Below are 57,671 nucleotides of genomic sequence, written 5' to 3' on the forward strand. Positions count from 1 at the left end.
CGCGTACGAACAGCCGGTCCACCAGGGCGTTGCCGAGGATCGTCAGGTTCGGCCGCGACCGGGTCGCCGGGTCCAGGTAGGCGAAGGCGGCGTTCCGGCGCAGCCCGTCGACCGAGTTGAGCAGCGGCCGGCCGTAGCCGGGCCGGCCGGGGGTACCCATGTCCACTTCCCCGTAGCCGAGTTCACGCGCCGCCCCGAGGGCGGCCGAGGTCCAGGCGGAGAGTTCGTCGTCCGGGACGGTGCGCAGCCCCATGCGCTCCACGGCCCGGAGCCGGTACGGCTCCAGCGCACCGGCCGACCACCGCTCGCCGCCGGCGCGTGTCCACTCCGCGTGGTCGGCGTGCGATCCCCATGTGTTCCAGGCGCCGTTGATGCACGACGAGCCGCCCAGGATCCGGGCCCGGATGCGGTAGAACGCGGTGTGCCGCTCCCACACGTCGTCGCGCGGCAGGGCACGGGAGTTCAAGACCTTCTCGGGCCACTCCTGCTGCCGCGGTCCGTAGTCGGGGCCCGCCTCGACGAGGCACACGGACCGGCCGGCATCCTCGGTGAGGCGTGCCGCCAGTACGCATCCGGCGACTCCGCCACCGAGGATGACGACGTCATAGCCGGACCGGAGGGATGAGCTTGTCATGGTCTCTCCATTGAGATGTCGTCGCCGGTGGTACGGCGGGAGTGGACCGGCCGTACGGGAAGGGACGAACGGCGGCGCTGAGGTCTCACAGGTGCCCGGCCCCGAGTTCCGCGCGGAGCAGACGCCGTTCGATGTCCGGGGCCGTCACCGGATCCGCCGCCGCCTTCCAGCGCCGGAGCGCCGTGCGGAGCGCGCCGGTGTCCGCATGGCGCAGCGCGGCCACGAATCGCTCCACTTCCTGGCCGCCGCGCGCCTCCTCGGGAGTCGGCACCGGACCGGCTGCCGGCGCCGCCGCTGTGACCGGTCCGCCCGTCAGGGCGGGGACGAACTCCGGTGAGAACAGGCCGGCCAGTTCCGAGCGGCGCTCGGGGCCGGCCAGGGAGCGCAGCAGCTTGACGGCCAGGGGCTCCTCCGCGTGTCCGCGCGGCGATCCCCAGGAGCCGATGTCCGCGGTGGGCAGCGTGCTGAACGAGGCCAGCAGGGCCAGCGCCGACGCCGCGCGACGGCCGCCGAGCGCCTGTCCGGCCCGGGTGCACCAGTGCGCCAGCCGCTGCCGTGCGGCGATGTCCGGCGCGCCGCCTCCGGGCAGCAGCGCGAGCAGGATCCGCCAGCAGTCGAGGTGGACGTCCAGGACGTCCGCGGAGAGTGCGGACACCTGTGTGGCGCCGCCCTGCTCGTGAGCGGCCAGTGCGGGAAGGATCTCGGTGTACAGCAGCCGGACGATCCGGTGCGGGGTCCGCTGGACCCGCCAGCAGTCGTCGTGGGCGTGGTCCGCCAGCAACTCCTCCACCGCTACCGGCTCCTCCGCAAGGCCGGTGCGCACGCCCCCGTCCTCCGCCTCGAAGTGGTACAGCTCGTCGAGGTGTTCTCCGGGCCGTAGCGGCGCGGACACCCGCTCCAGCTCCGTCAGCACCGCGTCGCTCCGCTCCAGCAGTGCCGCACGGCGCTCGGGCGTCAGCGCCGCCGCGTACGGTTTGAGCCGGTCCAGTTCCCGCGAGAACGCCTGGAGCAGGAAGGGCGTGGTGAGCCGGTGGCTCATGGGCAGGCCCAGGTAGGGGAAGACCGCGCAGGTGCGGCAGGCGGGGCGGTGCCCCACCTCGTCCTCCCGCACTCGGATCAGCTCACGGTCCCGCACCAGTTCCCGGTACGGCCGTTCCCAGGCGAGCGAGGCGTCCCACTCGTGGTAGCAGGGCAGCATGACCCGGCCGTCCGGACCGATGGTGAGGATGCGGGAGTTGGCCCCGCAGGCGGTCGCGGTGGCCGGGTCGAGCGTGCGCAGATGGTGCAGGAAGGCCAGGTTCACCACGGTGTGCGGCGCGTACCGCTGCTCCGCGACCCGGCGCAGCAGCAGCGACGACGGAACCCGGGGTGGCGCCTCGGCCACGGCGGCCGTACCATTGCGCCCGTTGACGGCGGCCAGCTTGAGCATGCGCACCGAGCCGGCCGGGCGCACCTCGCTCTGTGTGGCGAAGTAGCTGAACATGGGCGCCGGATAGACGGCGACCCGGTGCCGCTGCGCGTAGGCGACCACGTCCTCCAGTTCTCCCACGTTCTGGTCGGTCACCACACAGATCAGCTTGAGGTTGTCCGCCCCGTCGGCCCGGAGCCTGTCCACCAGGGCGAGGGTGCGGTCGAGCGTGTCCGTGCCCCGGATGCGGTGGTAGCGCTCGGCGCTGAGCGTGTCCAGCGAGATGTTCAGCGTGTCGACGAGCGGCACGATCTCGGCCGCCGGCGGGGCGAACCGGATCGCGTTGGTGGTGAGTTCCACGGTCATGCCCAGTTCCCGGGCATGCCGCACCGCCGTGACCAGTTCACGGTGCAGAGACGGTTCGCCACCGGTGATGTCGAGGTAGGTGACGCCCAGTTCCGCGAGTTCGTCCAGGCAGCGGCGCAACCCGTCGGATGTCAGCTCCTGGTGACCGTCGAAGACGGGGTCCTGCCAGACGTTGCAGTAGCCGCAGCGGGCGTTGCAGCGGAAGGTGAGGTACATCCGGGCATGCCGGAAACGTGTGGGTGCTGTGGCCACGGGGGCTCCTCGCAGGTGCGCCATCAGACGGCCGGAGTTCCGGCGAACGCGGACGCCAGCAGGCGCGCTCCCTCGCGCACCCCCCGGACCGCGATCCTCTCGGTGGCGGGCAGAGTCGCCTGCACCTCACTGGCGAGGCAGGCGTTCACCGGGCGGGAGGCGTAGCGGGTGCGGGCCCGTGGCACCGGTGCCACCAGCTCCGTGGGCGCTCCCAGTGCCCGGGCGATGACGGCGGCCCACTCCGCGCGCGTGACGCGGTCGGGTCCGCCCAGGTGCAGCACGGGGGGCAGCGGGTGCCCGGCGTGCAGGAGTGCCGCCGTCACCTCCGCCACGTCGTCCAGGAGCACCGGTGTCGTCCAGTGGTCGTCAGGGGCTTCGATCCGCTCGCCGCGCCGCAGCCGGTGGGCGCAGGCGGCGAAGAAGTTCAGCCACTTGCCCGCGTCGGCCGGCTCGTGGCCGTACACGAGGCTGACCCGCAGGGCCACCGCCCGGGCGGCCTTGGCGAACAGTGCCTCCTCGGCCGCCGCTTTCGCCCGGCCGTAGGCGTTCGCCGGCGACACGGGAGTGCTCTCGGTGTTGCGTGCCGAGTCACCGTCGAAGACGTTGTCGGTGGAGATCATGACGATCCGCGTGTCCGGCGCCAGGGTGGCGAAGGTGTCCGCCACGGTGACGTGCGCGGCGCGTGCCTCCTCCGGATGGTCCTCGCACCAGGTGACGTCGGACGGGCCGTGCACCAGGACGATGCGTCCGGGACGCAGGCGGTCGAGCAGCCGCCGGCAGGCCTCGGCGTCGGTGGCGTCGAGGGCGGCCCAGCGGACTCCGACCCCTTCGGGCGGCAGCAGGGGAGGGCGGCGCGAGACCAGTGTCACGGGATCGCCCACCGCCGCCAGACGCCGGGCGATCCCGGCGCCCACCAGGCCGCTGCCCACGACGAGGATCGGCTCACCGGTCATGACGCCCCCTGGGAGAAGGGCACCGGCGTCCGCGCCGCCAGCAGCCGGCCCACGCCGATCAGTCCGTGGTCGTCATCGGCGACGCCTAGCGACACCGTCGCGTCGATCTGCCCGGGCTCGAGGCCGAAGCAGCCCAGCCGCACCAACTCGGCGACCAGCAGCCGCCGGTACGGTTCACCGATCGCCAGGGCGAAGCCGCCCATCAGGATGTAGCGGCACACCCCGATCGACGCGAACACCCCGGTGACCGCCTGGGCGAGAGGGGTCAGGGTGCCGCGCAGCACCTCCGTGCTGAACGGATCACCCGTGCGGACCGCCTCCGCGATCGCCCGGTTGTCGATGTGCTCCGCGCGGCCGGCGCACAGCGCGGCGAGCCGGGAACCGCGGAAGGCGGCGTCGTGGGTGTGCGCGGCCCGGCGCGCCGCGGCCAGCACCCCCCGCCCGGAGGCGACGGCGCCCAGGTGGCCGCGGCCCCCGCAGTCACACAGCGGCGCGTCGGGGGACAGGTCGCAGACCCAGTGCCCCAGCTCGCCGCCGTGGCCGTCGGCGTCCACCAGGACCTCGCCGCCGCGGAACACCTTGTTGCCGATGCCGGAGCTGACGGTGAGCAGGCAGAAGTCCCCGGGTTCGGTGGCGGCGTACCGCCAGGCAGCCGCCGTCAGGTCGTTGACCACGACGGCCGGCGTGCCGGTCCGCTCCGTCAGCAGCTCGCCGAGCGGCAGCGGGTCTCCGCGCCGTCCCCAGACGGTGGGGGCGGCGAGCACGAGCCCGGCGGCCGTGATCGGCCCGGCGAAGGCCACGCCCAGTGCCCGCGGTGGCCGTCCGCCCGTGTGCGCGTCGACCTCGCGCACGATCTGCTCCAGCACCCGCCGCTGCAGCACCGGCACCGGAGCGCCGGGGTCGCGGTGCATACCGTCGACCGGTACCCGGCGCACCCGGGACAGGGCTCCCGTCGTGGGATCGTAGGCGCCCACCCGCAGCGTGGTACCGCCCACGTCGAGCACGGTGAACACGTCGTCAGCCGTCATGCCGCTCTCCCAGTTCTTCCTCGAAGACGAGCAGCCGCAGGTCCCGATCACCGTCATTGAGCAGGCCGTGCTCCCCGTGAGGGCCGTTGACGACGACGTCACCCGGACCCACCCGGAACTCCTCGCCGTCCCGGTACATCAGGCCGCCGCCGTCCAGCACGATGTAGGTCTCGCGGTCGGTGCCGTGCCGGTGCCGGCCGATCGAGGTCCCCGGCGGCAGGACCGCCAGATCGATGAAGTCCGCGCCCGGAGAGCCGGGCCGGCGTGCGAAGACACGATGGGCGAGGATCGTGCCGAGACCGCCGTGGTCCCGCTCCTTGCCGGTCAGGAGTTCCCGCAGGTTGACCACGGCCTCAGGCATCGCGCCGCGCTCCGTCCGCCGCCAGCGCCTCCAGCGCGGCCACCAGGACGTCCCCGGGTACGTCCTCCAGTTCCGCCACGAAAGCCGCCTTGCCGATCCCCGTCGGTACGACGAGGTGCAGCTTGCGGCCCCGGCGCTGCCAGGAGGCACGCAGGGCCTGCGTCATCAGCTCCGGTGTGCAGGTGCCGGGATCGAACACCGGCAGCCCGATCCGCCGCAGCAGCCCGACGACGCGGTCGCAGGTCTCGTCGTCCGCCAGGCCGAGCAGCCGCGCCAGGTGCGCGGACAGCGCCATGTCGACGGCGACCGCCTCGCCGTGCTCCAGGCTGTGGCCGCCGGCCGTCTCGACGACCGGGCTGAAGGTGTGGCCGAAGTCGACGAGCCGGGCCAGTTCGTGCTCGTGGAGGTTGGGGCAGAGTTCCTCCATCATCAGGCGCATCGACGTGCGCAGGATGTAGGTCTCCAGCTGCCCGTGTGAATGGTCCGGGTGCCCGTCGCCGCCTGGACGCCGGAACGCGTCCGGGTGCTGTTCCAGCGTCCGGAACAGGTCCTCGTCGAGGATCACGGCCATCTTCACGATCTCGGCGAGCCCGCAGCGGATCTCCCGGTGCGCGAGTGTCGCGAGGAAGGCGGGGTCGTTCAGGGAGGCGTGGGCCGGGTGGTAGGCGCCGAACATGTTCTTCGTCTGCAGGGCGTTGACGCCGGTCTTGACACCGACGCCGACGTCCACCTGACCCACGAGGGTGGTGTTGACCTTGATGTAGCGGATGCCACGGGCATAGATGGACGCGGCGAAGCCGACCACGTCGGCGACGATGCCACCGCCGACGGCGAGCATCACCCCGTGCCGGTCCAGCCCGTCCGCCTTGGCGAGGGCGCAGACGTGCTCCGCCGCGGCGAGCGTCTTGTGGTGCTCACCGGTGGCTGTCACGTGCAGGGTCCACTGACCGGGCCGGGTGTGGGCCTCCAGATAGGCGCGCAGCCGGTCACCGTAGAGCCGGTCGACGGTCGGGCTGACGAAGGCCACGACCCGGCGGGCCTCCAGGTATCCGGCGAGCAGCGTGTTGTGCGGGTCGAGCACCCCGGTGCCGAGGTCGACCCGGTACCGGGTGCCGCCCGGTGCTCTCAGGTCGAAACCGCCGGGATCCTCGCGGACCCCCGTCGGCGGATGGTCGACCCGATCAAGAACCTGGCCTGACATCTCTCTCCTCAAGTGTTCTCACGGTGCCGCCGGAGGTTCGCGAACACCCGGGACAGAGCGGCCACGAGGGGCCGGCCGGGAAGGTCCTCCAGCGGTACGGGACGGCCCTGGCCGTCGCTCACGGGCAGCCGCCAGTTGGGGTGCACCGCGGACGTGCCGGGAATGTTCTGGGGTCTGCGGTCGCCGGTCGCGTCCGGCAGCCAGACGCCGAGCAGACGTGCCGGGGTGCGGCACAGGAAGCGGTGCAGCGCTACGACGTCACCGTCCGGGTCGGGCAGCAGCCCGAGCCGCTCCAGTTCTGCCAGCCAGCCGTCGCGCTCGGCAGCGGCCTCGGCCTTCTCCTCCGCCTCCGGACGCGTGAGCAGGTTCAGGCGGGCGCGCAGTTCGACATGCTCGCCGCCGAGCCATGCCGCGGTGGTCGGCAGGTCGTGGGTGGTCAGCGTGGCGAGGCAGTCGCGCCGCCACTGCTCGGGCGGCAACGGACCCCGTCGTCCCTCCGATCCCCCGAGGTACTCGAACCGTTGCACGGACGTGCCGAGGATCCCCCGCTCGTCCAGTGACCCGCGCACGCCGGCCTCGACCGTGCCGAGATCCTCGCCGATCACGGCGGCCCCGGCGCGGTGCGCCTCCAGCGTCAGCACGCCCAGCATGGCCTCGGCGTCGTAGCGGACGTACGTGCCCTCGGACGGCGGCCGGCCCTCGGGCACCCACCACAGCCGGAACAGGCCCATCACATGGTCGACGCGCAGTGCGCCCGCGTGCCGCAGCCCGGCCCGCAGCAGCCCGGCCAGCGGCCGGTAGCCGGACGCGGCGAGCCCGTCCGGACGCCACGGCGGTTGCCCCCAGTCCTGACCGCGCGGGTTGAAGTCGTCCGGTGGCGCACCGATGCTCATCCCCGCGGCCAGGCAGTCCTGGAGCGCCCAGGCGTCCGCACCCTCCGGGGCCACCCCGACCGCCAGATCGTGGATCAGGCCGATCCCCATACCGGCGTCGGTGGCCGCCGCCTGCGCCGCGGCCAGCTGCTCGTCGGTGACCCAGGCGAGCCAGCGGTGGAAGTCGACCTCGGCGGCCAGCTCCGCACGGGCGCGGGCCACCGCGGGCGAACGCGGGTCCCGCAACCCGGCGGGCCAGGAACGCCACGCCCCGCCGTGCACGCCGGCCAGCGCGCACCAGGTGGCGAAGTCCGTCAGGTCACTGCCCTCACGCGCGGTGAACTCCGCGAACGCGGCCACCCGCCCGGGCGGGAGCGGCACCTGGTGCACCGCCCGCAGCGCCTCGTGCTTGAGCAAGCGCACCGTCTCCCGGTCGATGAGCAGATCACCGCGCAGCACGCCCTCGTTGAGTGCCCGTGCCCGGGTGACGCACCGGTCGGCGGTACGACGCGCCTCGCCCGTGAGGTACGCGTACTCCGGGATCGCCTCCACCCTGAGATGCATGGGGTCGGGGTAGCGGCGCGAACTGGGCCGGTACGGCGACGGATCCGGCAGTGGGCCGGGCTCCACGGCGTGCAGCGGCCCGAGTTGCACGAAGTCCGCCCCGAGGGCGCGACCCGACCAGGACGCCAGCTCCGCCAGGTCACCGAGGTCGCCCATGCCCCAGGAGCGTCTCGAGAGCACCGAGTACAGCTGGACGAGGAACCCCCAGTGCCGTTCGGCCGGCGCGGGCAGCCGTTCCGGCACGACGAGCAACGTGGCGGACGCTCCTCCCTGTTGGGCGCTGACGTGCAGGGTGTGCCGGCCGGTCGGCAGGGAGCCGGACAGGGCGGCGGTGCCCCCTCCTTCGAGTTCCACCTCCGCCGTGGCGTTCCCGGGCAGGCCGAGCGGTGGCACGGCGCCCCCGCGCACGACGACACACGCGGGCAGCAGCCGGGCCGCCGTACGCTCGCGGTGGGCCGCGAGAGCGGAGCGCGCCGCCGCGTCGGTGGCCGCGTCCACACCGCACGCGGCGAGCAGGGCCACGAGGGTGTCCGGGGCCACCGCCACCCGCTGCCCCCGGTCGGTGGTGTAGGCGGTGGCTATCCCGTGGGCGCGGGCAAGCTCGCGCACGTTCTCGGTCATGACGCCTCCTCGGGGGTGCCGAAGAGGCGTTCCAGGACGACGGCGACGCCGTCCTCGTCGTTTCCGGGCGCGATCTCGTCGGCCATCGCCCGCAGTGCCGGGTGGGCGTTGCCCACGGCCACGCCGTGCCCGGCCCAGGCCAGAAGCGGTATGTCGTTGGGCATGTCGCCGAAGGCGACGGTCTCGGCCGCGTCGCATCCGAGGAGCCGCGCCGCCCGCTCCACCCCCGCCGCCTTGGTGGTGCCCGCCGGCAGTACCTCCACCATCCCCTGCACCGAGTGCACCACGGTGACCTTGTCACCGCACAACGTCCGGGCCACGGACTCGACTTCCTCCTCCGGCACGCTCGTGTGGTGCAGGACCAGCTTGTCGATGGGGTCCGTCCACAGCAGGCCGCGGTCGGTCGTGACGTCCCAGCCGTGGCGGACACGTTCACCGAACCGGGGAGTGACCTTGAAGCGGCTCTCCGGCGGTGCCGTCACGACGCCCAGCTCCAGGGGCCCCAGCACCGCCTCGACGCGTTCCACCACCTCGCGTGCGACATCGACGTCGAGCGAGGCCGAGCTGAGCAGCCGGTCGGCGCCTGCGTCGTAGAGCTGGGCGCCCTGCCCGCACACGGCGAGCCCGCGGTAGCCGAGTGCGGTCAGGTACTGCTTGCAGGCCGTGGCCGGTCTTCCGGTGACCACGAGATGGCGTGCTCCGGCCTCGGCCGCCCGGGCGAGGGCGCGCAGGGTGCGGTCGGAGACCGTCTGGTCGCTGCGCAGCAGGGTGCCGTCGAGATCGGTCGCCACGAGCCGGAAGGGCGGCGGGTCCGCGAGGTCGTCGCACGGGGCGGTGTCCCAGGTGACCCGCCCCGAGGCCAGGGTCAGCATGAGGAGCAGACGGCCTCCGACGGGAGATCCCGGCACGACGCCACGGAAGACACCCTCCCCGGCCGGTGTCAGGGGCGTCAGCACCATGCCGCTGTCGGCGGGCACGGCCTCGTCGGAGGCGACCGCCTCCGCGCGGGACTCCAGGCCCGTCGGGAAGGCACCGGTACCGGCCACCGCCACTTCCACGTGCCGTGCGTGCGGATGGCGGTACTCGATGTGCCGGCGGCCCTCCGCGTCCAGGAGCACCCGGTGGCGACCGCGCACCCGCGCCGCCCAGTCGGCCCGGCCGGCCTCGCGCGCGGTCTCGGCGCACCGGTCGAAGTCGGCCCGCGCGTAAGCGGCTTCGAAGAGACGCTCGTACGCCTCCTCGTCCAGCGGTGCGCAGCGTCCGTAGGCCGCCGTGTCGCCCAGGGTTGCGGCGGACCGTGCGATGAGTTCCCGGTGCCGGACCCAGGCGGCGGCGGGCAGGGCGTCGAACCAGCCGTACCGGACGGCGTCCTCGGCCGGGAAGGGCCTGGGCCGGCCGCGCAGCAGGTCCTCGAAGGCCGTCAGGCGCCGGTCCGCGCTCCATGCCCAGGTGAACCCGCGGGCGGTGGCACGGGAGTTGGCCGACAGCCGGCCGTAGTCGTCGGGGGCCGCGCGCCGTAGCGCCGCGGCCTGGCGTATTCGCTGGGCGAGCGCTTCGGTGAGGGACGGGTCGTCGTCGCGGAACGAGCCGGGCAGCGAGAACCCGGTCGCCCGTGGATCGTGCGGGGGCAGCGCGTGCCCGAAGTGCGCCGTGACACTCTGCGCGGTCGCGATCGGCACCGCGCCGCACGCCATCGCCTCGGCCTGGGCGATGAGGAACCCGTCCAGCTCGAACTTCGACGGGAAGACGCAGAAGTCGGCACACGCGGCCTGCTCGAACAGGGTGTCCTCGTCGGCCAGGCGCCAGTCCAGGTGGACCCGTCCCGGGTATCGGTCGGCGACGCTCTGGAAGTACGCGTTGCCGACGGGTGCCGCCTGCCCGCCGCCCCCGCTGGTGGCGAAGCGCAGGACGAACGCCGCCTCCGTACCGCTCGCCAGGACGTCCTCGACGGCGCGGACCAGCTCCAACTGCCCCTTGTGGTGCACCGCGTAGCGGGCGGCGTGGTAGAAGACCGGCAGGGCGGGGTCGAGGCCCAGGGAACGCAGGACCGCCTCGCGGTCCACGGCCCGCGGATCCCGGGCCAGCCAGCTGCCGGATATCCCGCAGCCTCCCATGAGCAGTTTGTGCGCCTGCTCGCGCAGCATGCGGGACACCGGCAGGGTCCGGAACAGGCCCTCGAACGGGGCGTCGCGGAAGGTGCTGTAGTAGTCCCGCTGGCCAGGCGAGACGAAGTCGACCAGATCGGCGTGGGCCAGGACCAACGGCATGAAGGCGACATGGTCCGGGCCGTACTCGACATGCATCCGGGTACCGGCCAGGACCCGAGCCATGGCCGCCTCCGGGCTGTCCTCGGCGGGCGGCGGCTCCTCGAGCGCCTCCAGGTCCGCGCGTACGCCGAACACTGCGAGCAGCCGTTCCACCTGCGGGCGGTACACCTTCTGCGTGACGGGCGCGTTGGCTGCGACCGTGCTCACGGTCCGCAGGGACGGGTCCCCGGCGAACAGAGGCGGCAGGAGGTAGTGGTAGTAGGGCTCGAAGCCGTGCACCACCGCCTCCTCGCCCCGCAGACGCCGTTGGATGAAGTGCGCTCCCGCGACCTGGAACACCAGCGGCTTGAAGTACGCGAGATCCCTGCCTTCGGTGCCGGGCGGCGGATACAGCCGGTCGGGGAGCAGATCCAGACAGGCGTCGGAGAGGAAGTACACGTCCACGCCGTCCATCCGGAGCCGGTGGGCCCGGGTGGTCAGCTCCAGTGTGATCTCGGCGGGGTGGTCCGGCCACACCTTGGGGTCCAGCACCAGCGGGACGCGGTGCTCGTGGAGGTAGGGGAGATCCTCGATCGGATGGTCGCGCCGCAGCGCGTCGAGGAGCCCATGTGCGGGAGTGACCAGCGAGACGCGGTGACCGCGTGCGGCGTACTCGCGCGACAGGTTCCACACCAGCGGGGACAGCCCGCCGCGCATCAGACGGTTGTCGAACCCGCCGCACTCGAAGGCGAAGTGGATGATGTGCATGCGCCCGCGCCTCACCGGATCACCGCGGCCCGCGCACTGGCGGCGCGCAGACCCGGCAGGTCGATGAACTCGGTGTGTGTGCCGGCGCTCCCGCACACGAACGCCCCGGCCACCGAACCGCTCAGCACACAGTCCTCCAGTGCGCGGCCCTCGAAGTAGGAGTGCAGGAACGCGGTGACGAACGCGTCGCCGGCGCCGTTGCTGTCCACCACCGGACGCTCGGGGCGTACGGCGGGGAAGTGACGGATCGTGTCGTCGCCGCGCTCGAGCAGGTGGCAGCCGTCGGCGCCGTCCGTCGCGACCACGAACCTCGCCCGGCCCTCGTCGACGACGGTCCGCAGCACGGTGTGCAGCCGATCGGGGACGGCCGCGGCGCTCAGGAAGACGTAGTCGGAGTTGAGGGCGTAGTGGCGGTGGTGCGGGTTGCGTCCGTCCCAGTCGTGCAGGTCGGTGGAGCTGGTCACGCCGAGGCGGTGGATGTCCTCGTACATGTCCTGGTTGTGGCCGGTGATCGACAGATGGACGTGGGCCGACCGCTCCAGGAGAGGCAGGTAGAAGTCGCGTGGCAGCCTGAGGTCGGCGGGGTGGCGGCCGTCGTAGAAGGAGAAGCGGCGGCCCCGCGGGTCCACGAGGTTCGCCGAACGGGGGGTGCCGTGGGGCGAGACGAGGTGGTCGAAGTCGAGGCCGTGGCGGGCGTAGTGCTCCAGCACCATGCGGCCCTGCGGGTCGTCGCCGAGGAAGTCGATGAACTTGGTGCGCAGGCCGAGCGCGTGCCAGCCCAGTGCCACGCCGTTGCCGGTATGCCCGACGTAGTCCTTGAGGGGCTCCACGAAGACCGAGTCGCCCGGCGGCACGCGCAACTCGTCCACGCGCACGATGGTGTCCACGCCGACCCCGCCGACCACCAGGACGTCGTAGTCGCTCGGACGCTGTTCACGGTTGTGGGGTTCGGGCAGGGTCATGCGCTCACTCCTTCGGCAACGTGCTGAATGTGTCCGTCCTCCAGGACGACCGCCCCGTCGATGTCGGCGTCGGGCGGTATCACCGCGCCGGGCAGCACCACGCTGCGCCGCACCCGGGCGCCCGCGCCGACCCGGACCCCGGGGAAGAGCACGCTGTCCTCCACGAGCCCGGCGTTGACGAGGTCCGACGGGATCACCGACGCGCGCACTCCGGGGGCGTCGGCGACCCAGCGCCGCCCGGCCTCCGGCCGCACCGTCCGGGGCATCCGCTCGACGGGCAGGGGCGCCCGCGGTCCCGAGGCGATGGCCAGGTGCGCCCGGTGGTAGCGCTCGACGGTGCCGATGTCCTCCCAGTGGCCGTGCACCTCGTGGCCGCGGATGTGCTCCCCGGCCGCGAGCATCGCGGGAATCACGTCACGGCTGATGTCGTGCTGCCAGGCGCTGCCGTCCAGCTCGGTCAGATACCGGCGCAGTACGGCGGCGTCGAAGACGCAGAAGGCGGCGAAGACCAGGTCGGAGGTGGGGTTCTCGGGCTTCTCCGTGAACTCGGTCAGCCGGCCGCCGCCGTCGAACCGGACCATCCCGAACAGGTGCACCCAGCGCATGTCGATGCGCTGGTGGGCGATGGTCAGCGCCGCGCCCGAGGCCCGGTGCGCCTCGACCAGCGGACCGTAGTCGTACCGGTAGACGTGGTCGGCATGGAGGACGAGGACGTCCTCGGTGCCGTCGGCGAAGACGTACTCGGCCTTGCGGATCAGCGCGTCGGCCGTGCCCCGTTCCAGCGGCCAGGTGCGCCGCGGCGGCTCGGCGGGCAGCTCCCGGCCGCGGTAGGCGGCGTCGTAGGGCCCGAAGTGCACTCGGAAGCCGGGCCCGCTGTTCCACACCCGGTGCAGGTCGTCCATCAGCAGCCGCTCCTCGTACTGGGAGAGGAGCAGCACCTCCGGCAGGCCCGAGGCGCGGGCGTTGGCCAGGCTGAAGTCGATGAGCCGGCAGGTGCCCCCGTAGGGGACCAGCGGTTTGAGCCGCCCCGCGCCGAGCGGCCCCATCCGGCGTCCCTCACCGCCCGCGAGCAGCACCGCGCGTACCGTGCGCAGATCAGCCATGACGCACCTCGTCCCAGGTCACCCGACCGGAGGACAGGGTGAGCAGCAGCCGGCCGTCGGCGCCCGGAGCCTCGCCCGCGAAGACTCCGCGCTCGACGCGTTCCAGGGTGCGTACGTCCGGCAGGGCCCTGGGCGAGCCCCGCCGCGCCTCGACGACTTCCACCCGTTCGGCGTGCGGGAGCCGGTACTCCAGACGCCCGTCGGCCAGGGCCCGGCAGCGTTCGCGCAGCCGGGCGGTCTCCGCCGTGGGCACCGCCTCGGGAATCCGGTCGAGGACCCGCTCGCAGGCGGCGAAGTCGGCCCGCTGCCACGCGGCACGGAACATGCCCAGCGCCGCGTCCGCGTCGAGCGGGGCACGGCGCTCGTAGGCAGCGATGTCACCGTGCTCGATCGCGGCGGCGGTGGTGACCAGGTCGTCGGCCAGCAGGTCGAACCAGCCCTGGCGCAGCGCCAGTTCGGTGGACAGGACGGCGGGCCGTCCCTCCCACAGCCGGGTGAAGGCCGCCAGGTGCAGGTCGGCGCAGTGGTCCCAGGTGAAGGCCCGGGCGACGGACGCGGCGCGCTCGGACAGCTCCCGGTAGCGGCCGGGATCGTCCGACCACAGCGCCGCCGCCTGCCGGATGCGGTCCGCCAGTGCGGCGGTGAGCAGTTCGTCGTCCTCCGCGAAGGAGCGGTTCACCGCGAAACCGGTGGTCGTCTCCGGGCCGTCGGCGTGCCGGAAGTGCCCCATACCGCGCTGGTCCGTGGCGATCGGCACCGCGCCCACGGCCATGGCCTCGCCCTGGGCGATCAGGAAGGTGTCCATCTCGAACTTGGAGGGGAACAGGGCGAAGTCGCAGGCGGCGGCGTAGGAGAAGACCCGTGCCTCCTCGACGCGCTCCCACTCGAAGTGCAGCCGGCCCGGGTGGCGGGCGGCCACCTCGTGGAAGAACGGGTCGTCGATGCCGTTGCCGGAGATGCAGCGGACGACGAAGTTGGCTGCCAGGCCCTCGCTCAGCACCCGGTCCACGGCCCGCATCAGCTCGGTCTGGCCCTTGTGATGGACGGCGTAGCGGGCGTTGTGGAAGAACGTCGGCAGCGCGGGGTCGAGGCCGAGGCCGCCGAGCACCGCGGCCCGGTCCACGCCGGCGGGATCCCAGGCCAGCCACTGGTCGGAGATGGCGCAGCCGCCGACGAACATCTTGTGGGCGTTGCGGCGTACCACGTCGGCGATGGGCAGCCGCCGGAAGAGCGGTTCGAACGGGGTGTCCCGGAAGCCCGCGTAGAAGTCCAGCTGGCCGGGGGACAGGAAGTCGATCAGGTCGGCGTGTTCGGCGGTCAGCTCGTAGATCGCCACGTGGTCCGGCGGGTAGGTGTAGTGCAGGTGGGTGAGCTGCTGGTACTGCACGACCGCCGCGGGCACCTCGGGTTCGTGATCGGGGCCGGGGAGCTTGACGTCCACGCCGAGCAACGCGAAGAGACGCTCCACCTCCGGCACGTACACCTTCTTGGCGATCGGCATGTTGCTCTGCACGTTGCTGACGACCAGCTTCGTCGGGTCGTCGCGCAGGGCGGCCGGCAGCAGGTAGTGGTAGTACGGCTCGTGCGCGTGGACGACGGCCTTCTCACCGCCGAACCAGCCGCGCAGGAACCGCACACTGTCCGTCTGGAACACCAGCGGTTTGAAGAACACCAGATCCCGGCCCTTGGCGGAGTACGGCGGGTAGAAGGTGTCCGGCAACCGGTTCAGGTACTCGTTGGCGAGGAAGTACAGGTCCACGCCCTCCAGGCGGATACGGTGGGCCGTGGTGCGCAGTGCCAGGTCCACCTGCGCCGGGAAGTCCCGCCACACGCGCGGGTCGAGGACCACCGGCAGCGTGTAGGTGTCCTCGTAGGGCAGGTCCTCCACCTCGTAGCGCTGCCGCAGGTCGTCGAGCCGGCCGTGGGCGGGTGTGACGAGGGAGACCCGGTGGCCCCGGGCGGCGAAGGTCTTGGACAGGTTCCACAGGTACACGGACGTGCCGCCCTGCAGGAAGGTGTGGTCGAATCCGCAGCACTCGAAGTACGTCTCGATGATGTGCATCGGGGGCGCGTTCACGGCGGTCATGTCCTCGCGTAGGTCGTCGGGGCGGGGGAGGCCAGCGCGAGCGCGTGGCGCAGGTCGATCGCGGCGTGATAGGGGCGGGCGTGGTCGTGGTTGTAGCCCAGCTCGTGCAGGAGCCGGCGCAGGTACAGCAGCCGCCGCAGCGGACTGTCGGAGGCGGGGCCGAGCAGCAGACGCAGAACGCGCTCGCGCCAGGTGTCGGCGGTGCGGAAGACGCTCTCCAGCACGGCCCGCCCCGCGGGCGGCAGGCCGGGCGCGCCGTCCAGGGAGCCGTTCATGGTCTCGGCCGAGTCGATGCCCAGGCGACGGGCGCTCTCGAAGGCGGCCTCGTCGGCGGCGAAGTACTCCAGGGCGCGCTGCACGGCGACGAGGTCCTGCAGGGGCGACTGAGCGGCGTAGCCGGAGTCCTCCGGGGACAGGGCGGGCGTGGACAGGTCGATGACGCTCATGCGCCATGCGTCGTCGGCCGCGTCGGAACACAGCAGATGCGACAGGTGCAGATCGCCGTGACAGGGACCGGCCCCGGGAGCCGTCGCCCGGTCGCGGAACTCGCGCGCCAGTGCGCCGAGTTCGGCTGCGAGAGCGTCGAAGGCCGCGCTCCGGGCGGCCCGGGGGAGGGGAGCGTCGGTTCGGGCCAGCTCGGCCAGCCGTGCGGAGGACCGCGCCAGGGCGCCGGCCACGGGATAGCCGGTGGCGGGGGCGCCCAGGCGTGCCGACAGGTCCCGGTGGAAGGCGCGCAGGAAACGCCCGGCGGTGTGCAGCTTCGCTTCCAGCGGCAGCAGATGGGAGCGTACGAGCCGGTCCGGTGCGGTGCCGTCGGTGAGCCGCGGCCACAGTGAGCGCAGGTTCTCGCGCAGCGGCGCGTCGATGCCGTGCCCCGGTACATGGTGGTAGAGGACGCCCAAGGGGTGCCGGGTCCCGCGGTCGGGGTCCGTGTAGGTGTAGTCACCGGCCCACTCGGGCGTGTGTCCGGTGCCGCTCATGAGCCGTAGCAGTTCGGGTTCGTGGATCGCCTCGTTCAGGCGCCGGTAGGTCTTGTGGATGTACGGGGAACCGGCTATCTCCACCAGGGACAGGGAGTTGGAGGACCAGCCCTGGTCGAAGGGGAGACGCCGCACCTCGCCGGCCGGTGCCGACGATGCCCGGCGGAAGTGCACGTACCCGCCGCGCGTGGTGCGCAGCCGTGCGCCGGTGAGCACACGGCGCACGGCTGCGAGTCCGCGGGACCCGTCGTCGCGGGCCTCGGTCACGGCACCCGACGGCTCCCTGTGCGCGGTGACGAACATCCGCTCGCCGGAGGCGGGGCCGCCGACGGCGGCCACGACCAGCAGCAGTTCGCCGGAGCCCAGCCCGGCGTGGTCGACCGCTTCGTAGCGGTGGGCGGCGCGCAGGTCGCGGGGCATCCAGGGCGCGGTGCGCAGCAGGGGTTCGAGGTCTTCGTCGCGGATCACGTGCGTGATCAACTCCCGGTCATCTCGTAGGCGTTGACGCCGCGCCGCCAGACGGTCAGGGCGAGGGCGAGGGCGCCGGCTGTCACCACCGGCAGCCAGACCACCAGCTCCGCGGCGCCGGTCAGCAGATAGGCGCACGGCGCGTACGAGGTGAAGGCGAAGGGAAGCACCCAGGTCAGCAGGACGCGCAGCGAGGGGTGGTAGATGTCCAGCGGATAGGCGGCGAACTCGGAGACCTGGTTCGCCGCGTACATCGACGGCAGGCTGGTCACGGTCCAGAAGGACAGCGAGGCGAACAGCAGCTTCACCGAGGTGTGGATCAGGGCGCCGCACACCACGAGCAGCGGGGCGGCGAGCCACTGCAACGGCGTGAGGCCGACACCGAGTTCGCTGCCGGACCAGCCCACCAGGACGGCGCCCACGGCCAGTTCACCGAGTCCGTCGGGGTGGAAGAAGCGTTCCGAGAGCAGGGAGAACAGCGGGTTCACGGGGCGGATCAGATAGCGGTAGAACTCGCCGCGCTGGACCAGTTTGCGGCCCAGCTCCCACAGCTGGTCGGTGAAGAGGTGATCCAGGCCGCGCGGCAGCAGCGAGAAGCCGAGCAGGAACAGCACTTCGTGGTAGGTCCAGCCGTCCACCGCGGGCACCTGCCGGAAGACCAGGCCCACCACAGCCGTCTGCAGGCCCACGCGTACCAGGAAGGCCCCCGCCCCGAGGGCGAAGTCCATGCGGTACATGCTCAGCCGGTGCAGCCCGACCCCGCCGAGGAAGAAGGCCAGCCGCACATGGCGCCACACCGTGCCGGTCATCCGCCGAGCACCTCCAGCCGGCTCAGCGAGGCCCGCCACAGGACCCTGCCGAGCAGCGTCAGACCGGCCACCCAGCCGATCTGCCGGGCCAGTACGTCGGCCGCACCGGCCACCCCGTCGTAGCGGCCGAGCAGCAGGGTGAGCGGTCCGTCGACCATGCCCCGGAAGGGCAGTGCGGACGCCAGGGCCGCCAGCGGGCCCGGCATCAGCGCGAGGGGCACCAGCTGTCCGGCGAAGAAGGCGACCACGCTCTGCTTCACCATCCGCACCCCCCAGGTGTTCGTGGTGACGAAGCCCGTCATCCCGGTCAGCAGGTTCACGAGGAAGGCGAGCAGGACGGACAGCGCGGTGGACACCAGGAACAGCAGGGCGTCCACGGGGCGCGGCGCGGTCAGCGGCACGATCAGCGCGAACAGGACGAGCACGGGCAGGCCGACCAGGACGGCGTTGGCCGCCACCACCGGCAGGCAGGCGAAGAACCGCACCACCGGATAGCTGACGGGCCGGACGAGCATGACGGCGACGTCACCGCGGTAGACCTCGGCGGCGACCTCGTCGTCCACCCGGTTGGCGTGCAGGATCTGCAGCACCTGCGCCACCAGCAGGTAGGTGGTGATGCTCTCGGAGGTGAAGCCGCCCGGGCCGCCGCCGGACGGGGCGCCCGCGTACACCGCCCGCCACAGGAAGACGGTGACCGCCGCGCCGGCGGCGGCCGTGATCCCGGTCGTGACGAACGTCGAACGGTACTGGAGCAGGGACTGCAGTCCCCCGGTGGCGAACGGCAGATAGTGCCGGGCGCGCGCGGACGGGGGGAGGGGCGTGAGGTTCTCCCGCTTCGGGGAGGGGAACCCGCTCATGCCGCACCCTCCTGGCGCGGGCCCGGCACCTCGGCCGGGACCGCCTCGCGGTGCCCGCTCCCGTAGATCCTCCGCAGGACGTCCTCCAGATCGGGTTCGGGCGCGTAGCAGTCCGCCAGGTCGAAGCGTTCGAGCAGGAAGGTGAGCACCTGCCGGGAGCTGAACCGGTCCGCCGGGTAGTCGACCCTGATCCGGCCGTCCTCGGCGGCCGAGGCGCTCACCCCGGGCAGCCCCCGCTCGATCTCCGCGCAGGCGCGCCCGGGATCCGGCCCGCCCCGGTGGTCGAACACGACGGACCGCCGGTCGGCGGTGCGCAGCAGGTCCCGGATGCTGCCCTGGTGCACCACCCGGCCCCGGTCCACGACCAGCGCGCTGTCGCAGATCGCGGCGATGTCCGTGATGTCGTGGCTGGTGAGCACGACGGTCGTCCCCAGCTCCTCGTGGACGCGGTTGACCAGGTGCCGTACCGCGTCCTTGAGCACCATGTCGAGGCCGATGGTCGGCTCGTCCCAGAAGACGATCGCCGGATCGTGCAGCAGACTCGCCGCTATCTCGGCCCGCATCCGCTGCCCCAGGCTCAGCTGGCGCACGGGCGTGGTGCCGAGGGCGTCGATGTCCAGCAGCTCCCGGTACAGGGCGAGATTGCGGTGGTACACCGGATCGGGGATGTCGTAGACGCGGCGCAGGATGCGGAACGAGTCCGGCACCGACAGGTCCCACCACAGCTGGCTGCGCTGGCCGAAGACCACCCCGATGCCACGGGCGTTGGCCTGCCGGTGCCGGTAGGGCTCGATGCCCCGGACCAGGCAGCGACCGCTGGTGGGCGTCATGATGCCGGTGAGCATCTTGATCGTGGTGGACTTGCCCGCTCCGTTGGCGCCGATGTACGCCGTCTTCGAGCCGGCCGGGATCGTGAACGACACGCCGTCGACCGCGCGGACGATCCGGTGCTCGCGGGTGAACAGGGTGGACAGACTGCCGGCCAGGCCCGGCTTGCGCTCGGCGAGCCGGAACTCCTTGACGAGGTTCTCCGCGACGATCACGACAGCACCTGCTCCAGGGCCTGTTCGAGGAGCCCCACGCCCTCATCGAGGAGGGGCTCGTCGATGGTGAAGGGCGGTGCCAGGCGCAGTATGTGTCCGCCCAGGGCCACTCTGAGACCCAGGTCGAGGGCGGTGGAGTACACGGCCCTCGCGAGGTGCGGCGCGGGTGTACGGCTCTGCCGGTCCGTGACGAACTCCAGCCCGTACAGCAGCCCCAGGCCGCGCACCTCCCCGAGGTTCTCGAAGCGGGCCGGGAGGGCGGACAGCCGCTCGTGCAGCAGTTCGCCCAGCACACGCACGCGCTCCACCAGGCGGTCGCGCTCGACGACCTCCAGCGTGGCCCGGGCCGCCGCGATCCCGAGCGGGTTGCCCCCGTACGTCGACGCGTAGGCGCCCACCCCGGAGGCCGCCGGATGGTGCATCAGGTCCGCCCGTCCCGCCAGGACGGCGAACGGGAATCCGCTGGCCAGCCCTTTCGACAGGGCGACCAGGTCGGGCTCGATGCCGAACTGCTCACTCGCCAGGAACGTCCCCGTCCGGCCGCCGCCGGTCAGCACCTCGTCGGCGACGAGCAGCACCCCGTTGGACCGGCAGGCCTCGGCGATCTGCTCCCAGTAACCCGGGGGCGGCACGACGACGCCGGCGGCGCCGAGGACGGGTTCGAAGACCAGCGCCGACACGTTCGGCTTGTCGGCGATGTGCTTGCGCACGAGGGAGGCGCACCGCAGCCCGCAGGAGGGGTGGGTGAGCTCCAGCGGGCAGCGGTAGCAGTAGGCCGAGTACCCGAGGACGGAGTTGCCGGCGAATGCCTGGTGGCCGACGTCCCAGTGCACGAGCATCCGCGCACCCGTCGTCTTGCCGTGGAAGCCCCCGCGCAGGGCGCCGATCCGGTTGCGGCCCGGCTCGGCGGTCGCCTGCACCACGCGCAGCGCGGCCTCGACGACCTCCGCGCCGGTGGAGAACAGGGCGTAGGTGTCCAGCCGTTCGGGCAGCAGACCGGCCAGCAGCTCCAGCAGCGCGGCACGATCGGGCGTCGCGGAGTCGTGCACGTTCCACAGGCGCCGCGCCTGGGCGGTCAGCGCCTCCACGACCTCGGGGTGCCCGTGCCCCAGGGACTGGGTCAGGGTGCCCGCCGCGAAGTCCAGGTACTGGTTGCCGTCGAGGTCCGTGAGGACCGGGCCACGCCCCTCGGCGAAGACCCGGCGCCCGACGGCCGCCTCCTCGGAAGCGCCCGGAGCCAGATGCCGGGCCTCCCGCTCCAGCCGTTCCCGCTGGTGTCGAGCTGTCACTGCTGCTCACACCCTTCTGTGCGAACTGCTTTGCCGAGCAGCGCCGTTGGGCGATGCCGGGAGTGAGTCAAACACCAACGTCCCGCCGTATGCAAGAAGTTGCTGAAAGTTGCGGAAGGACCTTGCGTGTCCTGTCCGGCTTCTGCTTGAGTCGAGAACAGTTCCACCGGTGACACCGCGACCTTCGCTCGAGGAGACTCCGTGAGACCACAGACCCAGTCCCTTCCGCGACCCCGGTGGCCGGCATGAAAGCCCTGGTTCTGGCGGGTGGCACCGGCAGCAGGCTGCGACCGTTCACCCACACACGCGCCAAGCAGCTCCTCCCCATCGCCAACAGGCCGGTGGTGTACTACGTCCTGCAGGCGATAGCCGACGCCGGCATCGAGGAGGTGGGCGTGGTGGTCGGCCACCACGGCGACGACATCCGCCGCGCGGTCGGGGACGGATCCGCCTTCGGGCTGCGCATCGCCTACCTGCACCAGCCCGAACCCCTCGGACTGGCCCACGCGGTGGCGACCGCACGGGACTTCCTGGGGGACGACGACTTCCTGCTGTACCTCGGGGACAACCACCTGGAGGACGGCGTGACGGGGTTCGTCCGGCGTGCCGCCGCCCACCGGGACGCCGCCCGGCTGCTGCTCACCCCGGTGCGCGACCCCAGCGCCTTCGGTGTCGCGGAAGTCGATGACGAAGGGGTGGTGCGGCGGCTGGAGGAGAAACCGGAGCGGCCCCGCAGCGACCTCGCCCTGGTCGGTGTCTACGCCTTCACTCCCGCCGTGCACGAGGCGGTCCGCGCCATCCGCCCCTCGGGGCGGGGCGAGCTGGAGATCACCCACGCGGTGCAGTGGATGATCGACCGGGGTCTGCCCGTGCGCGCGGAGGCGACCACCCGGCCGTGGCACGACACCGGCAGTGTGGACGACCTGCTGGAGGCGAACCGGCACGTCCTGGACCGGATGGAGGGACGCGTCGACGGCAAGGTCGATCCGCACAGTGTCCTGGTGGGCCGCGTCCGCATCGCCGAGGGGGCCGTGGTCAGAGGGTCGCGGATCGTCGGACCCGTGGTGGTCGGAGCGGGTGCCGTCATCAGCAACTCCAGCGTCGGCCCGTACACCGCCATCGCCGAGGACTGCCGGATCGAGGACAGTGCGATCGAGTTCTCGGTGCTCCTCCAGGGCGCGTGCTTGGAAGGCGCCGCACGTATCGAGCGGTCGCTCATCGGCCGCGAAGCGGTCGTGGCCGCGGCGCCCCGCCCGCCCCAGGCCCACCGTCTTGTCATCGGCGACCACAGCAAGGTGCAGCTCACCTCATGACGTCACGCATCCTCGTCACCGGCGGAGCCGGCTTCATCGGTTCCGCCTACGTCCGCGCGCTGCTCGGCCCGTCGGGGCCGCCCGGCGTCGCGGTCACCGTTCTCGACAAGCTCACCTACGCGGGCAGCCTCGCCCGCCTCGACCCGGTACGCGGTCACCCCGGTCTGACTTTCGTGCACGGTGACGTCTGCGACGCCGCGACGGTACGGCGGCTGGCGGCCGGGCACGACGAGATCGTCCACTTCGCGGCGGAGTCGCACGTGGACCGCTCCATCGAGGACGGCTCCGGGTTCACCCTCACCAATGTGGTGGGCACCCAGACCCTGCTGGACGCGGCGCTGCGGCACGGGGTGCGGACGTTCGTCCAGATCTCCACCGACGAGGTCTACGGCTCGGTACCCGAGGGTGCCGCACGAGAGGAGGACCGGCTCAGGCCCAGCTCGCCGTACGCGGCGTCGAAGGCCGCGGCCGACCTCGTGGCGCTGGCCCACCACCACACCCATGGCCTGGACGTCCGGGTGACCCGCTGCTCCAACAACTTCGGCCCCTATCAACATCCGGAGAAGGCCGTTCCCCGCTTCGTGGCCACCCTGCTGACCGGCGGTGACCTGCCGGTGTACGGCGACGGGAGGCAGGTGCGCGACTGGCTGCACGTGGACGACCACGTCAGGGCGGTGGAACTGGTGCGCACGGCGGGACGGCCGGGGCAGACGTACAACATCGGCGGCGGCACCTCGCTGACCAATCTCGAACTCGCGCACCGCCTGCTCCGGTGGTGCGGCGCCGGCCCGGAACGCATCACGCACGTCGCGGACCGCAAGGGCCACGACCGCCGTTACGCGGTGGACCACGGCAAGATCACCGCGGAGCTGGGATACCGGCCGCGGGCCGACTTCGAGTCGGCGCTGGCCGCCACGGTGGACTGGTACCGCACCCACCGATCGTGGTGGAAGCCGCTGCTGGAATCCGTCTGAAGCCGGCGAGCCGCGTCCGGGATGACCGCGACGGCCCTGCCAGGGACTCCACACGCCCCGGCGCAGCGCCCGGTCGGGGCGCGCACCCGTGCCGGGGCCGCGCGGACACTCCGGCTCGCTCGGCCGGGCGCGTCGGGGAGACGCATCCTTCGCGATCCCCGCGACCGAGGGCCGGAGTTGGTTGAAGGTAACACTTCGAAAACCGTTGCGAAAGGCCTTGCGCAGCGCCTGTTCACACCGTGGCCTGGCGAACTGCCTTTTCCGCGAGAAGGGTTGACCTGCGGTAAGCGGCGCCGTACGGTCTCGACCGCAAATTCTTGCAGCAAGAACCAACGAACGGCCTTCTCCGGCATGGCGCGTTGTCAACCAAGGCTGTCCTCCGGTATCACCCCACTCCCCAACTGGAGACACCATGGCCAGAAAGACCGTGGCCGCTGCACTCGCCGCCCTGGCGGGAGCCGCTGTGGCCGTCACGGCACCGACGCCGGCGCAGGCAAGCGCGCCCGGCGGCAAGGACGTCACCGCGGTGATGTTCGAATGGAACTTCGCGTCCGTCGCGAAGGCCTGCACGGACGAACTGGGCCCCGACGGGTACGGGTACGTCCAGGTCTCCCCGCCGAACGAACACATCCAGGGAAGTTCCTGGTGGACGGCCTACCAGCCGGTCAGCTACAAGATCGGCACCAAGCTCGGCGACCGCGCCGCCTTCAAGAACATGGTCGACACCTGCCACGCCGCCGGCGTCAAGGTGGTCGCCGACACCGTGATCAACCACATGGCGAACGCCTCCGGCACGGGCACCGCCGGGTCGTCGTTCAGCAAGTACGACTACCCGGGTACCTACTCCCCGGCCGACATGGACGACTGCACGACGAGCATCAGCAACTACGCCGACCGCTGGAACGTCCAGCACTGCGAGATGGGAGGGCTGCCCGACCTCGACACCGGCGAGGAGTACGTCCGCAAGACCATCGCCGGCTACATGAACGACCTGCTCTCCCTCGGCGTCGACGGTTTCCGGATCGACGGCGCCAAGCACATGGCCGAGGACGACCTCGCCAACATCAAGTCCCGGCTCACCAACCCGGGCGTGTACTGGAAGCAGGAAACGATCGGGGCCGCGGGTGAGGCGGTCCAGCCGCCCGAGTTCTACAACACGGGCGACGTCCAGGAGTTCAACTACGCCTACGACCTGAAGCGGGTGTTCAACAACGAGAAGCTCGCGGAACTGAAGAACTTCGGCGAGAGCTGGGGACTGGTCTCCAGCGGCAAGGCCTCCGTCTTCGTCACCAACCACGACACCGAGCGCAGCGGCAGCACCCTCACCTACAAGGACGGCGCCAACTACACCCTCGCGCACGTCTTCATGCTGGCCTGGCCCTACGGCTCGCCCGACGTGCACTCCGGCTACGAGTTCAGTGACACCAACGCCGGCGGGCCGGACAACGGCCGGGTGAACGCGTGTTACACCGGCGGCTGGAAGTGCCAGCACGCCTGGAGCGAGATCGCGAGCATGGTCAAGTTCCGCAACACGGCCGCCGGAACCGCGGTGACCAACTGGTGGGACAGCGGCACCAACCAGATCGCCTTCGGCCGCGGTGACAAGGCGTACGTCGTGATCAACCACGAGGGGTCGTCACTGACCCGCACCTTCCAGACCTCACTGCCCGCCGGCGACTACTGCGACGTGCAGAGCGGCAAGGGCGTCACGGTGAACTCCTCCGGCCAGTTCACCGCCACCCTCGGCGCCAACACGGCCCTCGCCCTGCACGTCGGCGCGAAGACCTGCGGGGGCGGCTCGGCCAACGGCGGCAGCGACGGCGGCGGGAACACGGCCACCGGAGCATCGTTCAACGTCAACGCCACCACGCAACTGGGCCAGAACATCCACGTCGTCGGCAACAACTCCGCCCTCGGCAACTGGAACACATCCAACTCCCTCAAGCTCGACCCGGCGAGCTACCCCGTCTGGAAGCTCGACCTGTCCCTGCCCGCGGGCACCTCGTTCGAGTACAAGTACATCCGCAAGGACGCCGGCGGCAACGTCACCTGGGAAAGCGGTTCCAACCGCACGGCCACCGTCCCGTCCAGTGGCGTGGTCACCCTGAACGACACCTGGCGCAGCTGACCGCGGCCCCTCCCCGCGACCGACCGGGATCGCCGACGACAGCCGGCGATCCCCGAACAAGGACCGCCCGGCCCGCTCCACCGGTGCCGGGCGGTCCCGCGCCCCGCCGCACGGCGGGGCCCCGTCCTTGCCCACAACCGAGATCCCGAGGAGATGCGTCACGTGGTCGGCAGACCCAGACACCACGCAACCGCCCTGGCCTTCGCGCTGTTCACCGCGGTCCTGCCACCGCTGGCGCCCCCGGCGGCGGCCGACGGACCGCCCCCACCGCCGACAGACACACAGCTCGCGCGACAGCCGGCCCGTCCGTCGGCGAGCAGGGAACAGTTCTACCTGCTGCTGCCCGACCGGTTCGCCAACGGCTCCACCGCCAACGACCGGGGAGGCCTGACCGGCGACCGTACGGCCACCGGATACGACCCCACCGACAAGGACTTCTTCCAGGGCGGCGACCTCAGAGGCGTCATCGACCACCTCGACTACATCAAGGGCCTCGGCACCACTGCCATCTGGCTCGCACCGGTGTTCAAGAACAAGCCCGTCACGGTCCGCGACGGCAAGGCGACCGCCAACTACCACGGCTACGCCATCACCGACTTCACCCGGGTCGACCCGCACTTCGGCACCGAGACAGACCTGTCGGAGCTGATCCACAAGGCCCACACCAAGGGCATGAAGGTCTTCTTCGACGTCATCACCAACCACACCGCTGACACCATCGACTACGCCGAGAAGCACTACGGCTACCGCGGCAAGGGCGCCTACCCGTATCTGGACACCGAGGGCCGGCCCTTCGACGACAGCGCCGGCCCGCACCGCACGGACGCGGCCGGCGCCCCCTATACCCCGCAGGTCTCCACCGACCCGCAGGACCGCAAGGTGCCCGACTGGCTGAACGACCCGACCATGTACCACAACCGCGGCAACTCCACCTTCGCCGGGGAGAGCGCCCTGTACGGCGACTTCATGGGCATGGACGACCTGTGGACCGAACGGCCGGAAGTCGTGCGGGGCATGGAGGACATCTACGAGAGGTGGGTCGAGGACTTCGGCGTGGACGGCTTCCGGGTCGACACGGCCAAGAACGTCGACATGGACTTCTGGACCCAGTGGGCCACCGCGCTCGACCGGTGCGCGGCGCAGCACGGACGCCGGCACTTCTTCCTCTTCGCCGAGGCCTTCTCGGCGGACGCGTCCATCACCGCCCCCTATGTCACCCAGGGCCGGCTCGACGCGACGCTCGACTTCCCGTTCCAGGCCGCCGCCCGCAACTTCGCCTCGCGCGGCGGGCCCGCCGACGACCTGGCCCACGTCCTCGCGCAGGACTACCGTTACAGCACGGACAAGACCAACGCCTACAGCCAGGTCACCTTCCTCGGCAGTCACGACATGGGGCGCATCGGCACCTTCATCGCCCAGGACAACCCCGGCGCGGACGATGCCGAGCTTCTGCGGCGCGACCGCCTGGCCCACGAGCTGATGTTCCTCTCGCGTGGCAACCCGGTCGTCTACTCCGGCGACGAGCAGGGCTTCACCGGCTCGGGCGGAGATGTGGACGCCCGTCAGACGATGTTCGCCTCGAAGGTGCCGGACTACCTGGACGACGACGAGATCGGCACCGACCGCACGGCCGCCTCGGACGCGTACGACACCTCCCACCCCCTGTACCGCGCGATATCGGCGCTCTCCCGGCTCACCCAGCGGAACCCGGCGCTGCGCGACGGCGTCCAGACCGAGCGCTACGCACAGGGCTCCGTGTACGCCTTCTCCCGCACCGACGTCCGGCGGGGACGCGACTACCTGGTCGCGTTCAACGACGCCACCGAGGACAAGACCGTCGCACTGCCCACCGGTTCGGCATACACGCCGTACCAGGCGCTTCACGGCGCCACAGGCAGAGTGCGCGGCGATGCCGACGGAAGGATCACCGTGACCGTCCCGGCCCTGTCGTCCGTCGTGTACGAGGCGACACAGCCGCCGGAGCCGCCGAGGGCCAAGCCCTCCCTCACGCTCGACGCCCCAGGCGCGGGCGCCGGCGGAACCGTGGAGATCTCCGCCGACGTCACCGGCGGCGGGTACCACCGGGTCGTCTTCGCCGCCCAGGTCGGCGACGGGGCCTGGTGGACTCTCGGCACCGCCGACCACGCCCCCTACCGGGTCACCCAGACCATCCCCCCGGACGTCTCCGCCGGAACGCCGCTCAGGTACAAGGCGGTCGTCACCGACAGCGCCGGCCGGACCGCGGACGACCTCGCCACGACGACCGCCGGCCAGGCGCCGGTGGCCGCGAAACCGACGGCGGCACGCCACTGGGCCGTCGTCCACTACCGGCGGCCCGACGGTGACTACGCGGGTCTGCGGCTGCGGACGGCCGACGGCCGCACCGCCGACTTCACGGGCCGGGACGCCTACGGATCCTTCGCCTGGCTCGCCCCGGCCGAGGGCGCCACCGAGATCCCCTTCACCGTGGAGAAGGACGGCGTCCCCGACGGCGCCGCCCGCACGCTGGACTTCGCCGCGGCGCCGGAGGTGTGGACCGGCCAGGGCAGTGACGCGGTGACGGGAACCAGGCCCGCCGACGCGTACCCGGCGCAGGACCCGACGAAGGCGATCATCCACTACCACCGCCCGGACGGCGCCTACGACGGCTGGGGCCTGCACGCCTGGACGGGAGCGGCGAACCCGCCGGAGTGGAACGACCCGATCCGCCCGGTGGGCCGGGACTCCTTCGGACTGGTCTTCGAAGTCCCGCTGACCGGTCACGCGGACTCGCTCAGCTACATCCTGCACAAGAAGGAGGAGAAGGACGTCCCCGTCGACGAGGCCCTCGACTTCTCCCTCTACGGACACGAAGTGTGGCGCGTCGCCGGGGACTCCGCCTACCTCACCCCCACGCTCGGCGGCGCCTTCGGTCTGGACCTCGGCACGTCGGCCGCGACCTGGCTGGACGACACCACCGTCGTATGGCGGGGAACCGGTGCCGGCGTCGCCAGCCAGCAGCTCGTGTACGCGCCGGGCGGCGGCATCGGCATCAAGGACGGCGCGCTGTCGGACGAGGGGCACTGGCTGCGCCTGGTCTCCGCGCACTTGACCGACGCGCAACGGGCCGCCGATCCACGGTTCTCGGACTACCAGGCCTTCACCGTCGACCCACGGGATCGCGACCGGATCGCCGAGGCGCGAGCGAGCCGCCAGGTGATCGCCACACAACGAGGAGAGGACGGGGCCTTGCTGGGCGCGACGACCGTGCACCTGCCTCCCGGCTGACCCCCGAAGCGCACCGAACGAAAGGAAAGAGCCGCATCGTGACCGCATCACCCACCGCCCGCGGCAACCCCGGCGGGCGACCGGCAAGGCTCCGTCGCCGGAGCCTCCCGGGCACCGTCACCCGATCCGCCGCCGTGGCCGTCACCGCCGCACTGCTCGCCACGGCCCTGCACTCCGCCCAGCCGGCGAGCGCCACCGAGCGCCCGCCCGCCCCGCCCTCCAACGCCCGACTGGCCGCAGTGGCGGCCCGGCACGACATGACCCGCGAGCAGTTCTACTTCCTGCTGCCCGACCGGTTCGCCAACGGCTCCACCGCCAACGACCGGGGAGGGCTGACCGGCGACCGCACCGCCACCGGTTACGACCCCACGGACAAGGGCTTCTACCAGGGCGGGGACCTGAAGGGGCTGATCAGCAAACTCGACTACGTCAAGGGGCTCGGCACCACCGCGATCTGGCTGGCCCCGATCTTCAAGAACAAACCGGTGCAGGGCAACGGCGAGAGCGCCGGCTACCACGGCTACTGGATCACCGACTTCACCCGGGTCGACCCGCACTTCGGCACCAACGCGGACCTCGCGGAACTCATCCGCCTGGCCCACGCCAAGGGGATGAAGGTCTTCTTCGACGTCATCACCAACCACACGGCCGACACCGTCACCAACGCCGAGAAGACGTTCCAGTACCGCGGCAAGGGCGCTTACCCCTACCTGGACACCGCGGGCCGCCCCTTCGACGACAGCAAGGGCATGCGGAAGGTCGACGCCCGTGGCTTCCCCTACACGCCGCAGATCGACCCGGCCGATCGGGACGTCAAAGTCCCGGCGTGGCTGAACGACCCGACCATGTACCACAACCGCGGTGACTCCACCTTCGTCGGCGAGAGCACCCTCTACGGCGACCACACCGGTCTGGACGACCTGTGGACCGAACGCCCCGAAGTCGTGCACGGCATGGAGGAGATCTACGAGAAGTGGGTCAGGGACTTCCGTGTCGACGGCTTCCGCGTCGACACCGTCCGCAACGTCGACATGGCCTTCTGGACGCAGTGGGCGACGGCACTCGACGCCTACGCCGCGAAGAAGGGCCGGAAGAACTTCTTCGTCTTCGGCGAGACACTGTCCTCCGACCCGTCCGTCACCTCGCCGTACGTACGGCAGGGCCGCCTCGACGCGACGCTCGACTTTCCGCTGCAGGACGCGATCCGCCAGTACGCCTCCCAGGGCCGGGCGGCCGACCGGCTCGCCGACGTCTTCGCGCAGGACTACCGCTACACCACCGACAAGGCGAACGCCTACGAGCAGGTGACCTTCCTCGGCAACCACGACATGGGCCGCATCGGCGGCTTCCTGCTCAAGGACAACCCGAAGGCCGACGACGCCGAACTCCTCCGCCGGGACCGCTTCGCCCACGAGCTGATGTTCCTCTCCCGGGGCAACCCGGTCGTCTACTCCGGTGACGAACAAGGCTTCACGGGCTCGGGCGGCGACAAGGACGCCCGTCAGACGATGTTCGCCTCGAAGGTGCCGGACTACCTGGACGACGACGAGATCGGCACCGACCGCACGGCCGCCTCGGACGCGTACGACACCTCCCACCCCCTGTACCGCGCGATATCGGCGCTCTCCCGCCTCACCCAGCGGAACCCGGCGCTGCGCGACGGCGTCCAGACCGAGCGCTACGCACAGGGCTCCGTGTACGCGTTCACCCGGACGGACACCCGCCGGGGCAACGACTACCTGGTCGCGTGCAACAACGCCTCCCAGGCGAGGACCGTGCGGATCCCCACGGGTTCCGCCGGGCTGGCCTACCGGGGCCTGTACGGCACCACCGGCACCGTGACCAGTGGCACCGACACCCGGGTGACCGTCACCGTCCCGGCGCTGTCGTCCGTGGTGCTGAAGGCGGCGAAGCGGCTCGGTACCCCGGCCACCCGGCCGTCCCTCCAGCTCCAGGCCCCGGCGCCGGGCGCCACCGGGGACGTCGACATCTCCGCGCAGGTGAGCGGCGGCGGCCGGAACCGAGTCGTGTTCGCCGCCCAGGCCGGCGACGGCCCGTGGCACACGCTCGGCACCGCTGACCACGCCCCCTACAAGGTCACACAGCACCTGCCCGACACGGTGAAGGAGGGCACCGCACTTCGCTACAAGGCCGTGGCCGTCGACCTGGCAGGCCGCACCACGAGTGACCGCGCCACGACCACGGCGGGTCGGGCAGCGGTGCCGCAGCCGCCGAGCGCCGTGCACCGCGACTACGCCGTGGTGCACTACCTGCGCACGGACGGTGACTACACCGGCTGGAAGCTCGAATCCGCGGGTCGGTCGGCCGAGTTCACCGGACGCGACGCCTACGGCGCATTCGCCTGGGTCAAGCCGGAGGACGGCGCGAAGAGCCTGACGTACACGGTCGCCCGGAACGGCACCACGGACGGCCCGCGGCGCAGCATCGACCTGGAGGAGACGGGCGAGGTCTGGATCCGGCAGGGCGACGACGGCGAGTCGGACACGGCGCCGGAAGGCACACATCCGCCCTCCGACCCGGCCAAGGTCGTGCTCCACTACCACCGCGCGGACGGCGACTACGAGGGCTGGGGTCTGCACACCTGGACCGGCGCCGAGAACCCCACCGACTGGGCGGTCCCGCTCGCGCCGGTCAGGAAAGACGCCTTCGGCGTGACCTTCGAGGTGCCGCTCGCCGACGGTGCGACCTCACTCAGCTACATCATCCACAAGGGCGACGAGAAGGACATCGCTGCCGACCGGTCGCTGGACTTCGCCCCCTACGGCAAGGAGGCCTGGCTGGTCAGCGGTGACAGCGACTACCTGCTACCGACGGTGGGCAGCGCACCCGACCTGGACCTCGACACGGCGAAGGCGCGGTGGATCGACACGGACACGGTCGTGTGGAAGGTGAAGACCACGGACTCCACCAGCCAGCAACTCGTCTACGCCCCGCACGGAGGCATGACCGTCAAGGACGGCGCGCTGTCCGACGAGGGCTACTGGCTCCGGCTGATCCCGTCGAAGCTGACGGACGCGCAGAAGTCGGCGCACCCGGAGCTGGCGGCCGACCCGGCGTTCACGGTCGACCCCCGTGACCGCGACCGTGTCCCGGCCGCACTGCGCGCACAGCTCGTCGCGACGCAACGGGCTGCCAACGGCGCGCTGCTCGCGGCCACCGGAGTCCGCCTTCCCTGACGGGCACGACACGACCGGCGGGTGCCCCTTGCCCTGCGAGGGGCACCCGCCGACGGGCAATGCCCGACCTCAGCAAGAGTCTTGCGGGACGCCCGCGCCGCACAGCGAGTTCGTGTTCATGCCGGAACTGGTGGTACGCGGCTCCACGGCATCGACCGCCAAGGGACGGCACCCCGTCGGCTGAGTCCGGTCGTGGAAAAAACATTTCTTCTCCGGCGTGAGCAACACCCGCTTGTCGTTATTAATACAGCTGCATATAGGCCCAAACGATACCTGATCTAGGTGCTTGTCCGGCTAATCCGTCACCCGTTCGCCCCGCATCCATCATCGAATGGCGGCGTTATCTGCAATATGACGAAGGCAATGAGGGGGCGGGTACTCGAATCCGCCGCAGGGTGGTCGTACTCCACGGTAAGGCGACCCGCGCGGCTGGGCTCCTACACGTATCTGCCGGCGCCGAACACGACCGGGTCCGCCAAGGGGGTTCTGATGAAGGGGGGCCTCCCTGTCACCCTCGAGGTGACCGAGGAGACTCTCCAGGAATTCATGGACACCATGAACACCCTGGAAACGGACATTTCGAGACGTTGGCCGAGCCCGGAAACCTGGTTGTGCGCATCACCGGCGGAATGACCAGATCGCGTCATGCATGGTGAGCGCATGGGGCACTATTCAGAGCCCCCCGTCGAGCATTCAGACGGTTATCAGAGCAGCCGGGGACGGCACCGGGCGTCCGCGGAAGATTTCCACTCGACCCTGATTCCTCCTGACTCGAACTGGGACCCCGCAGAAGAGTTGGCCTTCATGCTGCGGGACGCCATCGAGCAGCAGCCGCACATCCCGGCGGCACCTCATGAGGATTATCTCGTCAGTACGGTCGAGTCGGCCCCTCGCGAAACCCTGGTGGAAACCACAGCGGAAACGCCGCCGGTGAAGGCTCCTCCTCGGGGCCATCGCAAGGTTCGAGCACGGCAGAGGCCGAGCAAAATCCGGATCGCCAGCCGCTTCATCGCTGCGCTGGTGACCGCCGTCGCATCTGCTGTGAGCATCTTCGGCGGCCTGATCGCCTACGATCCGCTGCGGTTGGTGGCAGTGACGAGGATGCAGAGCAGCGTGGTCTCCTGGTGGCCTCTTCTGGTGTTCGGCCCCTGGCTGGTGGCCTCGCTGTCCATTCTCCGCGCTGCGCTGCATCAGCGTCGGGCCGTGCATTCCTGGTCCGTGCTCCTGACCTTTTCCGCCATCGCGACGGCGCTGTGTATCGCGCAAGCTCCGAGAAACGTCGTCGGCATCGCGGCTGCCGCCCTGCCGAGTTTCGCCTCCCTGGCCTGCTTCCAGCAGGTGGTGCGTCAGATCACCCTCACCAGGCCGCCCCGTCGCACGCTGCCCCGGCACCGGTTGCGGCTTCCCGGGGCGCCGGCCGAGGAAGTGTCGGACGGGCGACTGCCACAGGGCGGTACGCCGTCGACACATGGCGATCTCCACATGAAAGAGCACGGGCAACTGAATGCTCGCTCCGCAAGGTGCGCGCCGGTGACGCACCAGGACGTGGCCATGACCGGCCGCACCCTCCATACGGAGCGGGGGCAGTTCGGGGGCGGCCAAGCGATCTACGACCAGCGCCCCGGCGACCCGCGCCGTTTCGGGCGGACCGGTGACATTCCGTGACGGTCCCCGGGCGGCACCAGCCAGACCGGGGCGGCTCCCCGCACCCGGTGAACCCTGCGCCGGCACACCGAGGCGTCGGCCGCGAAGCCGACCACGGCCGGAGAACAGCTGAGGACTCCACATCAATGACTTGTTTTCGCAGGCTCATCCGCCACGTCCCCGGCACAGGGCACCTCGACAGCGGCCCGGACAGGCAACCACACGACAAAGAGGTCTGGGCCGAACTCCCTGTCAGGAAGGCCGAGTGAACAGCTCTGTCACGGCGCTCCCGCCCCACCCCGACCTCGCCCGACTCCGGCCACGCCAGCAGATGGCCATGGACTGTGCCGTCTGTGCCCGCCCGCTGGGAGCGAGCGGGCGGGTGCTGGCTGAGGTGCGGCACCGGGGACTGCCCTTCCGGCTCTGGGTCTGCACACTCGACTGTCCGGCGGCCGAATCAGCCTTCCCGATCATCTAGTGCCTGCCGCGGCACTAGCCCTCGTGGTGCTCGTAGGGCCTCTCGTTGGAGCAGGTCAGGTCGCGACCTCTTCCTGGACGGTCGCTGGGTTCGAGCGGTCGCCCATGTGCTGGGCGAAGGAGGCCATGCATGATGCGCAATGGTGTGCGTTTTCCGGTCGGCCGGTTTCCGTGTCGTCGAGGAGCGGTTGGCCGCACAGGGCGGTGGGTGCGTTCTTGGAGGTGACGTGCCAGACCACGGTGGTGCCGAGCTTGTCGGGCCCGGGGCGCATCTCGTACATGACGGGCCTCCTTGCAGGAATGCCGTATCACGTACCAGGGAATCCCAGCTGGGCGGCGCACACCGTCCGGCGCGGGCCATTCGGGTGACGCCCGGTCGTGGGCGGCGACCGATGCGTGCCCTTTCGATTCCGGCGTGTTTCCTGGTCAGGGGGTGTGCGCCCGGCCGGGCATCGGTGCCCCTCCGGCTTGAGCGGGGAGCCGGACATACGCCCCGCGCCAACGAGGAACCGCGCAACCGTCGGACCGCGGCGCCGTTCGCTACCGCACCGCGCCCCCCACCTCCGCGGTGCGTACGTCGGCCAGTGTCGTGGCCAGGGACTGCCAGACGTGTGTGGCCAGATCGAGGTTGCCGGCGTCCGTCGCCTCCTGGCCCAGGCGGCGCAGGGCCGCGATTCCCTGGTCGGTCCGGCCTTCGAGGATCATCAGCCGACCCGCGAGCACGGTCAGGCGGACCCGGTCCCCGTAGGGCAGCCGGAGCTCCGGGCCGGACAGCAGGGCGTGGCACAGATGCCGGGCGTCGTCCAACCTTCCCTTGAGAAAGGCGAGATGGGCCCGCAAGGCGTGCAGTTCCTGCAACTGGAGCGGTGTCCCGATCAGTCGCAGGACGATGTCGGCCTCGCCCAGCCACCGCTCGGCCGCTTCGACGCGCGGAGGTGACATCTGGAGCGCGGCGGCCGTCGCGGCCGTACGCAGCCGGGTCCACAGGGTGAGGCCGTCGCTGCCCCGCAGCAGGGTGAGAGCGGCTTCGAGCCGGGACCGGGCGGCGGCGTGGTCTCCCTGGCGGTCGCTGACCACGGACGCGGTCCACAGCGCCTCGGCCGCCTGCGGGGGAGCGGCGGCGGGTAACAAGTCGCGTTCCAGCTCCCTGACATGACGGTCGGCCGTGTCGAGGCGGCCCAGCTCGGTCTCGACACGGATCAGCACCGTCAGCGCGGCGACGGTGTCCGCCACGGGCAGATGCTCAGCGCGTGTGATGGCGAGCGCGGTGACGGCGGCACGCTCCGCCGCCCGGGTGTCACCCAGGGCGAACAGGCAGCGCGCGTACTGGACATGTGACCGCGCCCGGAGTTCCGGTGCCGCGAGCAGGTCGCTCAGCCGGATCAGTTCGAGAAGGTGGCCGCGCTCCTGCTCGTGGTCTCCGTCGCCGTTGCTGATGAGGGCGAGCAGCCACCGGGCCTGCCAGCGGCCGGCGGGGTCCTCGTGCTCATCGTTTCCCACCGCCTGGAGGAGGGCTTCGGTGCTGTCGGTGCCGGGCGGTGCCGACGTCACGGCGGCGAGTACCTCGCTCAGACAGCCGCTCGAGCGCGGCTCGGTCAACGCGTTGACATCGACGCCGAGTTGCTGGGCGAGATAGCTGATGGCGCGCTCGGTGGGCCGACGCTCGCCCGACTCCAGGCGTGAAAGGTATCCCGTGGACATCCCTTCGCCGACGACCGCCGCCTGGCTCAGGCCCCGCTCCAGCCTGAGCTTCCTCAGCTGTCGGCCGAAGTACGGCTGCTCAAGCATTTTGCCCTCTGATCCCCTGAGGTCTTTTTAGTCTCCTGCGTGTCCCGTGTTCCCGGGACGGCGTCCGGAAGTTGCCCATACTTTAGGGAGCCTTGGCAAGGTGGGCAACACAGTTACGTGGAAGACATTTCCCCTGTCATTTGCCCTGCTATAGCTGTGCGTTGTCCTTCGGCTGCGCCGGTCGGCCGAACGCGGATGGCTGAAAATGTTCTCGGCCAAAAGCGTTGGCAATTGGCTTGCCCGGGCAGGCAAACACTTGCCAGCCCCCGTGTCCGGCCTTAGCCTCCAAGGTGCCGACCTGATGCGCATCCACCCCTCGTCCGTCGGAGGCTCGCGTGCTCCTCGTGTCCCTCAAGGCCCGCTTCGGAGTTCGCCGGTCGTGCGTACGGAGCCGGTGGCTGAGGCATCCGGCGGAGGCCGCGGCAGCGGGGAGGGGCTGACAACGTTGTTCTGCCCGACAGCAGACGGCCGTGGCCGACCGCCGATCCGGTATGACCAGGCGCCCGCTCCACTTTCCCGCGCCGACAGCCGCGAGCGGAGCGGTGCGTTACCACCCCCCATGTGCAAAGGGAAAGACGGTATGTCCGTGTTGACCACCTGCATTACCGCCTCATCCACCGCCGCCGCGACGTCAGACGCCGGTCCGGTTTCCCGGGCCGGACGCACGGGCGCCGACGGCAGGCGCCGCCGCATCTACACGGCCCACGCGTCCCCCGACGTGTCCATCACGGCCGCCGAAGCGGAATTCGCCGGGCAGTTCGGTTCGAGCCCCGGCGAGATATGCGGCCGGAACCTGTGCGATCTCCTCCAGGCGGGCTCGTCCGCACGCCTGCGGCACCGGTTCGCCGGCCTCTCCGAAGGCCGCGCGAGCTGGTTCACGGAGCGGGTGACCGGCCGGCACGAGACCGGCCGCGCCTTCTGCGCGGTCCTGACGGCCACAGCGGTCACCGGCCCGGCCGGGCCGGCCGGACTGGTCATCCTGCTCCACCCCCTCGGCGAGGTGGATGCGCCAGGTCCTGGCGAACCGGTCCTCAGTGAACTCGACGCACGCGTCCTCGAAGGTGTGGCCGGGGGCGCGTCGACCGTACAGCTGGCCGGCCGCGTCTACTTGAGTCGTCAGGGGGTCGAATACCGGGTGAGCCTCCTGCTGCGCCGGTTCGAGGCGCCCAACCGTCCCGCCCTCGTGGCGCGCGCCCATGCCATGGGCCTGTTCGCGCCGGGGCAGTGGCCCCCGCGGGTGCTGCCGGACTTCATCGAGTAGGGCCCTCTCGCCGCGATGGCCGCCGGTTCCAGCTGTCCGCCGGCGGCCATCGCGGTCGGCGCCCTTCCCGGCGCCGTGGACGGCACGACCAGGCGGCCGTGGTCCCCAGGCCCCCCGGAACGGGATGGTGGGTGCCTTCCCGGTGTCGCGGACGGCACCAGCTGCCGCGCCTGCCGGGACCGGAGTCGGGTGTCTTCCCGGTGCCTGGACGGCACCACCAGCCGGCCGGGAGCTGCCGCGCGTCCCGGAACGGGATGGTGGGTGCCCTCCCGGTGTCGCGGACGGCACGGCTAGGCGGCCGAGGGCTGCCAGGCCTCACGGAACCGCAGGCGGGCGCGGTGCAGCCGGGACCGGACCGTTCCCAGCGGCAGTGAGAGTACCTGGGCCATCTCCTCCTCGTTGAGTCCGTAGGCGCGCAGGGTGAGGACCTGCCGGTGGGACGTGGAGAGCCGGTCCAGCACGTCGGAGATGTGCACGGCATCCAGGGGGTTCGCCTCCTGTCCGGACTCGACCCGCAGATAGGTGCCCTCCTCACCGGTGCGCCTCGCGGTCCGCACGGCCTCGCGGACCGTCACCGACCGGACCCAGCCGTAGAACGCGCTCGGTTCGCGCAGGGTGCGCAGTCCGCGGTAGACGGCGAGAAGGGCCTCCTGAGTGGCATCGGCGGCGTCGTCGTACGTGATGGACCGGCAGAGCCGGGCGACGTAGGGGGTGATCCCGGTCAGCAGCTGGTTCATGGCCTGCTCGTCACCCGCCTGTGCTCGGGGCAGCAGCGCCAGGGGAGTGGGGATGTCACTCACGGTCCTCATGTGGCGGAGCCTCCTTACGGTGGCCGATAGCGTGCGGTGAGCCGGGCGGTCCGGGCTCAGCGCGCCTGCGCGGGGGCGGGTTCGGCGGTGTCGGCGAGGGCGCCGAGCGCCTCGTGGACCTCGTCGCGGAAGGCGCGTACGAAGGCCGGGCTGAAGCAGGCCGTGAAGTGCGGGAACTCGATGGCGAGCCGCCCCTCGAACGAGACGACGCAGGCCATCACGGGACTGCGGCCCGCTTGCGGGAAGTACTGCTCACGGGCCGGCACCAGCCGCACATCGGTGGCCGTCAGCCCCTGCGGCAACCGCGGGCCGGGCACGACGCCCATGTTCGTGGCGATCACCGTCGCCAGCTGCAAAGCCGGATCGCGTGGGAATTCGGGGGTCATCCGCAGCTCGTGCAACGGGCCCGCTCCGGAGACGAAGCCGCTCAGCCGGGCGTGCACCGTCCGGGCCAGCGCGACGTCGTCCGTCTCCGGGGCGACGTCCAGCGTCTGCAGATGCGTGGTGACGGCGGGCACCATGACGAGCGCGGGCAGCGGCGGTGACAGCCGGGACCGCAGGTCGACGGGGGAGAGGCAGCCAAGGATGCGGGGCTCGTCGCCGGGGAGGCGCCGGCGTGCCGTCGACAGGAGTGCCGCACTGACCAGCGCGTGGACCGACACGCCCGCCCGACGCGCGGCGCTGCGCAGCCGGGCGGTGCGGTCCTGGTCGAGCGTCAGCCGGGGCACCTCGATCCGGCCCGCCACGGCGGCTGGATCCGGTACGTCGTAGGGAACCAGCTCCACCGGGTGCCGTCGCACCTCCTCGATGCGCTGCTCCCGGTACCCGGCGGCCTCCGCCGGGTCGGCGGCCGGCAGCAGCCGGCTGACGGGCTCGGCCCAGTCGGGCGTCCGGCTCCCGGCCGCGTCGCCTGGCTCCGCCCCGCCCTCGACCAGGGTCCGGTAGCGGTCCCAGAGGTCGTTGTGCAGCGCGATGCTGCTGTGCCCGTCCGTGATGGTGTGGTCCACCGAGAGAACGAACAGGTGACGGTCGCCGTCCGGCGTGCTGACCAGGACCGCCCGGCTCAGCGGACCGCCGACCGGCAGCGGAGCGTTCAGTTCGGCCGGGTAGGCCTCGTCCTCCGTACCGGTCCGCGTGGTCAGCCGCGGCCGCTCGGCCTCCGCCAGCAGACGCAGCGCGAAGCCTTCCCCGTCCGGCACGATCCGGGACCGCAGTGACGGGTGTGCCCGGGTGACCGAGTCGAACGCCGCCGACAGCGCCCCGACGTCGACACGGCCCCGCAAGCTGCTGGAGAGCACCGCTCTGCTCCGCTGCCCGACGTACAGCGTCTCCACCGGACACAACGCACGGTGCATGACCTCGGCCCTCATTCCGTCCGCCCATTCCTCGACCCGCGTTCACTGACCCGTCGTCAACACCGCGGGGATCTGCTCGACGTCCCCTCGACATTGCATTGCCGGGCCGGTGCGAATCCACTCGACGGGAAGCCCGTGGGGAAACTCGCGTAATTTCCCTAAAGCTTGTCGCTCCCGCCGCTATCCCGGCGCCCTCGTTCTTCAGGGAAACACCTGAATTCCTCTCCGAGGGCCGGGCCGGGCTTGACCGCCCGTCCGTCACTGACCCACCGTGAGGGCCTCGTGAACCGGCGGCGCGCCGCGATGGGCCGCGCCCTCGGCAGCGACCGTTCCCGCCCCGTGGGCCCAGGTCGCACCCCTGTCCGACCGGTCGGGCTCTGTCCCGGCCGGGACAATTACGGCTTGCCACGTGAGGGTTGTGCTATGTCACTCCACGAGGAGTCACTCCCCGAGGACGAACGTCGACCGCTGTCCGGAGCCCAGGAGGGCCTGTGGTACGCGCAGCGGCTGGCACCCGACAGTGCCGCGTACAACACCGCGGAGGCGGTGGAGATCCACGGCCCCGTCGACGTGGGCCTGTTCGAGACCGCGCTGCGCCGCACCGTCGGTGAGGCCGGCACCTTCGCGCTGCGCTTCCTCGACACGGACGACGGCCCCCGCTGCCATCCGGCCGCGGACGCGGACGACTGGCCGCTGCACCGGGTGGACGTCAGCGACGCCGCCGACCCGGAGGACGCGGCCTGGGAGTGGATCCACGCCGACCTCGCGACCCCCGTGGACACCGACAAGGGCCCGCTGTTCGCGCACACCCTCCTCACCCTCGCCGCCGACCGGCACATCTGGCTGCTGAGGGCCCATCACATCCTGCTCGACGGCTACAGCTACAAGCTCCTCGGCCGCCGCCTCGCCGACACCTACAACGCGCTGGCCGAGGGCCGCGAGCCCGGCCCCTCCGGCTTCGCACCCGTGAGCCGGCTCCAGGCCGAGGAGGCGGCCTACCTCGCCTCCGAACGCTGCGCCCGCGACCGCGAGCACTGGACGGACCGGCTGGCCGCGCTGCCGGAGCCGGCCCGGCTCACCGGCCGTACGGCCCCGCCGCACGCCCCGTTCCTGCGCCGCACCGCCGAGCTGGACGCCCCCGGCGCGGAGGCCCTGTCCGCCGCGGCCAAGCGCCTCGACGTCACGCGCACCGACCTGCTCACCGCCGCGGTCGCCGCCTACCTGCACCGGATGACCGGCGCCGACGACCTCGTCCTGGGCATGGCCACGATGAGCCGGCTCGGCAGCGCCGCCCTGCGCACCCCGGGCACCACCTCCGACGTCCTGCCGTTGCGCGTGGCCGCCGATCCCGCCACCCCCGTCGCCGACTTCGCGCGCACGGTGGCCGCGGAACTCGCCGCGCTGCGCCGCCACCAGCAGTACCGCGGCGAGTTCATCCGCCGCGACCTGGGACTGCTGGGTACCGGTCGTCGGTTGCACGGGCCGGTGCTGAACATCGTGCCGTTCACCGAGGACCTCGACTTCGCCGGCTCCGCGGCCACCTGGCACCACCTGTCCGGTGGCGCCGTCGACGACCTGCAGATCAGCGTGCGCCCCGGCACCCGGCCCGGCGGACTCTGGCTGGCCTTCGACGCCAACCCGGCCCTGTACGACGAGGACGAACTCGCCCTCCACCGCGACCGGTTCCTGACCCTGCTGCGGCACCTCGCACGGACCGCGCCCACCACCCCGCTCGGTGAGCTGGACCTGCTGCTCCCCGGCGAGCACCCGCGGGACCTGCAGGGGCGCACATTCCCCGTCACCGCCACGCTCACCGAGCTGTTCGAGCGCCAGGCGCACATCCAACCCGACCGGGTCGCGGTCACCTACGCGGGTGAACGGCTCACCTACGGCGAACTCGACGCCGAGGCCAACCGGCTGGCCCGGCTGCTGGCCGAGCGCGGCGCGGGACCGGGCCGGGTGGTGGCACTGGCGCTGCACCGGGGACTGCGGCTGGTACCCGCGCTGCTGGCGGTCCTCAAGACCGGCGCCGCCTACCTGCCCCTGGATCCCGGCCACCCCACCGAGCGCCTGCGCCTGGTCATGGCCGACGCGGCCCCCGTCCTCCTCGTCACCGAGACCGGCGCCGGCGAGCACCTCCGCGACGATGTCCCCGCCGTCTTCCTCGACGACCCCGCCGTCGCGGCCGACCTCGCCGCACGGCCGGCCGGCGCTCTGACCGACGCCGACCGCACGGGCCCGACGAGTCCCGCGGACATCGCCTACATCATCCACACGTCCGGCTCCACCGGCCGGCCCAAGGGCGTGCCCGTCCCGCACGCGAACGTCGTCCGGCTCTTCACCGCCGCCGCCGAGCACTTCGACTTCGGCGACGACGACGTCTGGACGCTGTTCCACTCCTACGCCTTCGACTTCTCCGTGTGGGAGATCTGGGGCGCCCTCCTGCACGGTGGCCGGCTCGTCGTCGTACCGTACGCCGTCAGCCGCACCCCCCGGGACTTCCTGCGGCTCCTGCACGACGACGGCGTGACCGTCCTCAACCAGACGCCGTCCGCCTTCGAGCAGCTGATGGACGCCGACGAGGCGGAGCCCACCGGCTCCTCGGCGGGCGCGCTGCGCTACGTGGTCTTCGGCGGGGAGGAACTGCGCCCGGAGCGGCTGCGCCCGTGGGCGGCCCGGCACGGCCTCGACCGCCCGGCCCTGGTGAACATGTACGGCATCACCGAGACCACCGTCCACGTCACCCACCACCGCCTCACCCGCGCCGACCTGGAGGACCCGCGCCGCGGCAGCGTCATCGGCACCCCCCTGGCCGACCTCAGGGTGTACCTGCTGGACGGTGCCGCCCGGCCCGTTCCGCCGGGCGCCGTCGGCGAGATGTACGTCGCCGGCGCGGGTGTGGCCGCCGGCTATCTGCACCGCCCCGAGCTGACCGCCGAGCGGTTCCTCGACGACCCCTTCGGCCCACCGGGTAGCCGCATGTACCGCTCAGGTGACCGGGCCCGGCGCCGCGCCGACGGCGGCCTCGAATACCTCGGCCGGGCCGACCAGCAGGTGCAGCTGCGCGGTTTCCGGGTCGAACCCGGTGAGATCGAGGCCGTCCTCGCCCGGCACCCGGGGATCTCCCGGGCCGTCGTCGTGGTACGCCGCGCCGGCAACGGCGCCCAGCAGCTCGTCGCCTACACCGTGGCCGCCGGCGACCGGGCCCCGGGCCCCGCCGAGCTGCGCGCCCACGCCGCCGCCCACCTGCCCGAGCACATGGTCCCGGCGGCCTGTGTGCCCGTCGACGCGCTTCCGCTGACCGCCAACGGCAAGCTCGACACCGACGCCCTGCCCGCGCCGGACTTCACCGGGGCCGCGGCGGGCGCACGTCCCGTCAGCGCCGGGCAGACGCTGGTGTGCGGCCTGGTCGAGGACGTGCTGAAGCTGCCCCGGGACACGGTCGGCGTGGACGCCAACTTCTTCGACCTGGGCGGCGACTCGCTCCTCGCCACCCGGCTGCTCGCCCGCCTGCGGCAGGAGACCGGCGCCGAGGTGCCCATCACCGCCCTGTTCGAGGGACCCACACCCGCCGCCCTCGCCCAGCTGCTCGACGACCGGCCCGGCACCGGCCCCGGGCGCCCCGTCCTCGGCGCGGCCGGCCGCCCGGAGCGCGTTCCGCTGTCGTACGCCCAGGAACGCATGTGGTTCCTGAACCGGCTCGACGACTCCGCGGCCACGTACAACATCCCGCTGCGCGTGCCGCTCGGTCCGGCCGCGGACACCGAAGCGCTGCGCGCCGCGCTCGGCGACCTCGCCGACCGGCACGAGAGCCTGCGCACGGTGTTCGCCGAGCACGACGGCGTGCCGTACCAGCGCATCCTGCCGCCCGGCGAGCTGCGCCCCGGGCTGCGCTGGGTCGACTGCCCGCCCGACGAGATCGACGCGCACGTCGCCGCCGCGGGCCGGCACCGCTTCGACCTGACCGCCGAAAGCCCCCTGCGGGCCTGGCTGTTCGGGACCGGCGAAGACCGGACGCTGCTGCTCGTGCTGCACCACAGCGCGGCCGACGGCTGGTCGCTGCGTCCTCTCGCCGACGACCTGAGCACGGCCTACGCGGCGCGCCGCGCGGGCACCGCCCCGGCATGGCACGCCCTGCCGGCGCAGTACGCCGACTACGCGCTCTGGCAGCGTGCCCTGCTCGCCCCCGCACCGGACGGCACGGGGCTCGCCGAGCGGCTCACGGCACACTGGCGCGAGGCACTCGCCGGTCTGCCCGAGGAGTGCACCCTGCCCGGCGACCGGCCGCGGCCCACCACACCGCGCGGTGGCGCGCACGTCACGCGGCACGTGGACGCGGCCCTCCACCAGGGCCTCGCCGGCCTCGCCGAGCGCGAGGGCGCCAGCGTCTTCATGGTGCTGCACGCCGCCGTCAGCGCCCTGCTCACCCGCTGCGGCGCCGGCGAGGACATCGTCCTCGGCACCCCCGTCGCCGGCCGTTCGGAACCCGGCCTGGACGACCTGATCGGCCTGGTCACCAACACCCTGGTGCTGCGCGCCGACACCTCCGGCGATCCGTCCTTCCGGGACCTGCTGGCCCGGGTGCGCCTGAGCGATCTGGCCGCCCTGGACCACCAGGAGCTGCCCTTCGACCGGCTGGTGGAGGAACTCAACCCGCCCCGGCTGCCCGGCCGCCACCCGCTCTTCCAGGTCATGCTGGCCCTGCAGAACAACGAGCCCGCCGTGCTCCGCCTCGAAGGACGGCAGGCGCCGCTGCGGCCCACCGCCACCGGCACCGCCAAGTTCGACCTCTTCGTCGACGTCCTCGAACGGCACACCCCGGACGGCACCCCGGACGGCCTCGACCTGCACATCGAGTACGCCACCGATCTGTACGCCGCCGCCACGGCACAGGAGTTCGCCCGCGCCCTCGGCCGCCTGCTGCACACCGTGTGCGCCGACCCGGACGTGCGGCTCGCCGAGCTTCCGGCGCCGGACCCCCGCACTCCGGCCGAGGCGGGCGGGCCCGACGCCGCCGGGCCGGCGGACACCGCACTGTCCGTGCCCGGCATCCGCGACGCCGTCGCCCTGCCCGCAGCCGACGGCGGCCCGCCCCGGCTGTTCGTGGTGCCGGGCCGCGCGGACGCCACCGAGGGCGTCGAACGGCTCCTGGACCGCACCGGCGCCGGCACCGTCCGCGTCACCGCGGTCGGCACGCTGCCCCGCACCACCGACGGCGCGCTCGACACGGCCGCCCTCGACGCCCTGCCCCCGGTCGACCGGGCCGCCGCGGAGACCTGGCGCCGGCACCTGACCCGCATCCCCGGCGTGGCCGCGGCGGAGGTCGTCGTCGAGAACGCCCCGCAGGAGCTGGGTCGCCGGCTCGCCGGGCCCCCGCGCCGCACCACCGAGCCCGCGCCCGGCACGAACCCCCGCAGGGCGGCAGGCACGAAACCGGCCCTGAGCGAGGGCCCGGAACTGACCGAACCGTCCGTGTCCGGCTGGGCGCAGGCCCTGGTACGCGCCGCCGAACGCGCCCAGGGCGACATCGTGCACGTCCACCCCGACGGCAACGAGACCCGGCGCACCTACGCGTCCCTCATCCCCGAGGCCTCCCGGGTCCTGGGCGGGCTCAGGCGGGCCGGGCTGCGCCCCGGCGACCAGGTGATCCTCCAGTGCGACGCCAGTGAGGACTTCCTGGCCGTGCTGTGGGGCTGCGTCCTCGGCGGATTCGTCGCCGTCCCGCTGACCGTGCCCGCCTCCTACGGCACGTCCTCGGCGGCGCTGACCAAGCTGGAGGGCATCTGGCGGATGCTCGGCCGGCCCTGGGTCGTGTGCTCGCCCGGACTCGAAGCCGGCCTGCGCGACCTGGCGGACCGCCAGAACTGGCCCGGCCTGCGGCTCACGACGGCCGACGCGCTCAGGGAGGCACCCGAGGACCGCGACTGGTACGCCGCTCGGCCGGACGACCCCATCCTCATGCTCATGACCTCCGGCAGCACCGGTCTGCCCAAGGCCGTGCGGCTGACCCACCGCAACGTGCTGACCCGGTCCGCCGCCACCGAGGCCATGAACGGACTCGGCGAACGGGACGCCACCCTGAACTGGATCCCGCTCGACCATGTCACCGGCGTGGTCATGTTCCACCTGCGCGACGTGTACCTGGGCTGCCGCCAGATCCACGCACCCACCTCCTGGATCCTCCAGGACCCGCTGCGCTGGATGGACCTCGCCCACCGGCACCGGGTCACCGTCACCTGGGCACCCAACTTCGCCTTCGGACTGCTCGCCGAACAGGCCCACCGCTTCCGGGACCGGGACTGGGACCTGACCCCGATGCGGCTGGTGATGAACGCCGGCGAGGTCGTCGTGGCCGCCGCCGCCCGCGGCTTCCTGCACGCCCTCGAGCCCTTCGGGCTGCCGCAGGACGTGATGCACCCCGGCTGGGGCATGTCGGAGACCTGCTCGGTGGTCACCGACGCGGTGCTGCCCGCGCAGTCGCCGGACACCGACGAGACCTTCGTCAGCTGCGGCCTGCCCTACCCCGGCTTCGCCATGCGGATCGTCGGCGACGACACCACCCCGCTCACCGAGGGCGACGTCGGCCGCCTCCAGGTCCGCGGCACCTCCGTGACCGGCGGCTACCACGACAACCCGGCCGCCAACGCGGAGGCGTTCACCGACGACGGCTGGTTCGACACCGGAGACCTGGCGTTCCTGCGCGACGGCGAGCTGTACATCACCGGCCGCGCCAAGGACGTCATCATCGTCAACGGCGTCAACCACTACAGCCACGAGATCGAGGCCTGCGTCGAGGAACTCCCCAGCGTCGTCCGCAGCTTCACCGCGGCCTGCGCGGTCCGCTCCCACCCCTCGGCGACGACCGACGAACTCGCCCTGTTCTTCCATCTCGCCCCCGGAATCGACCGCGCCACCGCGCTGCGGGAGATCGCCGGCAAGGTGACCCGGGAGACCGGGGTCAGCCCCGCCTTCCTGATCCCGGTCGGCACCGGCGACATCCCGAAGACCGAGATCGGCAAGATCCAGCGGACCAAGCTGCGCAAGAGCTTCGAAGCGGGCGACTTCGACGACGCCGTCCGCGAGACCGAGCTGCTGCTGGGCACCGCCGCCACCGTGCCCGACTGGTTCCTGCGGCCCGTCTGGCAGCGGGCCGAACGGCACCACCCGCGTACCGTGGCGGCCGGCCGGCACACCCTCGTCCTGGCCGGCACCGACCCCAGGGGCCACGACCTCGCCGAACGCCTGGCCCGTTCCCTGCGCGCCGACGGCGGCCTGTGCACCGTGGTCACGGACGGAGCGTCGTACGAACGGCTGGACGCCGCCCACTACCGGATCCGGCCCGCCGAGGACACCGACCACGCGGCGCTGCTGCGCTCCCTGGACACCGACGGCCGACCGGCAGACGCCGTCGTCCTCCTCGGTGCGCTGCACACCGGCAGGGGCGACGAGACGTCCCCCGACCAGGCCGGTGCCGCCTGTCTGCCGGCGCTCGCCCGGGCCCTCACCACCCGGCCCGGCACACCCCACCCGACCGAGCTGCTGTACGTGACCGCGGGCGCCCAGGCGGTCACCGGCGACGACCGGCCCGCCCCGGCCCAGGCCCTCGCCGGCGCGATCCTGAAGTCACTCCAGCAGGAGTCGGGCCGGCTGCGCTGCGTTCACCTCGACCTGGAAGCGGGCGCCGACGGCGAGCCCGTACCGCACGCCGACGACCTCGTCCCCCTGCTGAAGGCCGAAGCCGCGCACACCCCCGTCGACACGGAGGTCGCCCACCGCGGCGGACAGCGGCACGTCCGTCGGCTGGCCCCGGCGCCCGAACCGGCGGCCCGGGCACAGCCGCCCACCGCCGAGGGCTATCACCTGATCAGCGGGGGACTGGGCGGGGTCGGCACCGCACTCGCCGCCCACCTCCTGCAGACGCCCGGCACCCGGCTGCTGCTGCTCGGCCGCACACCGCTGCCCGCCGAGGACACCTGGGAGCGGCACCTCGCCGACGGGACCCACGAGGCCGCCCGCATCGAGGCGTACCGGCGGCTGCGGGACCTCGGCGACGTACGGTACGCATGCGCCGACGTCACCGACGAGGCACAGGTGAGGGCGGCCGTCGACGCGGCCGGCGAGGCGTGGGGCGCGCCCCTGGTGTCGGTACTGCACCTGGCCGGCGCCCTCGTCGAGCGGCCCGTCGGCGAACTGGACACCGCCGCGTGGCGCGAGGCCCTGGACGCCAAGGCGCGCGGCGCCTGGACCCTGCACCGGGTGACCGCGGACCACCCGGTCGCCTCGTTCGTCCTGTTCTCCTCGGTGAACGGCTACTTCGGCGGCGCCATGAACACCGCCTACGCCGCGGCCAACGCCTACCTCGACGCGCTCGCCCTGCACCGCCGCGCCCTCGGCCTGGCCGCCCAGAGCCTGGCCTGGAGCATGTGGCAGGAACGCGGCATGAGCAGCGGCTACCGGCTCGCCGCGCTCACCGAGGCACGCGGCTACCGGGTGCTGGACACCGCCGCCGCACTGCGCTCCTTCGACCTCGCCCGCACCCTGGACGAGCCCCACCTGCTGATCGGCGCCGACCGCACCGCCCCCTGGGTCGGCAGCCACGTCCTCGAACCCGCCCGGCAGGTGCGGCGGTTGGCCGGACGCGTCTCGCTGGAGGAGGGAGCCGACCTCGGCGCGCTGTACCGGGCGGCGGCCGACGCCACCGGCAGCGCCCCCTGGGTCCTGCGCGCCGCCGGCAGCGCCGAGCAGCCGGCGGCCGCCTCGGACGCGGAGGAACGGCTCCTCGGCCTGGAGGACAGGCTCACCGAGCTGTGGCGCGGTGTCCTGGGCCGCGACCGGGTGGGCCGGGACGAGAACTTCTTCGACCTGGGCGGGAATTCACTGCTCCTGATCACCGCGCAGAACGCCGTCAACCAGGCCTTCGGCTGCGACCTGTCGGTGGTCGACCTGTTCGCGCACCCCACCGTGCGCGACCTGGCCCGCCACCTCGTGGCCCTGACCGGCCCCGAGACGGCGGCCGCACCGGGCGCGGCCGATCCGGAGAGCGCGCCCGACGGCGTGGGGGCCCCGCCGAGCGGACTGGACCGCGCCAAGGAACAGGCAGAGCGACAGCGTGCGGCCCGGGCCCGCCGCTCCGCACGGCACGGAAAGGGCCGAGGTCATGCATGAGACCACCGCACCGCAGGACGCACCGGACGAACAGGCGCCCGCTGTCGCCGTGATCGGCATGGCGGGCCGGTTCCCCGGCGCCGACGACCTTGACGCCTTCTGGGACAACCTGGCCGCCGGACGCGAGTCCGTACGGCCCGTCACCGACGAGGAGTTCCTGGCCGCCGGCGGCGACCCGCGCGACCTCGAGGACCCGTCGCTGATCCGCATGGCCTCGGTCGTAGAGGGCATCGACCGCTTCGACTCCGGCTTCTTCGGCTACACGCCCGCCGAAGCGGCCGTCGTCGACCCCCAGCAGCGACTGCTGCTCGAGACGGCCTACCACGCCCTGGAGGACGCCGGCTGCCTCGGAGGCGCCGCCGAGAACGGCACCTTCGGCGTGTACGCGGGCAGTGGTGACAGCCGCTACTACCCCGCCCATGTGCATCCGCGGTACGCGGGACAACCCGGATCGGTGGAACTGGTGCACGCCGCCACCGCCAACTCCCTCGGCACGCTGGCCACCCGGGTCTCGTACGAGCTGGGCCTGACCGGACCGAGCGTGTCGCTGCAGACCGCCTGCTCCACCGCGCTCGTCGCGGTCCACACCGCCTGCCAGGACCTCCTCGACTACCGCTGCGACACCGCCCTCGCCGCCGCCGTCTCCCTCAACCCCTCCGCCCTCCTCGGCTACCGCTACGTACCCGACGGGCCTTTCTCACCCGACGGCCACTGCCGCGCGTTCGCCGCGGACGCCGCCGGCACCTCGTCCGGTGACGGCGTCGGCGCCGTCGTCCTCAAACGCCTGGAGGACGCCCTGGCCGACGGCGACCACATCCGCGCCGTCGTCCGCGGCAGCGCCGTCAACAACGACGGCCGCCGCAAGGTCGGCTTCAGCGCGCCCAGTGCCGCCGGGCAGGCCGAGGTCATCCTCGCGGCGCAGGCCCAGGCCATGGTCGACGCCGGCACCATCGGCCTGGTCGAGGCCCACGGCACCGCCACCCGGCTCGGTGACCCCATCGAGGTGGCCGCGCTCACCGACGCGTTCCAGCAGTCGACCCGGCGGCGGGGCCACTGCGCCCTGGGCTCGGTGAAGACCAACATCGGCCACCTGGGGGCGGCTGCCGGAATCGCCGGGCTCATCAAGGCCGTTCTCGCCCTGGAACACCGGCAGATCCCGCCCAGCCTCCACTTCCACCGGCCCAACCCGCTGATCGATTTCGCCGCGGGCCCCTTCCGGGTGCCCACCGTGCTGGAGGACTGGCCCGCCGCCGGCCACCCGAGGCGGGCCGCGGTCAGCGCGTTCGGCATCGGCGGCACCAACGCGCACCTGATCCTGGAGGAAGCGCCGGCCCCCGCACCCATCCCGCCGCGCGCGTCCGAGGACGGCAGCCGCCTGGTGCTGCCGCTGTCCGCGCGTACCGCCGGCGCCCTGCGCGGCCAGGCCGAGGCGCTCGCCCGCCACCTGGAACGCCGGCCGGGCCTGCGCCTGGACGACGTCGCGCACTCCCTGCGCACCGCCCGGCCCGCGCTGCGCCACCGCCTGACGGTGACCGCCGCCTCCCGCGACGAGGCCCTGGCGTCGCTGCGCACCGCCGTGCCCTCCACCCCGCCCGTGCCGGACGAGCCCGCGCGGGTGGCGTTCCTGCTGCCGGGCGGCGGCACCCAGTACCCCGGCATGGGCGCGGAGCTGTACCGGGAGCACGACGTCTACCGCGACACCGTCGACACCTGCGCGCGGATCCTGCGCCCCGTCCTGGGCACCGACCTGCGCACCACCCTGCTCCGCGACGGGCACCCCGACAGCACCAGCGCCTTCCTGGGCCTGGTGGTGACCGAGTACGCCCTCGCCCGGACCCTCATGGCGGGTGGCGTGCGCCCGGACGCGCTGATCGGCCACTCGCTCGGCGAGTACACGGCGGCCTGCCTGGCCGGGGTCATCGACCTGGAGGACATGCTGCCGCTGGTCACCGAACGGATCCGGCTGATCAGCTCCGCGGGCGGCGCGACCGTCGGAGTGGCGGCGCCGGCCGAGGACGTGCTGCCGCTGCTGGACGCCGGCCTGTCCCTGGCCGCGGCGAACGGCCCGGCCGCCTGCACCGTCGCCGGGTACGAGGACGCCGTCGCGCGCTTCGAGGCCGAACTGGCCTGCCGGGACATACCGTTCCGCCGGCTGCGCATCCCGGCCGCCGCCCACTCCCACGTCCTGGACCCGGTGCTGGAGACATACGAGAAGCACCTGCGCGGCGTCACCCTGCGCCCGCCGCGGATCCCGTTCGTCACCAACGTCACCGGTACCTGGATCACCGACGCCCAGGCGACCTCGGTCCGGCACTGGCTCGACCACACCCGGGACACCGTGCGGTTCGCCGACGGCATCACGGCGGTGTGGCAGCGCGGACGCCCCATCCTGGTGGAGATAGGCCCCGCGGACACCCTGACCAAGCTGGCCGCGGCCCAACTGGCGCCCGAGACACCGGTGACGGTGACCACCATGCGGCACGCCAAGGCCGACGCCTCCGACGGCTTCGTCCTCGCCGAGGCGCTGGGACGGCTGTGGAGCGCGGGCGTGGACAGCACGCTCCCGCCGGTCCCGGGCACGCCCCGGCCGGTGCCACTGCCCCCGTACGCCTTCGAACGGCACCGCCACTGGCTCGACACCCCCGGCGCCCGCACCGATCCCGGCGCGCCGGACACCGAGGACGCGGCCGGCACCGGGCCGACCCTCGGTCCGCGGCCCCGGCTGACGACCGAGCACGTGCCCCCGCGCACCGAACGCGAACGAGCGGTCACCCGGCTCTGGGAGGAGACCCTCGGCATCGGCGGCATCGGCGTGCACGACAACTTCTTCGACCTGGGCGGCGACTCCATGCGCGCCGTCCTGCTGGCGGGCCGTCTCCGCCAGGCCGGCGTGCTCGACGTAGCCGCCGCGACGCTGCTCGCCGCGCCCACCGTCGCGGGCGCCCTCGCGGCCACCGACGGCACCGCCGACCGGCCCGCGGGCGGCGGCGCGAACGCGCTCGGACCGCTGCTGCCGCTGCGTCCCGAGGGCGGCGCCACACCGCTGTTCTGCCTCCACCCCGGCGCCGGCGTCTCCTGGCGGTACACCGGCCTGCTGCCCCACCTCGGCGGCGACCAGCCGGTCTACGGCATCCAGGCCGCCGGGCTCGACGGCACCCGGCCGCCCGCGCCGGACGCGGCCACCATGGTCGCCTCCTACGTCGACCTCGTCCGCGAGGTGCAGCCACACGGCCCGTACCGGTTCCTGGGCTGGTCGTACGGCGGTTTCGTGGCCCACGCGATGGCGTGCGCCCTGCAGGAGCGGGGCGAGCGGGTGGAACTGCTGGCGATGCTGGACGCCCCGCAGCCCCACGGCACCGGGTACGACGCCACCGCGGCCGAACGCCAGGTCGCGGCCCTGCTGACGCGGGTGGCCGGCCTGACGGTGGAGCCGGGTGCGGCCGAACCACCGCATGTGACAGCCGTGTTGGACCGCATCGAGGCGAACCTGAGGGCGGATCCGGCGAGTTCGCCCGTCACCCGCGCCGAGGCGGAGGCCATCGCCGAGGTCATGCGCAACAACCTGCGCATCGCCCCCGAGTTCGAGCCCGGCGTCTTCCACGGAGACGTCCTGTTCTTCAGTGCCGGGGAGGAGCACGCCACGGACTTCCCCGGCGATATCGCCGTCCTGCCCGGCAAGGCCGACGCCTGGCGACCGCACGTCACCGGAACCCTGCGCCACCACCCCGTGCCCTGCGGACACTACGAGATGACCGAACCCGAGCCCATCGCGCTGATCGGCGCCGCCGTCGCCGAGGCTCTGCGCCCGGCCGCCGAACGGCCCGCCGCAGCCGTACGCGTCCCGCCGCCCCCTGGGGGCCCCGACCGTCCAGGAGACCCCGTATGCCCGTGACCGCGACCCAGGACCTCTACGAACTCGGTGACGCGCCCGAACTCGGCACCGTGCCCCGGAAGATGTACGCCTCGCTCATCCGCCGCGAACGCTACGGGCAGCCCGTCGACGCCTTCCGCACGGAGGTCGTCGACGTGCCCCCGGTACGGCGCGGACAGGTGCTGGTCAAGGTGATGGCGGCCGGCGTCAACTACAACAACGTCTGGGCGGCGCTGGGCAAACCGCTCGACGTGATCGCGGCCCGGCAGAAGGCCGGCGCCACCGAGGACTTCCACATCGGCGGCTCCGATCTGTCCGGCATCGTATGGGCCGTGGGCGAGGACGTGCGCGGCGTACGGCTGGGCGACGAGGTCGTGGTCCTCGCCAGCCGCTGGGAGGAGGCGGCCGAGGACATCCGCCTCGGCGGCGACCCGGCCGCCTCCTCCACCCAGCGGGTGTGGGGATACGAGGAGAACTACGGCTCCTTCGCCCAGTTCGCGATCGTCGACGACTACATGTGCCACCCCAAGCCCGCCCGGCTGTCCTGGGCGGCGGCCGCCTGCTACATGGCCACGGCGGCCACCGCCTACCGCCAGCTGTTCGGCTGGGAGCCGCACACGGTACGCCCCGGCGACCCCGTCCTGATCTGGGGCGGCGCCGGCGGCCTCGGCAGCATCGCCATCCAGCTCGTCCGGCACGTCGGCGGCATCCCGGTCGCGGTCGTCTCCAGCGAGGAGCGCGGCGAGTTCTGCGTGCAGCTGGGCGCCCAGGGGTGGATCGACCGGCGCGAGTTCGACCACTGGGGCCGGATGCCGGACACCTCGGACGAGGCGGCCATGAGCCGCTGGCTGGCCGGGGCGCGCGCCTTCGGGCGGCGCTTCTGGGAGGTGCTCGGCGAGCGCCGTAGCCCGCGCATCGTGCTGGAGCACTCGGGCGCCGACACCATTCCCACGTCCATGTACCTGTGCGACAACGCGGGCATGGTCGTCATCTGCGGCGGCACCACCGGCTACAACGGCGACGTGGACCTGCGTTTCCTGTGGATGCGGCAGAAGCGCCTGCAGGGCTCGCACGTGGCGAGTGCCCGTGAGGCCCGTGAGGTGACGCGGCTGATCGACCGGGGAGTCGTCGACCCGTGCCTGTCACGGACGTTCACGTTCGAGGAGATCGGCCTGGCGCACCAGCTCATCCATGACAACCGCCATCCGGCGGGAAACATGGCGGTGCTGGTCAACGCGCCGCAGTAGCGGACCGCCCGGGCCGGGCCGGCGGCCCACACCGCCGGCCCCGGCCCGGGCGCGGGCGGAGGGGCGGCCCGGCGGGACACGACGGTCCAGCGGTCGGCCCGGGCGCGGAAAGGGGGACTGGCTGAGTGGGCGCGGCCGGCTGTCGGCGACGGGTCTGTGTGCACGGTGGTGGGGCGCGGCCGGCGCCGACCTCAGCGGGTCCGGCCGAGGACCGCGCTGAAGACGCCCGGTCCGGCCTCGACCACGCGGACGTGCACGGCGCGTGCCGCGTCCGTCCGCACCTCGATGCGCAGCCCGTCCCCGTCCGGCGAGGCCCGCAGGTCGCGCAGCCCCCGCAACACCCCACGGGGCAGCGGCTCCCGACTCGTGTGCAGGGCCTTCCAGGCCGCTTCCTTCGCGGAGAACAGTGACGTGACCGACCACGGCGCGGCCTGCGGCCCCTCGGTGCTCAGCAGGTGTTCCTCGTCCCCGCCCAGCACCAGCCGGGCCGCGGCGGCGGGAAGCGGTCGCAGTTCCAGATCACAGCCGAGCGGGGTGTCCCGGCCCGGCGTTCGGGCAACGGCGACCGCGACGCCCGCGCTGTGCGAGATCGATGCCGCCCGCCCGGGAGGAAACAGCGGCAGGCGGCCGTCGCGCGGTATCTCCCCGCAGTCCAGCCCCACCTCCCGCAGCGCACGGCGCGCGGCGAGCCGGCCGGCCAGGAACTCGGCGCGGCGGTACGACGGCATCGACGCGACCGCGGCCGCCTCGCCCGGCCCGGCGGGTGCGAGCCGCGGCTCGGTGCCGACGGCGACTCCCGCACCGAGCCCCGCCGCCGCCAACTCCCGCCGCAGCGTGCGCACTCGGGCGACGACGAGCATGCCGAGCCCGGCCACCGGGGCGGAGCGGTGGCCGGGCTGGTCCAGGGCTGACGGAACAGTCGTGGCGATCGTGGACGCCGTCGGTGTACCGGACACCGGTCAGGCCCGCAGCAGCTTCTTGATGATCTTCCCGGCGGGGTTCCTGGGCACCTGCTCGATGAACTCCACCCGCCGGGGCCGTTTGTAGGGCGCGAGCCGCTGCGTGACATGCGCGAGCAAGTCAGCCGCCGTGGTGCCCGGCTCGGCCATCACGTACGCGAGCGGCACCTCGCCGTAGTCCTCGTCGGGAATGCCGACGACCGCGGCGTCCCGCACCGCCGGATGGGACATCAGGGCACGCTCGATCTCCGAGGGGTAGACGTTCTGACCGGCCCGGATGATGACGTCCTTGGAGCGGTCCACCAGGTGGATGCGCCCCGCCTCGTCGAGGAACCCCAGATCCCCGGTCCTGACCCACCCGTCGAGGTCGATCTCCCGGGTGGCCTCGGGGTCGTTCCAGTACCCCTGCATGACGCCCGGCCCCCGTACGACGATCTCGCCGATCTCTCCGCGCGGAACCTCGCCGCCCGCCGAGTCGACCGCGCGGGCGGACATACCGGGGACCACCCGCCCGCAGGCGATGCGCGCCGTGATGTCCCCCGGGGCGGGGTGCTCGTCCGGGCCGAGGGTGACGAAGGGCCCGCCCACCTCGGTCATGCCGTAGACCTGGCGGAAGCCGCAGCCGAGTCGCCGGACGGCCTCCTCGTACACGTCCAGGGGCATGGGGGCGGCGCCGTACAGGACCTCCCGCAGCGTGGACAGATCGGCCCGGTCCGCGCCCTTGGCCTGCAGCATGAACCGCAGCATCTGCGGGACCATCCACATGTGCGTCGCGCGATGCCGCTCCACCGCGGCCAGCGCGCGCTGCGGGACGAAGCCGGGCATGAGCACGATCGTGGCGCCCGCCGCCATGTAGGTGAGCGACACCACCATGCTTCCGTGGTACAGCGGACAGCAGTTGACCATGACGATGTCGTCGGTGGGCCGGGCCATGACCAGCCAGCCCAGGGCGATGGCGCGGAACGAGGCGCTGTCGACCGTGACCCCCTTGGCCTGCCCGGTGGTGGCCGAGGTGTGCAGTACGGCGACCGGATCGGTGTCGGCCACCGCGGGCAGCGTCCGATCGGCGGCCATGGTGCCCAGCGCCTCGAACGCCGGCTTGTCGAACGACATCCTGATCCGTACCGACGCCGGAAGCTCCGGGTGCCGGTCCAGCAGCTCGGACTCCCCGAGTACGGCCACCGCGCCGACCCGTTCGACGATCCCGGCGACCTCGGGCACGGCCAGGCTGTGGTTCAGCGGGACGAACAGCGCGCCCAGCCGGGCGAGTGCGAAGTAGGTCTCCAGGACCTCGATGCGGTCCTTGGACAGGACGGCGACCCGGTCACCGTGCTCGATGCCCAGGTCGGCCAGGCCACGGGCCAGCTGGAGCGTGCGGTCGTGGAACTCCGACCAGGTGACCGCGCGCCGCTCGTCGACCAGGGCCGTCCGCTCCGGCCAGCACTGCCGGTTGCGTTCCAGCAGCTGCGTCAGCCACATCACGCACCGCCGCCGGCTTCGGTCGCGGAACGCTCCGAGACGAAACGCTCGTAGTCGGCGATCGTGTGCAGCTTCTCCATGTCGTCGGCGGTGATCTCCACGCCGGCCCGCTGCTCGACCAGCAGAACGAGACGCACCAGGTCCCCGGAGTCGATACCGCTCGCGGCGAGGTCGGCATCGTCGCCGACCCGCTCCTGGTCGGCGAACTCCTCGGTGCCGGTGAGTTCGACCAGCAACTCCCTGATGGTGCTCATGGTTTCCCCTTTCGCACGGCGAGCCGAGCGCCGGGCGGGTCGTGTCTGTCACCTGTCACCCGAACAAGAGGCTGTGCCGCCGGACCGCTATCCCCGTGCCGCCCGTGACCTTTGTCACGCACCCCCCGGCGGACGTCGGGGGATAGCGGACGCGTCGCGCGGCCTCTTTACGAGACGGAGGCTGCGCCCCGCCCGCCGGACGTGTGGCGCCAGGACGCCCGGAGAACGCCGAAGGAGTGATGCCAGTGCCCAGGCGAGGAATGAGGGCCGAGGGCGCCCGCGTCCCGGTCACGGCGGAGACCGGCCGGGGAGGCGGTGCATGAGCGCGCAGCGGACCGGCCTCCCTGCCGCCCGGCAGGGTGAGCCGGGGCAGGAGGAGTTGCCCGGCCGTTTCGACGGGCTGATCGCCGCGGGGGAGACGGTCGAACCGCGAGACTGGATGCCCGACGGCTATCGGCGCATGATGATCCGTCAGATCGCTCAGCACGCCCACTCCGAGATCATCGGCATGCAGCCGGAAGGCGCCTGGCTCACCCGGGCGCCGTCCCTGCACCGCAAGTCCGTGCTCCTCGCCAAGGTGCAGGACGAGGCCGGACACGGCCTGTACCTGTACTCCGCCGCGGAGACCCTCGGCGTGGACCGGGCGGAGTTGCTCGACGCCCTGCACCGGGGACAGCAACGCGCCTCGGCGACCTTCAACCACCCCGCGCTGACCTGGGCGGACACCGGCGCCATCGCCTGGCTGACGGACGGTGCGGCCGTCATCAACCAGGCGCCGCTGTGCCGGACGTCCTACGGGCCGTACGCGCGGGCGATGCGCCGGGTCTGCCAGGAGGAGGCCTTCCACGTGCGCCAGGGCTACGACCTGATGCGCGCCCTGTGCGAAGGCACACCGGAGCAGAAGGCGATGGCCCAGGACGCGGTGAACCGCTGGTGGCTGCCGGCCGTCGCGCTGATGTTCGGGCCGCCCGACACGGAGGCGGGCGGCGGCGACGCCCGGACGACGGCGCTCGGTGCGTCGGTCTCCCGCCGCGCCATGGCCTGGGGCATCAAACGCCACACCAACGACGAACTGCGCCAGCGCTTCGTCGACAGCTGCGTCCCGCAGGCCGAACGCCTCGGCCTGACACTGCCGGACCCGGCGATCCGATGGAACGGGGAACGCGGCCACTACGACTTCACGCCGGTCGACTGGGACGTCTACCGGCAGGCCCTCGGCGACGACACCCACTGGTCGAGGGAGCGCATCGCACACCGGCGCACGGCGCACGAGGAGGGCGCCTGGGTACGGGAGGCCGCCGCCGCGTACGCCGCCCGGGCGGAGGCCGGTGAACTGCCCGGCGCGCCCGTCACCGCCGGCCTGCCGGCCGCCCAGGACGCCGGTACGGCGCCCCCCGCCCAGAACCCCGGTGAACCGCCCGTCGCCGGGGCGGCCGGCACCAGCGGTCCCGGCCGGACGGAGGAGCACGCATGAACCGGCAGAGCGAGGGCGCCCCCGCGTCCTGGGAGGTCTTCCTGCGGCCCCGCCGCGGCCTCGCCCACCAGCACGTGGGCTCGGTGCGCGCCCCGGACGCCGACACGGCCCTGCTCAGGGCCCGTGACCTGTACACCC

34 protein-coding genes and 2 pseudogenes (2 of these 36 cut by a window edge) are annotated in these 57,671 nt (G+C 72.4%); 13 read left to right on the forward strand and 23 right to left on the reverse strand.

Features of this window, described 5'->3' with window-relative positions; genetic code table 11:
- The 16 genes from AC07C1_RS01615 to AC07C1_RS01690 all read right to left on the reverse strand — a co-directional run.
- Positions 1-634, reverse strand: partial view of a GMC family oxidoreductase gene (locus AC07C1_RS01615; protein ID WP_478936180.1) — the start only. 857 nt of this gene lie to the left of the window's left edge; 634 of the gene's 1,491 nt are visible here — the first part of the coding sequence; its start codon is at positions 632-634; its stop codon lies off the left edge, out of view.
- 85 nt (positions 635-719) lie between these two features.
- Complete coding sequence (locus AC07C1_RS01620; RefSeq protein WP_478936181.1) at positions 720-2,660, reverse strand: radical SAM protein; 1,941 nt, start codon at positions 2,658-2,660, stop codon at positions 720-722.
- A 23-nt stretch (positions 2,661-2,683) separates the two neighbouring features.
- Positions 2,684-3,613 carry an SDR family oxidoreductase gene (locus tag AC07C1_RS01625; protein ID WP_478936182.1) on the reverse strand — a complete coding sequence of 310 codons (930 nt, stop codon included), beginning with the start codon at positions 3,611-3,613 and terminating at the stop codon, positions 2,684-2,686.
- The gene (locus AC07C1_RS01630) at positions 3,610-4,641 is read right to left on the reverse strand and encodes an ROK family protein (protein ID WP_478936183.1); all 1,032 of its coding nucleotides are present in this window, start codon (positions 4,639-4,641) and stop codon (positions 3,610-3,612) included. Before AC07C1_RS01630 ends, AC07C1_RS01625 begins: the two co-directional genes overlap by 4 nt.
- Entirely contained in the window at positions 4,631-5,002 is a 372-nt protein-coding gene (locus AC07C1_RS01635) for a cupin domain-containing protein (protein ID WP_478936184.1), read from the reverse strand. The genes AC07C1_RS01630 and AC07C1_RS01635 overlap by 11 nt, the downstream gene beginning before the upstream one ends.
- Positions 4,995-6,203: a sedoheptulose 7-phosphate cyclase gene (locus AC07C1_RS01640; protein WP_478936185.1), complete on the reverse strand. Its 1,209-nt coding sequence runs from the start codon at positions 6,201-6,203 to the stop codon at positions 4,995-4,997. The genes AC07C1_RS01635 and AC07C1_RS01640 overlap by 8 nt, the downstream gene beginning before the upstream one ends.
- Positions 6,204-6,211: 8 nt before the next feature.
- Positions 6,212-8,260 carry a 4-alpha-glucanotransferase gene (malQ, locus tag AC07C1_RS01645; protein WP_478936186.1) on the reverse strand — a complete coding sequence of 683 codons (2,049 nt, stop codon included), beginning with the start codon at positions 8,258-8,260 and terminating at the stop codon, positions 6,212-6,214.
- Positions 8,257-11,274 carry a Cof-type HAD-IIB family hydrolase gene (locus AC07C1_RS01650; protein WP_478936187.1) on the reverse strand — a complete coding sequence of 1,006 codons (3,018 nt, stop codon included), beginning with the start codon at positions 11,272-11,274 and terminating at the stop codon, positions 8,257-8,259. The genes malQ and AC07C1_RS01650 overlap by 4 nt, the downstream gene beginning before the upstream one ends.
- An 11-nt stretch (positions 11,275-11,285) precedes the next feature.
- Entirely contained in the window at positions 11,286-12,236 is a 951-nt protein-coding gene (locus AC07C1_RS01655; protein ID WP_478936188.1) for a carbohydrate kinase family protein, read from the reverse strand.
- Entirely contained in the window at positions 12,233-13,339 is a 1,107-nt protein-coding gene (locus AC07C1_RS01660) for a sugar phosphate nucleotidyltransferase (RefSeq protein ID WP_478936189.1), read from the reverse strand. Before AC07C1_RS01660 ends, AC07C1_RS01655 begins: the two co-directional genes overlap by 4 nt.
- Positions 13,332-15,425: a glycosyltransferase gene (locus AC07C1_RS01665; protein ID WP_478936190.1), complete on the reverse strand. Its 2,094-nt coding sequence runs from the start codon at positions 15,423-15,425 to the stop codon at positions 13,332-13,334. The genes AC07C1_RS01660 and AC07C1_RS01665 overlap by 8 nt, the downstream gene beginning before the upstream one ends.
- Positions 15,422-16,873 (reverse strand): hypothetical protein, encoded by a 1,452-nt coding sequence (locus AC07C1_RS01670; RefSeq protein WP_478936191.1) that lies wholly within the window; start codon positions 16,871-16,873, stop codon positions 15,422-15,424. Before AC07C1_RS01670 ends, AC07C1_RS01665 begins: the two co-directional genes overlap by 4 nt.
- Before the next feature lie 8 nt (positions 16,874-16,881).
- On the reverse strand, positions 16,882-17,682 hold the full coding sequence (locus AC07C1_RS01675) for an ABC transporter permease (protein ID WP_478936193.1): 801 nt from the start codon (positions 17,680-17,682) through the stop codon (positions 16,882-16,884).
- Entirely contained in the window at positions 17,679-18,539 is an 861-nt protein-coding gene (locus tag AC07C1_RS01680; RefSeq protein ID WP_478936194.1) for an ABC transporter permease, read from the reverse strand. The genes AC07C1_RS01675 and AC07C1_RS01680 overlap by 4 nt, the downstream gene beginning before the upstream one ends.
- Positions 18,536-19,582, reverse strand: a complete 1,047-nt coding sequence (locus AC07C1_RS01685) for an ABC transporter ATP-binding protein (RefSeq protein WP_478936195.1) — start codon at positions 19,580-19,582, stop codon at positions 18,536-18,538. Before AC07C1_RS01685 ends, AC07C1_RS01680 begins: the two co-directional genes overlap by 4 nt.
- On the reverse strand, positions 19,579-20,871 hold the full coding sequence (locus tag AC07C1_RS01690; RefSeq protein WP_478936196.1) for an aspartate aminotransferase family protein: 1,293 nt from the start codon (positions 20,869-20,871) through the stop codon (positions 19,579-19,581). Before AC07C1_RS01690 ends, AC07C1_RS01685 begins: the two co-directional genes overlap by 4 nt.
- Before the next feature lie 245 nt (positions 20,872-21,116).
- Between AC07C1_RS01690 and AC07C1_RS01695 the strand changes: the two genes are divergently transcribed.
- From AC07C1_RS01695 to AC07C1_RS01725, 7 genes and pseudogenes are all read left to right on the forward strand, one after another.
- Complete coding sequence (locus AC07C1_RS01695; protein ID WP_478936198.1) at positions 21,117-22,184, forward strand: glucose-1-phosphate thymidylyltransferase; 1,068 nt, start codon at positions 21,117-21,119, stop codon at positions 22,182-22,184.
- Positions 22,181-23,158 carry a dTDP-glucose 4,6-dehydratase gene (gene rfbB / locus AC07C1_RS01700; RefSeq protein ID WP_478936200.1) on the forward strand — a complete coding sequence of 326 codons (978 nt, stop codon included), beginning with the start codon at positions 22,181-22,183 and terminating at the stop codon, positions 23,156-23,158. Before AC07C1_RS01695 ends, rfbB begins: the two co-directional genes overlap by 4 nt.
- Positions 23,159-23,570: 412 nt before the next feature.
- Positions 23,571-25,286: a carbohydrate-binding module family 20 domain-containing protein gene (locus AC07C1_RS01705; protein ID WP_478936201.1), complete on the forward strand. Its 1,716-nt coding sequence runs from the start codon at positions 23,571-23,573 to the stop codon at positions 25,284-25,286.
- A gap of 153 nt (positions 25,287-25,439) precedes the next feature.
- Positions 25,440-28,535 (forward strand): annotated as a pseudogene (locus AC07C1_RS01710) (alpha-amylase family glycosyl hydrolase); the annotation flags it as partial.
- Between the two features lie 152 nt (positions 28,536-28,687).
- A pseudogene (locus AC07C1_RS01715) lies at positions 28,688-31,741 on the forward strand (alpha-amylase family glycosyl hydrolase); the annotation flags it as partial.
- Between the two features lie 669 nt (positions 31,742-32,410).
- Positions 32,411-33,415, forward strand: coding sequence for a DUF2637 domain-containing protein (locus AC07C1_RS01720; protein WP_478936203.1), 1,005 nt, complete (start codon positions 32,411-32,413; stop codon positions 33,413-33,415).
- Positions 33,416-33,659: 244 nt separating this feature from the next.
- Entirely contained in the window at positions 33,660-33,872 is a 213-nt protein-coding gene (locus AC07C1_RS01725; protein ID WP_478936205.1) for a hypothetical protein, read from the forward strand.
- Between the two features lie 55 nt (positions 33,873-33,927).
- Here AC07C1_RS01725 and AC07C1_RS01730 read toward each other — a convergent pair whose 3' ends face one another.
- Together AC07C1_RS01730 and AC07C1_RS01735 are read right to left on the reverse strand one after the other, a co-directional pair.
- On the reverse strand, positions 33,928-34,152 hold the full coding sequence (locus tag AC07C1_RS01730; RefSeq protein WP_478936207.1) for a hypothetical protein: 225 nt from the start codon (positions 34,150-34,152) through the stop codon (positions 33,928-33,930).
- A gap of 259 nt (positions 34,153-34,411) precedes the next feature.
- Positions 34,412-35,659, reverse strand: coding sequence for a helix-turn-helix domain-containing protein (locus AC07C1_RS01735; protein ID WP_478936208.1), 1,248 nt, complete (start codon positions 35,657-35,659; stop codon positions 34,412-34,414).
- A gap of 580 nt (positions 35,660-36,239) precedes the next feature.
- Here AC07C1_RS01735 and AC07C1_RS01740 point away from each other — a divergent pair.
- The gene (locus tag AC07C1_RS01740; RefSeq protein WP_478936209.1) at positions 36,240-36,920 is read left to right on the forward strand and encodes a helix-turn-helix domain-containing protein; all 681 of its coding nucleotides are present in this window, start codon (positions 36,240-36,242) and stop codon (positions 36,918-36,920) included.
- A 290-nt stretch (positions 36,921-37,210) separates the two neighbouring features.
- Here the strand turns inward: AC07C1_RS01740 and AC07C1_RS01745 are convergent, their stop codons facing one another.
- A complete protein-coding gene (locus AC07C1_RS01745; RefSeq protein ID WP_478936210.1) occupies positions 37,211-37,729 on the reverse strand; it encodes an RNA polymerase sigma factor in 519 nt (172 codons plus the stop codon).
- A 56-nt stretch (positions 37,730-37,785) separates the two neighbouring features.
- A complete protein-coding gene (locus tag AC07C1_RS01750; RefSeq protein WP_478936211.1) occupies positions 37,786-39,084 on the reverse strand; it encodes a phthiocerol/phthiodiolone dimycocerosyl transferase family protein in 1,299 nt (432 codons plus the stop codon).
- A 423-nt stretch (positions 39,085-39,507) separates the two neighbouring features.
- Here AC07C1_RS01750 and AC07C1_RS01755 point away from each other — a divergent pair, with 423 nt between their 5' ends.
- From AC07C1_RS01755 to ccrA, 3 genes are read left to right on the forward strand one after another with little or no spacing between them, the layout of a single operon-like run.
- Entirely contained in the window at positions 39,508-48,249 is an 8,742-nt protein-coding gene (locus AC07C1_RS01755; RefSeq protein WP_478936212.1) for an amino acid adenylation domain-containing protein, read from the forward strand.
- Positions 48,242-52,141, forward strand: a complete 3,900-nt coding sequence (locus tag AC07C1_RS01760) for a type I polyketide synthase (protein WP_478936214.1) — start codon at positions 48,242-48,244, stop codon at positions 52,139-52,141. The genes AC07C1_RS01755 and AC07C1_RS01760 overlap by 8 nt, the downstream gene beginning before the upstream one ends.
- On the forward strand, positions 52,138-53,367 hold the full coding sequence (ccrA, locus tag AC07C1_RS01765) for a crotonyl-CoA carboxylase/reductase (RefSeq protein ID WP_478936570.1): 1,230 nt from the start codon (positions 52,138-52,140) through the stop codon (positions 53,365-53,367). The genes AC07C1_RS01760 and ccrA overlap by 4 nt, the downstream gene beginning before the upstream one ends.
- Positions 53,368-53,558: 191 nt before the next feature.
- On the opposite strand, the gene AC07C1_RS01770 is transcribed toward ccrA, so the two are convergent.
- From AC07C1_RS01770 to AC07C1_RS01780, 3 genes are read right to left on the reverse strand one after another with little or no spacing between them, the layout of a single operon-like run.
- Positions 53,559-54,323 carry a 4'-phosphopantetheinyl transferase family protein gene (locus tag AC07C1_RS01770; protein WP_478936216.1) on the reverse strand — a complete coding sequence of 255 codons (765 nt, stop codon included), beginning with the start codon at positions 54,321-54,323 and terminating at the stop codon, positions 53,559-53,561.
- 3 nt (positions 54,324-54,326) lie between these two features.
- The gene (locus AC07C1_RS01775; RefSeq protein WP_478936217.1) at positions 54,327-55,805 is read right to left on the reverse strand and encodes a class I adenylate-forming enzyme family protein; all 1,479 of its coding nucleotides are present in this window, start codon (positions 55,803-55,805) and stop codon (positions 54,327-54,329) included.
- Complete coding sequence (locus AC07C1_RS01780) at positions 55,805-56,059, reverse strand: acyl carrier protein (protein ID WP_478936219.1); 255 nt, start codon at positions 56,057-56,059, stop codon at positions 55,805-55,807. The genes AC07C1_RS01775 and AC07C1_RS01780 overlap by 1 nt, the downstream gene beginning before the upstream one ends.
- A gap of 319 nt (positions 56,060-56,378) precedes the next feature.
- Between AC07C1_RS01780 and paaA the strand changes: the two genes are divergently transcribed.
- Positions 56,379-57,533 carry a 1,2-phenylacetyl-CoA epoxidase subunit PaaA gene (gene paaA / locus AC07C1_RS01785; RefSeq protein WP_478936220.1) on the forward strand — a complete coding sequence of 385 codons (1,155 nt, stop codon included), beginning with the start codon at positions 56,379-56,381 and terminating at the stop codon, positions 57,531-57,533.
- Positions 57,530-57,671: the 5' end (the start) of a 1,2-phenylacetyl-CoA epoxidase subunit PaaB gene (gene paaB, locus AC07C1_RS01790; protein ID WP_478936221.1), read on the forward strand. Its footprint extends 170 nt past the window's final position; the window shows 142 of its 312 coding nt (coding positions 1-142); its start codon is at positions 57,530-57,532; the stop codon falls past the right edge of the window. Before paaA ends, paaB begins: the two co-directional genes overlap by 4 nt.

Source organism: Streptomyces sp. NPDC045022, from assembly GCF_056432605.1.

Coding starts and splice junctions, on each gene's coding strand:
- AC07C1_RS01730 (WP_478936207.1), bottom strand. CDS start 34,152: ATGTACGAGATGCGCCCCGGGCCCGACAAGCTCGGCACCACCGTGGTC.
- AC07C1_RS01740 (WP_478936209.1), top strand. CDS start 36,240: ATGTCCGTGTTGACCACCTGCATTACCGCCTCATCCACCGCCGCCGCG.
- AC07C1_RS01705 (WP_478936201.1), top strand. CDS start 23,571: ATGGCCAGAAAGACCGTGGCCGCTGCACTCGCCGCCCTGGCGGGAGCC.
- AC07C1_RS01755 (WP_478936212.1), top strand. CDS start 39,508: ATGTCACTCCACGAGGAGTCACTCCCCGAGGACGAACGTCGACCGCTG.
- AC07C1_RS01720 (WP_478936203.1), top strand. CDS start 32,411: ATGGGGCACTATTCAGAGCCCCCCGTCGAGCATTCAGACGGTTATCAG.
- rfbB (WP_478936200.1), top strand. CDS start 22,181: ATGACGTCACGCATCCTCGTCACCGGCGGAGCCGGCTTCATCGGTTCC.
- paaA (WP_478936220.1), top strand. CDS start 56,379: ATGAGCGCGCAGCGGACCGGCCTCCCTGCCGCCCGGCAGGGTGAGCCG.
- AC07C1_RS01775 (WP_478936217.1), bottom strand. CDS start 55,805: ATGTGGCTGACGCAGCTGCTGGAACGCAACCGGCAGTGCTGGCCGGAG.
- AC07C1_RS01695 (WP_478936198.1), top strand. CDS start 21,117: ATGAAAGCCCTGGTTCTGGCGGGTGGCACCGGCAGCAGGCTGCGACCG.
- AC07C1_RS01750 (WP_478936211.1), bottom strand. CDS start 39,084: ATGCACCGTGCGTTGTGTCCGGTGGAGACGCTGTACGTCGGGCAGCGG.
- AC07C1_RS01780 (WP_478936219.1), bottom strand. CDS start 56,059: ATGAGCACCATCAGGGAGTTGCTGGTCGAACTCACCGGCACCGAGGAG.
- AC07C1_RS01745 (WP_478936210.1), bottom strand. CDS start 37,729: ATGAGGACCGTGAGTGACATCCCCACTCCCCTGGCGCTGCTGCCCCGA.
- AC07C1_RS01760 (WP_478936214.1), top strand. CDS start 48,242: ATGCATGAGACCACCGCACCGCAGGACGCACCGGACGAACAGGCGCCC.
- AC07C1_RS01675 (WP_478936193.1), bottom strand. CDS start 17,682: ATGACCGGCACGGTGTGGCGCCATGTGCGGCTGGCCTTCTTCCTCGGC.
- AC07C1_RS01625 (WP_478936182.1), bottom strand. CDS start 3,613: ATGACCGGTGAGCCGATCCTCGTCGTGGGCAGCGGCCTGGTGGGCGCC.
- AC07C1_RS01640 (WP_478936185.1), bottom strand. CDS start 6,203: ATGTCAGGCCAGGTTCTTGATCGGGTCGACCATCCGCCGACGGGGGTC.
- AC07C1_RS01635 (WP_478936184.1), bottom strand. CDS start 5,002: ATGCCTGAGGCCGTGGTCAACCTGCGGGAACTCCTGACCGGCAAGGAG.
- AC07C1_RS01655 (WP_478936188.1), bottom strand. CDS start 12,236: ATGACCCTGCCCGAACCCCACAACCGTGAACAGCGTCCGAGCGACTAC.
- AC07C1_RS01660 (WP_478936189.1), bottom strand. CDS start 13,339: ATGGCTGATCTGCGCACGGTACGCGCGGTGCTGCTCGCGGGCGGTGAG.
- AC07C1_RS01630 (WP_478936183.1), bottom strand. CDS start 4,641: ATGACGGCTGACGACGTGTTCACCGTGCTCGACGTGGGCGGTACCACG.
- AC07C1_RS01650 (WP_478936187.1), bottom strand. CDS start 11,274: ATGCACATCATCCACTTCGCCTTCGAGTGCGGCGGGTTCGACAACCGT.
- AC07C1_RS01680 (WP_478936194.1), bottom strand. CDS start 18,539: ATGAGCGGGTTCCCCTCCCCGAAGCGGGAGAACCTCACGCCCCTCCCC.
- AC07C1_RS01665 (WP_478936190.1), bottom strand. CDS start 15,425: ATGACCGCCGTGAACGCGCCCCCGATGCACATCATCGAGACGTACTTC.
- AC07C1_RS01735 (WP_478936208.1), bottom strand. CDS start 35,659: ATGCTTGAGCAGCCGTACTTCGGCCGACAGCTGAGGAAGCTCAGGCTG.
- malQ (WP_478936186.1), bottom strand. CDS start 8,260: ATGACCGAGAACGTGCGCGAGCTTGCCCGCGCCCACGGGATAGCCACC.